This is a genomic window from Alteromonas abrolhosensis (assembly GCF_001953635.1).
Lineage (GTDB): Bacteria > Pseudomonadota > Gammaproteobacteria > Enterobacterales > Alteromonadaceae > Alteromonas > Alteromonas abrolhosensis.
In genome coordinates this window covers 57,672-115,342 of sequence record NZ_MEJH01000010.1, presented here as the reverse complement: position 1 = coordinate 115,342, position 57,671 = coordinate 57,672, and the positions used below count along the sequence as shown (strand labels likewise).

Genomic DNA, 57,671 nt, shown 5'->3' with positions numbered 1-57,671 from the left:
TACTGCGTGCAATTACCGCTTCATCTGCGATAACCGTATTATCATGAACAACAGTATCTTCAGCCACTTTGTCAACGGTTGTCTTTTCTAAGTTTCCATCAGCTTTCAACTCAGTCTCAGCTCTTAGTTCGTGAGTAAGCCTTTTGTCTTTAGTCGCGGCAACCACTTCATCAACATCGGTATCAACTTTAACTTCCGTTTCTATAGTACCTTCTGTACCCATGCTCTCGTTCATCGACTGCACCGAGGCCACTACGTCACCATCAAAATGTTCTGGGTGCTTCATGACATGCGCATTAAACTCTTTGATTGAAATCTGCATATCGGAATTCGTGTCGATTTGTGCGAAATGTGCGTATATTTCGTCGTCATCAGCCTCTTCGCGAGAAATATAACCGTTATCGTCATTATCTAAATCCGCAAAAGTTGTGTCTATCTTTTCAAGACCGTCACCTGCGAATGCACCTGCAGAAAGGGCTGCACTAATCAATGTTGCAATAGTTAACTTTTTCATATCAAGCTCCTTGTTTTTTAGGCCTCCATACTGCTTGAAAACGGAGGTGATAATTCACAGTGACCTATTCATGGGATGTGCCATGTAAAATAAGTGCCTTAAAATCATAGTTTTACTATTTCTCTTAAGCTTTCGAATTATTGTTTTAATTGTGAGATCTATAGAACTTTCTGAAAAAGTTACTCAATTTCGTTAACAAATTTAGAACACGCTTGGACAACGACGCTCGGTCTTAAGGCTCGAACTTTGAACTGCTAGGAGAGCGTGGTAAGTGTTTTGATAAATTAAACAGATATTTAATTTTTATTAAAAAATATTAATCCATTGGCCATATCTGTCGTAGGAAATCACTAACAAGGCAAAGTTGAAAAAGGTGAGTCGACACTGCTCACCTTTAGCTCCCGACAGGAATGGGTCATGAAGAAAAGAAATCTGTGGTTAATAAAAAGTGTGATTGGCGTTGTGTTTATTTCTGCTGTAATTCTTTTATGGAAGCATGTAATCACACGGGAACAGGTAGCAGATGCCGTTGAATATATTCAATCATTTGGTGTATGGGCTGTCATTGTTTACTTCTTTATTTACACTTTACTTGTAGCACTTTCTTTTCCTTCTACCATATTGAATATTGTATCTGGGATATTATTTGGTCTTTCTATTGCGATATGCGTATCGATACTTGCAGCCTTTAGTGGTGCTTGCATTACCTTTTTGTTTGCTAGATTTTGGCTAAAAGACCATGTAAAAAACAGGCTTGAGCGTTATGAGGGAAGCAAGAAAATTCTTGCGTTGGCGAAAGATAGCGCGTGGCGCCTAGTGATACTGTTGAGGCTCAATCCATTTATTCCAGCTGTGATAAAAAACTATGGTTTTGGTATCACGGAAATTTCTTTTAAGCAGTATGCTTGGTCTACCCTAGTGGGTCAGCTTCCTTTGGTTAGCCTTTATACTTACCTTGGATGGGTTGGGGGAAATTCAATGCTTAATAGTGACGCTCACCCACCAACTTATCAATGGGCCATTCTAGCGGGAGGTATTCTCGTCAGCATAGTCATAACCATCATTGCGTATAGGCACACTAAGAAAAAGCAGCATGCCAGTGCACAGCCTGCTTAAGGAGAAAAAAGTGAATTTAAGAAATATCACCCAATCCGATCTCATTATGGTACTTGGTGGATTAGTGTTAGCGGGATGTCTTTGGGGGTTTATCGAAATAGCTGGTATGGTAACCAGTGGCGGTACAGCTGCTGTGGATGAAAAACTGTTATTACTGTTTCGAACTGCAGAAGACCTTTCAGACCCTATTGGTGCGCACTGGGTTGAGGAATTAATGCGTGACATCACAGGTTTGGGAGGGGTAGGAATTTTAACGTTCTTTACTCTCGCATCAGCTGTTTACATGTTGCTAATTCAAAAACCTAAAATGGCACTGTTTATTATTGTCGCCATCGTGTCTGGTACATTATTGAGTTTTGCATTGAAGTACGGGTTTGATCGACCGCGACCAGACCTGGTACCTCACGGTAGTTATGTTTATACGCATAGTTTTCCCAGTGGCCACTCGCTTATGTCTGCCTTAGTTTACTTCACGTTAGGCACGCTACTTTCTCGCGTAGAAAAACGTAAGCGCGTTAAAATATTCTTAATGTCAGTCGCAACCTTATTAACCGTGAGTATTGGGATTAGCCGGGTATATCTAGGCGTGCATTGGCCTTCTGATGTGCTAGCTGGTTGGACAGTCGGCGTTTTTTGGTCAATTTTGTCCCTAATGGTAGCGTCATCATTACAATCCTCCGGCGACATCGAGCGAGAAGGGGAAGAGCACGAAGAAGATTTGCATCATTTGTCACAATGATGCAAACGGAAAAGAGAGAACATCAATTAAACTCTGGCGAATTGCCTTTTGCGTAAAATAATAAGGCTTTAACACTATGTCTTGTCCAGGGCACCGAGTGTATTAAGTGTTACGGGCAAGCCATTGGTAAAAATGTGCCACGCCCGCTTCTAAAAATTGCTCAATTGGGCCGTGTTCTTCTTCGCCTGATAAATGCAGCGCCCTTCTTCCTTTTTCCAATAACAGACACGCTTCTTCATCTTCTACTGCGGTCTCCATGTAAGCTTCTTTTTCCGCAGTAAAGTACTCGGGCATTTCTTCATATAACGTTTTTGGGTAATAGAACTCAACGTGGTTTATACAAGCGCCAGCGCCCTTAGGGTAGATCGTGCTCACAACAATGATATCCGGGTACCACTCAATCATAATATTTGGATATAAGAAGCACCATATTGCGCCATAGCGAGGAAGTGTCTGCCCATAGCGTGCTATTAACGCGTCTTGAAAGTCGCGATAACGCTCTGTCGTCCTTTTGGTCAGTTGGTCGCCTAATCCGACTTTCTGAACTGAAAAATCCTCTCCAAACGACCATTCTAAATCATCGGGTTTAACAAACTGGCGAAGCCCGGGGTGCATAGAGTACACGTGATAATTCTCTAGATAGATTTCTAAAAAGGTCTTCCAGTTAAACTGATATTCCGTAGTTTCACAGCCAGCATAAAAATAATTGGAAAAGTCGAGGTATTCATCGAGTCCAAGGGCGGATAAATCCATGTCCGGGGAGCGCCCACGAAACAGGAGGCCATTCCATTGCGTAAGTGCTTCTTTTTTTAATTGCCCGTTAGGGGCGTCTTTAAAGTGCGGGGTGCCTTTAAGTTGCCCTGTATTGTCGTAACCCCAACAGTGGAGTTTACAAACTATGCTTCGCGCCCGGCCTTGCCCTTCAAGAAGTTGAGCTTGTCGGTGTAAACATACATTGGATATAAGTTCATAGTTATCACCTTGGTTAAACAGTACAAACCGATTGTTTAGATGGGGCAATACTTGATAACTAAACTTCTCAGGAACCATTAATGAGTGGCCCGCATAGGAAAGCCCACGAGAGAATACTTGCTCGATTTCGTGCTTGCTCACTTCAGCGTCAAAATAACTTTTTATAGAAGGGTGTGTGGCTAGATTCATAGTTTAAAAAGGGAGCCTAAAACGCATTGCGTTACGTCGAAATTATATAGGCGCTATGTATCACTGAATTGACTAAAAAAATAGCAATATTTTTGATTGAAGCACTATTTTTTTCAAAATATCGGAGTAGAATCCGCGCACCTCAATTTTATAGTGATTTACATGGACATTGGCTTCCATCACCTTGAAGAAAAGCGTCTGTTAACGCTTTCTTTTTATATTGCCGGCGCATTTGTCATTGTCGCGCTTGGTTTTGCCATTTTAACGAGTTCAGGCGCAATTTTATTTGATGCAGCGTACTCTTTGATCGCGTTTGTTATGTCAATGCTAACGCTAAAAGTCGCTAACCTAGTTCAACGCCCTGACGACGACCGTTTCCACTTCGGTTACACGGCCATTGAGCCGACTTTGAACATGTTCAAATCGCTTATCATCATTGCCACATGTGTGTATGCCGTTGCAAGTTCAGTTCAGAGTTTGTTGGCGGGTGGACATGCTGCTGAATATGGTATTGGTATGTTTTACGGCGTGGTAGCGACAGCTGGCTGTTTCAGTATATCTATTTATATGCGCGTCAAAGGCAAGCACTTGGTGTCTGATTTAGTCAAAGTTGATTCACATACGTGGATGATAGATGGTGTGTTGAGCGCCTCTATTTTGTTCGCTTTTATTTTAGCTTACGCGTTGGAATCGACTGAGTATAAAACATTGGCGCCGTATGTAGACCCGGTATTGTTGATTATACTTGGTTCGGCAATGCTTCCTGTACCGTTTAAAATTTTGCGCGAAAGTTTAAATGAAGTGATCAATAAAGCTCCTCCTGAGTCTATTTCAGCGGTAATCGAGAAAAAATTCAAAAAGACCTTAGCAGACGTTCCCTACGAGCATGTAGAGGTACGTATTAGTAAACGAGGCAGAGACGTTTATTTATTAGTCCACATTATTGTTGATGACGCATTTTCAATCGCCACTATTAGTGAATTGGATGAAATTAGGCTCAAGTGCGAAGCAGAGATGCGCGAGTGGGACCCTGCAATAATTATGGATATTCTGTTTATCAAAGATCCAGAACTCGCAGAATAGGATGAAGGTGAATGCCAATTATTGCATTCACCGCAAAAGCGAACTGGCAAATTGCTCAAAATTTTCCGATAATCAAATCTTTAAGCTATTCGAAGATGTGATGGAAACTCGACTTCCGCTATACAAAAAGCTGCTGGTAATGTACAGAATAGAGCCGGGGTGTCTAGGGCCGCAAGGTACAGACTACGTCGAAGAGTTTTGTGTATTCGCTAAAAAGCGGCTAAAAGACAAACACGGGCATTGCTTGCGATGGACGATTAAGCCGCGCTATGACAAAGCACTACCTGAGTTGGAGTTTCAAATAAAAAACGGCGTGGTTTCGCGTGACAATGCCGCTAAGTACATGGATAGCTTCAACATTGATATTGACGCATTTGAAGAAGAGTTAGAAGAGTCGCTGGCAGATTTGGTTGACGCGTTTTTCGAACGATAAACCGGTGCTGCTCAAATTAACTTTCAGCGCTTATAAACATTAGGAAGAAGGCTGCAGTTATTTGCGTGATGCGCAATTTAACACTTTCTTGTTGTAAAAAAGGGCATAAAAAAAGCCTCAACGCTTACGTCAAGGCTTCCAGACTAATCGAACTATTGTATTAGTTTAAAGACTTTAGCTTTTGATAACCTTCAGCTTCCAGTTCGTCATTTACGCATTCCAATACAAACACATCTTCTGGCTTGCCTTTAGTCCCTTCTTCTTCGGCTACTTCTTTACAAAATTGTGTGAGCTCTGCTACGAGTTCCGCAGGTGCCGTTTCTGATTCCGTTGCCATTGCAGAGAACGCCAACGCACTTAAACCAAACAAGCCTAAACCTAATAAGCTTAAACTTTTCATAATTACCTCGTTAAATAAGTGAGTGTAAACATTTACGAGACGGATATTGCGCTTAAGTCTATAGATTAAAAAGCTAATTTTTTTGTTCTAGAAGACAAATTCTTTTCATCAAAAATTTAACATTTGGTTTTGTGGTGTGACGCTGAGAATAGCGGCAGTTTTTTGATAGTCTAAGCAACAGCTTAGCAGGCAAACATGTAAAAAGTAGGCGTTAAAATGAAAACCTTTAATGGGCATTCAACAGGCTTTTTGGCATAATGCGCGGCCTACAGTAGAAAAGTAATTACAGCGCTTAAACCATGCCCACAATAAATAATGTATTTTCTTCAGATGGCCTTCTTGCAAGTGCTATTAAAGGGTTTGTGCCCCGTGAGGCACAAACTGAAATGGCAAAGGCGGTTAAGCGCGCAATAGATACCACTGGCAGTTTGATCGTAGAGGCGGGCACCGGGACCGGGAAAACCTTTGCTTACCTTGCGCCTGCGTTGCTAAGTGATGGTAAAGCCATTGTCTCTACGGGAACTAAAAACTTACAGGAGCAGCTATTCCACCGCGATTTACCACTGGTAAAGAAGGCGCTAGGCAGTAAACGTAAAACAGCGTTACTAAAAGGTCGTGCAAATTACCTTTGTCTTCATCGACTGGCGCAACACGGCGGCAACTCCACGCTGGTTGAAAAAGAAGTGTTGGGTCAGCTTTCAGAGGTAAAGCGCTGGTCAAGTACTACGAAAACAGGCGACATGGGAGAGCTTAAAACCCTGCCAGAAGATGCACGTGTTTTGCCCTTGGTGACATCTACGGTAGATAACTGCTTGGGCCGGGACTGCCCAGATTACGAAGACTGTTATTTGGTTAAAGCGCGCAGAAAAGCGCTGGATGCAGACATCATAGTTGTTAATCATCATCTTTTCTTTGCTGACATGGCGCTAAAAGATACAGGGTTTGGCGAGCTCATCCCTGAGGCTGACGCTATTATTTTTGACGAAGCCCACCAAATTCCTGATATAGCCAGTGATTATTTCGGTGAGTCACTATCAACAAGACAAATTCACGATATTGCCAAAGATATTGCGTTACTGTTCAGAACTGTTTTGAAAGATGCAGGGCAGTTAGATAAGGCTGCTGATAAGTGCAGAATGATAGCCTCTGATTTACGTCTGCTATTTCCTGATACTGCGGAGCGCGGTAACTGGGCAGAAGCGTTAGACCGTGACGACGTGCGCATGCAGGTGGGCAAACTAGCCGAAGCGCTTGGTGTCCTGCATGAAGTGTGCAAACTTCATATTGGCCGCGACAAAGATTTAGATAACATGTACGAACGTGTTGTTGCTGCAAGAGAGCAGTTAGATGCGCTAAGTGACAATAAGCAAGAAAACGTGAGTCTGTGGTATGAAACCACCCAGCGCCACCTCATCATGCATTTAACGCCCTTATCGATTGCGGCTAAATTCAGACGCTTTGTATCATCACCACCGCGCGGGTGGATCTTTACCTCTGCCACCTTAATGGTGAATGGTGGTTTTGAGCACTTTCAACGCCGAATGGGCTTAGAAGATGCAGCAACATTGGGATTAGATAGCCCGTTTAATTACCCAGAGCAGGCTATGTTATGCGTGCCCCGTTATTTACCCGAACCCAATAGCTACGCCATGCGGGAAACCTTGCTAGAAACCGCTAAACGGCTCATTAAAGCTAGTCGCGGCCGATGTTTCTTGCTTTTTACTAGCCACGCTATGCTCAGGGAAATTGCGCAGAAGTTAGAAGATGAGATAGATAACCCGTTACTAGTGCAAGGAACCACCACAAAACAAGCGCTGTTAGACGCGTACCTTGCTGATGAGAAAGCGGTTTTGATGGGGACGGGCGCGTTTTGGGAAGGCGTAGACGTACGCGGCAACGATCTTGTCTGTGTAATGATTGATAAACTGCCTTTTGCGTCTCCTGATGATCCGCTCCTTCAAGCGCGGATGGAAGATGTGAAAAAACGAGGCGCTAATCCGTTCGGCGTTATCCAAATTCCTCAGGCGGTTATAACATTAAAGCAAGGAGCGGGACGACTTATCCGAGACCCATCTGATAAAGGCGTTTTGGTTATATGTGACAATCGTTTAGTGACGAAGCCTTACGCTAAAACTTTTGTCGGTAGCTTACCGGATATGAAACGAACTAGAAGCTTAGACGAAGTGGAAAAATTTTTAGCCGGCATTGATGAAGCCTAAGTTAAATTTATGAATTGCGCTTTAAGCGGTTTTATCCACTGGCGACAATTCAGATGTTACAAAATAAGAGATAAACATGAATATTCTAGCTATAGACACGGCTACCGAAGCTTGTTCGGTTGCGCTGCAGTACGATAATACGGTGATTACGCGCTTTGAAATATGTCCGCAGCAACACAGCCAACGTTTACTTCCAATGGTTGATGAGGTGTTAAAAGAAGCACAGGCTACGCTGGGCGATATAGAGCTACTTGCATTTGGGCGTGGACCAGGTAGCTTCACCGGTGTACGCATAGCGACAGGTATGATCCAAGGTTTAGCTCTGGGAACTGGCTTGAAAGTGGCTGGTGTAAGTACACTCGAGGCGATGGCGTTTGAAGTTGCGTCGAATGTGCAGAACAAAGACGCTCTAATTGCCGTTGCATCTGATGCGCGCATGGATGAAGTTTATTTTGCGGTTTATTCGCAATCGCCAACCGGCGTTGTACTTCGTATCGAAGAGCAGGTGTGTCCACCAGAGGCTGCGATTGAACAGTTAAATGTGCTTCGAGATAGTAGCAATGCGGCTGTTATTGCGGTTGGAACAGGCTGGAATGCCTATGAGAAGCTTGGTCAATGGAAATTAGAGGTATGCGGCGAGATATCGTCTGACGTAACGCTTCCGAATGCTCAGTACATGCTAAAGCTTGCATCAGACGCATTTGGTAAAGGCGAAGTGTCTGACGCGGTGAATGTGGAACCCGTATACTTACGCGATAAAGTGACCTGGAAAAAACTACCAGGTAGAGAGTAGTTAACTGCCGCAACTTAACTTATTGGGCGCTTCACAATTTAGAAAAGTAAACGCTCAGTTAAAAGTGCGAGCTTTAACCTTAAAGCTCGCCTTGCGGTGGTGATTTCATTTCGGCGGCATGATTTATATTGGTGTGATTTTTGGTTTTGTTGGTACGATTTTTGTTTAAATAACCGTGTATGATTATCAATAATAATTTCGCTGTACCGTCTTCGGAACCTTCGCAAGGCCGTGTAGCTAAAATTAACAAAGACCCTGAACAACAAAGTAAGGGGCAAAGCGAATCGTCTGCCAGGGCGATTGTTGTTGCGCCTGACGAACAGGGAACGGATAACGCCAAAGCTTATCAAAAGTTTATCCGGGAGGATGGCAATACCTATTCTCAAAATGCCATAGCGTCTTACACGAGTTTTGAAAAACAGCAGCAGCGTGAATCCATACACTCAATGTTCGGCGTTGATATCTACGCATAGAATGTCCTTCAACCCCACTATCTTCCTCGCTAAAAGACACCCGAAAATTCTTAAATTTTAGTCAGTTTCTTGAACAAAACTCTACAGAGCATACTCTAAAATTTATGTGGTGATGAATTAACCGCCACAGTGTTTGAACGGCAGTGGTTGTCCTCTCGTATTAATGCTAAGGTTTAGGTGCTTGTACGAAGATTTTCTTTTTAGCTGAAAGAGATACAGAAAGTAGAAATGGATTTGTAGTCTTGTTCCATAGTTTGTTTTGGAACAGCCCACGTAGTATGGGTAAGTTGCATTCACGCGCAGCATTTTTCTAGGATTTATAGGAGCACATAGATGTCTCGGTATTTAGTTTTACTTACAGTCTTTTTATTCGCGGGCTGCACAATGGTCCCAGACAGTATAGACGTGCCTGAGGGTACGCAATTAGTTAGCTATTCTAAAGCGGTTACATCGGGGGCTAATGCTCAAGGTCAAAAAGCCCGCTGGGGAGGCTTAATTGTCGGGGTTGAGAACAAGCCTAACAAAACGCTGATCGAACTCGCTCATTTTCCTTTGAATCACTATGGTAAGCCTACAACAAATGGTGAAACTTCAGGTCGATTCAAGGTGCAAATTGATGGCTTTGTAGACCCAATCGTTTTTGAAGAAGGGCGCGCAGCAACGTTTCTAGGTACAATTATTGCGCCAACCGCAGGCATGGTGGGTGAGCAACCCTATATTTACCCAACGATCACGGCTGATGATTATCATATGTGGAGAAAACAAGAGGTTTATGATGTAAATACTTACTTCTTCAATTATCACACAGGCTGGTATTCACCTTTCTATCGTTACAATGGCCCTTGGATGTATCCCCAATTCAATCACACGCGCGTAATTCGTTATAAAAACGCACCAAGCAAGGCTACGCTTCCCGCTAAGTCGGGGGGGACAAAAAGCAATATGAAACCCACTATACAGCCAGCAAAGTTGGATAAAGAGAAATAAAAGAATCAACGAGAAGGGCGGCATGTTATTGCCGCCTTTTTTTGTTTGTGAGACAAATGTGGACTGCGATCGGCAATAAATTGCCATAAGGGATAAAGATGATCGAGACAGAATTTAATATTGGGACACTACATTTAGCCGCGTTAGATAATCAAGGTGCCGGCAAAGTTGTAATTGGTTTGCATGGTTATTTAGATAACGCAGAAAGTTTACGGCTGTTAGCGCCATACCTTCAAACCCATCGCTTCATCGCGCTGGACCTAGCCGGGCACGGTCGCTCTAGCCACCGCCCACACGGGGCGCATTACAATCAAGCCGATTACTTACAAGACTTATATGCCTTAATAGAATCTCAGGAGTGGGAGGAAGTGATCTTACTTGGTCATTCTCTTGGAGGAATTTTAGCTAGCCTGTTCGCTGCGCTATTTCCCGAGAAAGTCTCTGCTGTAATAAGCATTGATGCGTGTGGACCGCTCACTGAAAGTGAAGAAACGACCACTGCACAAATGCGTGACGCTATAATTAGTCGTCACGCGAAGTCGCGAAATAAACTGCGTGTCGTTGATTTAGACGAAGCCGTAAAGGCTAGATGCAAGATATCCGATATTCCCGAAGAACACGCGCGTTCTATTTTATCCAGAAATTTGACCCAAGACGCCGGTGGACATTGCTTTTGGTCGAGCGACCCTAAACTTCGCACGAAATCAACGCTCAGACTAACAGAAAAACAGTCGGAATCATTAATGCGTGCTATTGTATGCCCCGTTCTTTTTATCGGCGCATCCAATAGTTTTAAAAACTTAGACACCGTTTTCCCAAATCGCAAAGGGTGGTTTTTAAATGCGCAATACGAACAATTAGTAGGCGGTCACCATATTCACATGGAAAATACTGACGATGTAGGGGTATTAATTCGTCATTTTGTTGAGCAATTGTAAATTGTGCCGTTTATTTTTTTTTACACATCCTATAATATTCGCAAGTTATCAGACCAGTTATATAAGTGCAGCTCCCCATGCGCTTATAAAATAGTATAAGAATAAAGTAGAGGAGGTTTTGGTGGAAAAAACCTGGCTTAAGCATTACGACCCTCGCGTTTCCGCAGAAATTGATGCCGATCGTTACGCATCTGTAGTAGACATTTTCGAGCAGTCGGTAAAGAAGTTCAAAAATAAAGAAGCCTTCATAAATATGGGGCATTCAATCACGTTTGAAGAGTTAGATACCTTATCAGCTCAATTTGCTGCTTATTTGCAGGCAAGCGGACTAAAACGCGGTGATGCTGTGGCAATTATGATGCCCAACCTTCTTCAATATCCTGTTGCCATGTTTGGTATTTTGCGCGCAGGGATGGTTGTGGTTAACGTAAACCCTCTCTATACAGCTCGTGAGTTAAAGCACCAACTAAATGATGCTAATGCGAAAGCCATCGTTATCGTTGAAAACTTCGCGTGTACTTTAGAAGAAGTCATTGCAGATACTAACCTGCAAGAAGTCTTTTTGACGGCTTTAGGCGATATGCTTCCGGCACCTAAGCGCTGGATCGTGAACGCAGTAGTGAAGTACGTTAAAAAGATGGTGCCTTCGTTTAATCTACCTGAAACGACATCGTTTATGTCGGCGGTTAAAAAAGGGCAATCTTTTGAATATAAACGCCCAGATATCGATAGCGGCGATTTAGCGTTTCTTCAATACACAGGTGGCACAACGGGCGTTTCTAAAGGTGCCATGCTTACTCATCGCAATATGGTAGCGAATTTAGAGCAAGTGTCAGGTATCTTAGAAACAGTGATTGAAGAAGGCGAAGACTTTGTTGTTACCGCGCTTCCGCTCTACCATATCTTTGCGCTACTGGCGAACTGCTTGATGTTCGTTAAATACGGCTGCCGTAACTTGCTTATCACCAACCCGCGTGACATGCCGGCTTTTGTAAACGAACTTAGCAAATATCCGTTCACCATTTTACCTGGTGTAAATACCTTGTTTAATGGCCTGTTAAATACGCCTGGATTCAGCGAACTTGATTTCAGCAAATTTAAGTTTGGTTTAGGCGGCGGTATGGCTGTTCAACGTCCTGTAGCAGAAAAGTGGGAAAAGGTAACCGGTACTGTGCTTCTTGAAGGATACGGGCTAACAGAGTGTTCGCCTGTGGTAGCGGTTAACCCACCACAGATTGAAGCTTATAAAGGCGCAATCGGTATGCCTGTTCCTTCTACAGACATTAAGCTTCTTGATGACGACGGTAATCCTGTTGAAAAAGGTGAGCCTGGTGAAATGTGGGTGAAAGGCCCTCAGGTAATGAAAGGATATTTGAACCGACCAGAAGCAACAGAAGAAATTCTAAAAGACGGTTGGTTAGCCACAGGTGACATCGCTACGGTAGATGATGAAGGTTACTTCTATATTGTTGACCGTAAAAAGGATATGATCCTAGTTTCAGGCTTTAACGTGTTTCCTAACGAAATTGAAGAAGTGGCTGCAATGCATGAAAACATTGTTGAAGCAGCTGCGGTTGGGGTTCCTCATGAAGTCAGTGGTGAAGTGGTGAAATTGTTTGTAGTTCGAAACAGCGACTCACTTACTGAAAAAGACGTTATCGCGCATTGCCGTAATCACTTAACGGGTTACAAAGTGCCTAAGCAAGTTGTTTTCAAAGACGACTTACCAAAAACCAATGTAGGTAAAATACTGCGTCGGGAGCTTCGAGACTAATTTCATTGAAATAGTTTTGTGAAAGCCGGCGTAAGCCGGCTTTTTTATTACTGTGCAAAAATATGCAATATCAATTAATTACAACATCTGAACAACTCGAAAAAGTGTGCACTGCCGCACAGCGTCAAGAGGCGGTAGCCTTAGACACCGAATTCGTAAGAACGAAAACCCTTACTCCGCATCTAGGCCTAATACAGCTTTACGATGGCCATCAGCTGGTACTCATTGACCCGCTCGCCATAGACAATATGCAGCCGTTTATCGATCTCATGGAAAATACCGAAGTAGTGAAAGTACTGCACTCGTGTTCTGAGGATATAGAGGCGTTTCTTACCGCCTTTGACACTGTGCCAACGCCGGTATTTGATACACAGTTGGCAGGAAGTATTTTGGACATGGGGCCATCTCTTGGCTATGCAAAGCTTGTAGAGTTGCTGTGTGACATAAGTTTAGACAAAGGGGAGTCGCGTACCGACTGGCTAGCCAGACCACTTCGCGAAGCCCAGCTTAGCTACGCAGCGAATGATGTGCTGTATTTACTGCCTTGCTATCAACAGTTAGCCAGTAAAGTACAAGAGGCGGGGAAAGTGCACTGGATTTACCAAGAGATCGCTTTGCTAGTTGATAAGAAGCGCGCTCAAATGCCTGAAGATTTTGCGTACTTAAGCATTAAGAATAACTGGCGATTGAACAGCGAACAGCTCACTGTATTACAGGCACTAGCGGCATGGCGTTTAAATACCGCGCGCAAAAAAGATCTGGCTCTAAACTTTGTGTTTAAAGAAGGGCATTTGTTTGAAGCGGCGCAGCGGCTTATCGATAGTAAATCTGGCCTTTCGCGTATTAACGGCGTGAATCATCAGTCGGTACGCCGCTACGGCGACACCATCATCACGCTAATTGAAGAGGCAAGAGCAAAGTACGCGCAAACGCCAGAAAAGCTCAGACTTCCGGTTGTGCTGCGGTTAATTGATATCGCCAAGTACAAAAAAACGCTGGCCGAGCTTAAAGCTATCAGCGACCAGATAGCGAAAGACAATGCTGTAAATAGTGACGTTATTGCCTCTAAAAAACAGCTGAATCAACTGTTAAAATGGTACTGGTTTTCGGTTGATGAAACCCGCGTGCAGGGACTAATGCCCGATGTACTGTCGACGTGGAGAGAGCCATTGTTTCGCTCTCACGTAACCCGTTTACTTGGCGACGCTCCGGCCCAATAGTGCTTTAAAAGCAATATGGGTGAGCAGTATTGGCGAGAGGTGTATGCTCTCTGGCCAATTAAATCTGCATAGTGACCCCAAAAGAACTAAACAAACGAATTAAGAAAGAGTAAAAATTCTATGTTATGCGCAGTTTATAAAACGCGAAAAAAAGACGGCATGTATTTGTACGTGCCAAAGAAAGACCATTTTGAAGACGTGCCAGAGCCACTTATGGCGAAGTTTGGTCGCCCAGAGTTAGTGACTATCATCGCCCTAGAAAAGCGAGAGAAACTTGGCATGGTTGACAAGCAAAAGCTTATTAATGAACTTAATGAAAAAGGCTTTTACCTTCAAATGCCGCCAAAAGAAGATAATTTGCTAGAGCAACACCGTGAATCTCTAGGGCTTTCAAAAACGCCCGATAAGAAGTTTTAAATATCCATGTTATTAAAGACTCTAAACCGCTTAGTTAGCCGAATTGCCTTTATAGCTAAGCGTAAAAAACGTAGCTTATTTCCTCAACCGCGCAATATTGCCCTAGTTTTATTGAGTATAACCTTAAGCTTTTCACTGGCAGCTCATGCCGAAAATCAACCAAGTAATGACAGTGGGCTTAGCGAGGCGGGCTTCAAAAGCTACGTTGCTCAACTAAAAAAAGAAGCGGCCGAAAAGGGCATAGATAAGACTAAGTTAGATTTGGCGTTTGCTGACATTACTTTCAGGCCCACGGTCGTCAAGTCTGACAAAAGCCAGCCAGAGAAAAAAATAACGTTAGATGACTATCTAGCAACGCGAGTACCCGACTGGAAAGTGAAGCAGGCGGTTGAGCAGTACAACGAACACAAAGTACTGCTTGACGAAATTGCTCAAAAATACGGGGTTCAGGCACGCTTTATTGTTGCGCTGTGGGGTAACGAGTCTAACTTTGGTAAAATTCAGGGTAACTTTAGTGTGCTGTCTGCACTGGCATCTTTGGCGTATGAAGGGCGACGAGAAAAGCTGTTTAAAGACAACTTTTTTGCGGCACTTCAGATCCTAGATGAAGGGCATATCTCTGTAGAGGCGCTTAAAAGCTCTTGGGCCGGTGCGATGGGACAAACACAGTTCATGCCTATATCCTTTCTAAATTACGCAGTGGACTACGACGGCGACGGCAAAAAGGATATTTGGGGAACCAAGGCAGACGTCTTTGCGTCAATCGCCAACTACCTATCATCTGAAGGTTGGGATAGTCAAGGGACGTGGGGACGCCAAGTAACACTAACCAAACCAGTACCTTTTTCAGGGTTAGCGAAATCTAACATGAAGCCGTTGGCCTTTTGGCAGCAGAATGGCGTCAAGCGCTACAACGGAAATGAACTCCCCAATGCAGAAATCAGTGCATCGCTTATTATGCCAGATGGTGAGCAAGGCCGAATTTACTTGGTGTATAACAATTTTCACACACTGATGAAGTGGAACCGCTCGTCTTACTTTGGCGTTTCGGTTGGGTATTTATCAGAGCGGATAAAACGAGGTTACTAATGGCTTATCGTCACATCGATTCTCAAGGCAATGAAATATCACTACCCGTTAGTAAAGTAGTGTGTATAGGTAGAAATTACCTCGACCACATTCAAGAAATGAATTCTACCGTATCTGAAGCACCATTGCTGTTTATGAAGCCAAAGGCTGCCTTATGTCATATGCAGAAGCCTATTGCCATTCCTACCGACAAAGGCGAGTGTCACAACGAGCTTGAAGTCGCCGTGCTGCTGAAGTCTTCATTGAAGCATGCCAGTGATGATGACGTAAAGGCCGCGATATGGGGTATTGGACTTGGTCTCGATTTAACCCTTCGCGAGGTTCAAGCCGAGCTTAAGAAGCAAGGCCAGCCTTGGGAAAGAGCGAAGTCTTTTGACAACAGTGCACCGCTGTCAGGCTTTGTGCCGTTAAGTGAAATAGAAAACTTGGAAGACCTGCGTTTTACCTTAACCATAAACGGGGTGGTTAGACAGCAGGGACATACCGAGCTGATGCTGCACAAAATCATCCCACTTATCGCTCATATGTCATCTATATTTACGTTAGACAGCGGCGACGTGATCCTAACGGGCACGCCCAAAGGGGTAGGTAAGCTTTGCTCGCAAGATACGATTGTTGCAACGCTAGACAATCATTTAACCGTGGAAACCGAGGTAATAGCAGAATGACAGCCGCGTTTTGGGAAACCAAATCTTTAGAAGAGATGACCCAAAAGGAATGGGAATCACTTTGTGATGGATGTGGTAAATGTTGTCTGCAAAAATTTATCGATGATGACGCGGTAGAAGAATACGAAGTCACCGATCACATTAACGATAATGAGAAGATTCACTATACCAATATTGTGTGTACGTATTTGAACACAAAAAAATGTGAATGTACCCAATATGAAAGGCGCACAGAGCTGGTGCCTGATTGCGTGAAGCTGACAAAAGAGAATCTGAAGGATATCTTTTTTATGCCTAATAGCTGCACCTATCGCCGCCTTTATGAGGGAAGGGGCATACCGTCGTGGCACCCATTGTTAAACAAGGGGAAGAAACACGTGATGCACGCAAAGGGAATGTCGGTACGCAATAAGACCGTTTTTGAAACCGACGTGGATTTAAATAATTTTGAAGACTATATAGCCATTTGGCCTTTAGAAGACTTAGATTAACGCGCAGAACGCGCGTTAATCGCCATTAACAATCGCATAAAGCAACGCATCGCGCCCAAATACACGTTTGCGACAAAGCCCTTCTTTTGTACCACCAATTCGCTCTGCCACACGTATGCTTGCCTTGTTGTTAGGCTCTATAAAGCATTCTAATCGATGCAAATTCATTTGAGAGAACGCAAGTTTCTTCAAGGCTTCACAAATCGCGGTAGCTAAACCTTTTCCGCATGCGTCTGGTCTGAGCCAGTAGCCAAGATTAGCGGTAAGGTGCGTATGATGAATATGATTGATAATGCCCATACCTAAGCATTTTTCCTCGTGCATTAGCAAGTAGGTAAGTCCATAGCCTGTATCTCGGGCCTTTTCCATGTTGGCAATGCACTGCTTGGACAGTGCTGGTGTAACAGGGCAAACCGCTGAACCAAACCAAGGTTTTACGTGATGGATAGACTGATGCCCAGCCTCACAAAGCGCATAGCAGTGTTTCTCCGCAATGCGCTGAATGGAAATGGGGCCTTGTTCCGTATGTATTGGAGGTAGGCGTGACGGTAGAATGGATAAGTCGATCAAAAGGGTTTCTTATCCAATAATCGACATGCAAACACAATAGCGAATACAGCAAAGTAGGCAGCAAAAATAATTTGCATCCACTCAGCCATTCCCATAGACAAAAACTGCCACGAATCTTCTAAACAGTCACCTTCAGCGGCAAATACAGCGGGTAGCCACTCGTGAAGTTGTAACCACGAAGGAAAGTTTGGCACTATTTCACAGCTGGAAAAAAATGGGTTCGCGGCATTGAGAATGCCTACGTGCTCTTTAGCAATTAAGAAGCCCCATCCTGCAGATACAGCCCAACCAGCGAAGCCAAGCATGCGTGTAAAGCCGTTGTTTTTAATAACGACAATAAGTGCTGACAACACAATACCGTACATGGCGGTTCGCTGATAAATGCACATAATGCAGGGTTTTAAACCCATGCCGTACTGAAAGTAAAGCGCAGCAATTTCTAATGCCAATGACGTGGCGAAAAGCACAAGCCATGAAGACTTGTGCTCTGCCCATTGGCTAATGCTGTGAATGATTCCGCGCATAGACTAGTGACCTACCGCTTGAGCACCCGCTTCAGCAGCGGTGTGGTGTTCAATGAGGTGCATGTCGTAAAGCACCTGAGTAGCATCAGCAAGTCCAATGTATGTTGCTAATAAACCAACGATAGTCAGCACGATGGTATATGGCAATGCCATCATAACCATACGGCCGTACGACAAACGAAGCAGTGGCGCGATGGCTGAGGTCAGCAAGAATAGGAAAGCAGCTTGACCGTTTGGTGTTGCCACACTTGGTAAGTTGGTTCCCGTATTGATTGCTACAGCAAGCATATCGTACTGGTCACGTGTGATTTGACCGGCTTGTAGAGCCGCTGTGACTTCAGTGATGTAAACAGAGCCCACAAACACGTTGTCACTCACCATCGAAAGCACACCGTTAGCAAGATAGAACATAACCATTTGCGTTTCGCCTTCAAACGACAGTACCCAATGGATTACCGGCTGGAAAAGGCCCTGGTCAATGATAACGGCTACTACGCCAAAGAATACGCAAAGTAGTGCGGTAAATGGCAGTGCTTCCTCGAACGCTTTACCAAGTGCGTGCTCTTCGATAACACCGCTCATAGAAGTAGCAAGTACAATAACTGACAAACCGATAAGACCCACTGACGCCATATGCGTAGCAAGACCAATGATTAACCAAACACCTATTAGTGCTTGTACTATCAGTTTAGCGGTTTCACGCTTACTGCGACCCTTGTCCATATGGTCGTTATAGTCGACCAAAATCTGTCTTACCGCTGCAGGTAATTTTGCGCCGTAAGAAAACATTCCGGTTTTTTCCAGAATTACGGTGGTAAGTAGTCCAAATACGAATACTGGGATAGTAACAGGTGCCATACGGATGAAAAATTCAACGAAGTCCCAGCCTGCCTTGTCTGCAATAATCAGGTTCTGTGGTTCGCCTACCATTGTCATAACACCACCAAGGGCAGTACCTACGGCTGAGTGCATCATAAGGTTGCGTAGGAAAGCTCTGAAGTCTTCTAAGTCGTGGCTTCCCAGCTCGTCGTCGCTAGTGTGGTCGTGATCAGAATGAAACTCCTTGCCCGACGCTACTTTGTGATAGATAGAGTAAAAGCCCAGACCTACACTGATTATTACTGCAACAACCGTTAATGCGTCGAGAAACGCCGATAGAAACGCAGATGCAAAAATAAACGAAAGAGAAAGCACCAACTTGTTGCGAACCTTTATCACCAACTTGGTAAATAAGTACATCAGCAGGTCTTTCATAAAGTAGATGCCCGCTACCATGAATACTAGAAGTAAGAGTACTTCTAAATTCACTTCAATCTCGTGCATCATGTGACCAGGAGACGTCATTCCAATGAACATCGCTTCAATAAGCAGTAGGCCGCCTGGTTGAAGTGGATAACACTTCAGCGCCATTGCCAAGGTAAATATAAATTGGATTACAAGCGTCCAGCCAGCAACATATGGGTCCACCATAAAGATGAAGGGGTTAACAATGAGAAAGGCAATGATGGTTTTTTTATACCAGTCGGGCGCATGTCCCAGGAAATTCTTATAGATCGCCGCGATCATTGAGGTTTGCATGAGTTCCTGTTCCTTTTACAACAAAGCACGCATTTTTGCGCATCTTTATACTGTGTAGTTCCGGTTATTGCATACATAAACTGCTGGCGTTGCGCGATATAATTCGCCTTACCGCGGTTTTGCTGCTGTCATTATAGTCGGAAATTAAGCGTACATGATATTAACGTCTTGAGAAAGCAATTCACAGACCCCACCATGTGAAAGTCACTGAATATTTATCACTTTTTTGACCATAGTTATCATTGAAATTGGAAATGCGTAATATTTCGCACACAAAATGAGCAACAGATATTTAATGGTGTTTGAAATAACACTTTAATTTTAACAAGTTGTTAAAAGCTTTAGTGGACGAGGCATAATTCATTGTGATAATAAAACAGCATCTGGTACAATCAGTTGCAAAATAACAATAACGTGCAGGCGATTAGTTATGATTTATAAGGCACAGAGTCCAGCTGGATTCGCCGAAGAATACATTGTTGAATCTATTTGGAGTGGACGATTTCCACCTGGCACCATTTTGCCTGCAGAAAGAGAGCTTTCTGAGTTAATTGGTGTAACGCGTACTACACTGCGTGAAGTACTTCAGCGTCTGGCTCGTGATGGTTGGTTAACAATTCAACACGGCAAGCCGACCAAGGTTAACAACTTCTGGGAAACGTGTGGTTTGAACATCTTGGAAACGCTTGCTCGTTTAGACCAAGAAGGGATCCCAGAACTGGTCGATAATTTATTAGCAGCACGCACTAATCTAAGTGCAGTTTTCATTCGAGGCGCAATTCGAAACAACCCTCAAGAGTCTGCAGAAATTATTGCCCGTTATAAAAATGTGGAGCAAGAAGGTCTAGCTTTCGCACAGTTCGATTATCAAATGTCACATGATTTGGCGTTAGCATCTAACAACAATGTATTTGTGTTGATGATGAACGGCTTCCGTGGTTTGTACTCGCGTATTGGTGGCTACTTCTTCTCGCACCAACAAGCGCGCGATGTAGCAAACAAGTATTACGCAGACTTGCTTGATGTTGCTGAGAAAGGCGAATACGACCGTGTGCCTGTAGTGGTAAGAAAATACGGTATAGAGAGTGGCAAAGTATGGCTTGCCATCCGTGATGACATGCCCAAGGATTTAGTTGACTAAATTAGGCAATGCCAGGTAGTACAAGTTTCGGTCTACCGGCTTTTTTGTAAATTAGTGAAAGCGCTGCACTATATTTTAAATATGCAGCGTTTTTTTATGCTTAATAACCGATGCTTGTCTTTCTATTCCATGCGACGAATTAAGCTTCCACATATCTTGTAACACTTTAACCTATTATTAGACTCATTCGCGTTCAAGTAACGCTAGACCACTAATCCTATTTATATATACTTCAAACTACTAATAAGCACCGCTTAGTTTTAAAGTCTCCCTAATAATTCAATCAATAAAATTCGATTGTTCTCAACTCCTTGGCTGTAAACAAAGCGCTAACAAAAAGTGCATAGCAGGAATAATAATGAAATATCTATGGATCGCACTTGCTGCAGGTGGGCTGGTATCTGGCTGTGGCGTCGACAATAAAACAGAAAATACTCAGCATGTAGCTGAACGTGCAGCACCAACCTTAACACTTAATACTCAAGTGAAAGCGCCAGTGGCAAAAAAAGTGCCTCATGAAATGACGGCGCACGGCGTGACGCGTAATGACAACTACTACTGGATGCGCGACGATTCAAGGACTGATAAAGAAATACTAGACCATTTGGAACGTGAAAATACCTACGTTGAAACAGTGCTAGCGCCGTTAAAGGAAACCCGAGAATCTCTTTATGAAGAGCTCGTGTCTAGGATAGAAAAAGATGACTCTACAGTACCAGTCTTAGACAATGGGTACTGGTATTACACAAGCTATTCAGGCGAAAACGAGTACCCCATTTATTTAAGAAAACCATCCCTTGACGCCGAGCCACAGGTGTTACTAGACGCGAATCGTATGTCTAAAGGGCACGATTATTTCAGCATCGGTACCTACGCCGTAAGCAGCGATAACAAATTGCTAGCCTATTCCGAAGATACCCTTAGCCGACGCATCTATACCATCTATGTGAAAAGCCTTGAAAATGATGAAAAGCTTGACGATGTTTTAGAAGGCACATCTGGAAGCGTTGTGTGGGCGAACGATAATACACATCTATTTTATGTGAAGAAAGATCTGCAAACGCTCTTGGGATATCAAGTGTATCGCCATGAATTAGGTACATCACAGGATGATGACGTACTCATTTATGAAGAGAGCGATCCTACTTTTTATACTCACATCAGCAAAAGTAAAAACAATAGCACTATCTACATTCATCACGACAACACTGAAAAGACCGGTGTGACATTGATTGATGCAAATAACCCTACGTCTCCAACAAAAGTGTTCTTACCCATAGAAGAGGGGCAGGAATACAGTGTAGCGAAAGCGAGTGATGGTTATTACGTGTTAACTAACATCGGTGCTAAAAACTTCAGAGTGATGAAAGCACCATTAGACGCCACGAGCGATGTTTCAAAATGGCAAGAAGTGGTTGCGCATCGTCCTAACGTGTTTCTTCAAAGCATTGAAGTTATGAAGAATCACTTAGTGGTAAAAGAAAAAGAAAACGGCATGTTACGCATGGTCGTTCACAATCTGACTTCGAATGAAGAAAAGGTTATTCCAACTCAAGATCCTATTTACGGCGCGTATTTCAATGAAAACCCGGAAATGGATACTAATAAGCTCAGAATTTACTACAGCTCTTTAACCACCCCTGGTTCTATCATAGATATCAACCTGGATACCCTTGAAAGTGAGGTGATGAAACAAACCCGTGTATCTGACACCTTCGACTCATCGGCCTATGCATCTGAGCGGGTAATGATTGAAGCGAGAGACGGTACATCGGTTCCTGTTTCACTTGTTTATCGCAAAGATAAGTTTAAGAAAGATGGTACTAACCCATTATATCAATACGCCTATGGTTCATACGGGTCAACAGTAGACCCAACGTTTAGAAGCAGCTGGTTATCTTTGATAGATAGAGGCTTTGTTGTAGCGATTGCTCACATTCGCGGTGGTCAAATGCTTGGTCGTGAGTGGTATGAAGACGGCAAGATGCATAACAAGATTAATACCTTCACTGATTTTATCGACGTAACTAAGGGCTTAGTAGATAAGCAGTACGCTGATAAAGATCGCGTTTTTGCTATGGGTGGCAGTGCGGGAGGCTTATTAATGGGCGCCATAGTGAACATGGCACCTGAACTATATCAAGGGGTAAGCGCGCATGTTCCGTTTGTAGATGTGGTGACTACAATGAGCGATGCATCTATTCCGTTAACGACCGGTGAATATACAGAGTGGGGCAACCCAGCCAACAAAGCTGAGTTTGACTACATGCTTTCGTACTCGCCTTATGACCAGATTGAAGCAAAAGACTATCCACACATGTTGGTTACGACTGGACTACATGATTCACAAGTGCAGTACTTTGAACCAATGAAGTGGGTGGCTAAGCTTAGAGAATATAAGACAGACGACAATTTACTGCTTTTCAAAACCGATATGGAAGCGGGGCACGGTGGAGCTTCAGGGCGTTTCAAACGCTTCGAATCTACCGCACTTGAATATGCGTTTGTATTACATCTTGCGGGTGTACCTCTTTAACTCTACACCCCTCCGTTTGTAACCAGTCTCCTCTGGTATTTCGCCCGAATAAGTTAGCGCTTATTCGGGCATTTTTATTTTTCTTCGTTTTTAGTATGCGGATTCTAATTGTTAAGCATAAAGTGAAGACATGGTGTTGAAATACACTCTCATTTAGCATTCATAGGAGCTGAACATGACTACTACTGACACAATTAAAGGTAAAATCAACGAAGCCGAAGAAATGGCGCGTAAAATTTGGTTAGCAGGCCTAGGCGCTTATGGTAAGAGCGTTGAGGAAGCGCAGGGGCGTTACGAGAAATTGAGCGAAGAAGCAAACAAAATGTTTGATGAACTCGTGACAAAAGGCGAAACGCTAGAAGAAGACGCAAAGAGCAAATTTAAGTCAACGACCAACGATGTTGAGAATCGCGTTGCAGACGTTCGCAAGAAGCTTGGCCTTGACTCAGAGCCAGCTGATCAGCGCATCGAAGAGCTTTCAGCAAAAATCGATGCCTTAACTGAAGCGGTTGCTAAGCTTGCTGCGAGCAAGTAAAGCGCTACGCCTTTCGGGCACCCCTTTTTGGTGCCCTCTATACAGTTTTTTAGGCCTTTCTTCGTGAGGGGCTAGTGAGAACTGTAATTGAGTGATAGCTAGGTCGCTTTTCAGAAGTCATATTGAGTTTTAAAAAAAGCTTCCTATGCTGTCATGCTTAGTAAATCTCCGTATTGGAGGCGTTATGAGCAACAAAAATATTCCTAATTCAGAATCTGTGTCTACCGTCGACAAAGATTCGTCGGTGCTTAATAGCACGGCATCTTCACCTCTTAAATCGTCGCCGCTTTTTGGTTGGTTATATGCTGGCTCAGACTTGTTATCGGCGAAGCTAGACCATGCCGCTGGCGTAGTAAGTCAGAAAATTGATGACACTCAAGAAACCATTAATGCAATGCAGGCTAAAGGGCTTGAAGTGGAAAGTGAGCTAAAACGCACGCTTAACCCGTTTGCTATTGTTGACGCTGCACAAAAATTGGTGGCTTCAACGCCGCTTTTTTCTGCATTTTCAGGTGGCCAGAAGCGCCAGCAAAAAGAGCAACAACTTGAGCTATTAAGTGCGAAAGTCGATTTACTTGTAGAGCAGGTTGCGCTTTTAGCAGCAAAAGAAGCGGCTAAAAAAGCAGAGGCGAAAAGCTCGCCAAGAAAAGTCGCTCCAGCGAAAAGCGCTTCATCTAAAAGCGCTGCTAGCGAGGGCGCAACGAAACCTAGCACAACGCGTGCAGCCACAAAGTCGGGCCCGGCCAATACTTCTACTTCACGCGCGCGTAAAACGAGCACGACGAAATCAAGTACAACGGCAGCTAAAGCATCCAGCACAGCTAAAAAGACCGCCACTGGGGCGTCAAGTAAGCGCACTGCAGCTAAATCTTCGCCTACGAAATCGAGTGCAAGTACAAAAGGTACTACGGCAACAAACGATACCGGTAGCGCAGCTAGTCCGTCTAAAGGTACAAAGGCAGAAGACTAAACAAATTTTAGTTTAGAAACACTGCACAATAAAAAAGCAAGCTTGATTGTGAGGCGGCTCACAGCGTTAGCTTGCTTTTTATTGCGTGATTCTCACTACTTGTTTTTTGTCCATAAGTTCTGGTGTTTTTTAAATCCAAAAAAGTCGTGTGGTTCCCAAAAGCTTGGTACTAAATCGTCCAGTGAATCTGGCGTAAAGTTACTCGAAAGCTGGCTCATAATTTCGGTAAGTCGGTCTTTTCCTACGCGCATAAGCTTCTTTCGATTCGCAGGGAAGTATAAATTTCTTCCTTTAGGAATAACTTCTTGACCACCACCAGTGATGTACTTGTTGTTTCTAGTTACCACTTTGCATAGCGGCTCTGCCGGGTTAACAGGGTTAAGCCCAATAACTATTGCACATTCATACTGGTCTTTTTCCTGACCGTTTTCATTAACAGGTATAAACGTAATACCGAACCCTTGCGGGAAGTATCCCACAAGCTCAACAAAGTCCTGAGCTAACTGTTTATTTAACCCGCCTTTTTTAGACAGCTGTTCAATAAGCATATAGCCTTTAGGCAGCGACATTCGCGAGTAATCAGATTTAGTTGAAAGTACAATCGACACATAAATTTGAGGGATTTTTACAATCTCACCCAGGCCTGTCTTTGATACAAACGCATCTTTTACCAGTTGTTGTAAAAATTCGTTCGCGTCTTTATGAGTTTGAATAAAACGGTCTCTTTCTTCCTTGTCATTCCCTACGTAATTGGGCAATCCTAGCCCCTCGGTCAAGTACTTTAAGGTAAAGTGGTAGTTCAGTTTCAGCAAGTCTTTTCGCTGAGACTCGTCTAACAAACGGAATTCGTCTAAATCGCCATTTTCGCCTTTTAAAATGGTGAGTGCGGCGGGGCTTTGTAACCCAATGTCTTGAAGTAGAGCTGCGGTAATAAGCGGGCGTCCAAGTTCAATCTTCCACTTGTCGCGCCAGTAACGGTTTCCACGAAAGCGGGAGGCTGCTTCGCGATATTTCGACAGATACTTGTGAGCAATCGTATCGTGCTCTAACAGCCTATCAACTAAGCGTAAAGTGAGTACGGCTTTATAAAGAGGTTTGAGGCGCATATGGACACGCGCAAAGTTACCCTCAGGGCCCCGTGTAAGCAGCATAAGAGTGCCAAGTAGCTTTGCACTTAACTGCTGTGTTTCTTGCCAATTGTCGCCTTCACAAAGCTCAATGATTTTGGTACTTACAGCGTCAAGCCTATCAAGTCTTGCTAAACGCTCTTCCTCGAGCTTTTCGGAGCTATTTTTTATCTGTTTGGCGAGTTGCTCTGCAAGCACTTCCTTGTCTTTGCTGCCTTCAATTTTCTTGAGTTGAGCTTTTAAATCTTCAATGTGCTGCTCAAGGGAGGGCGTAAGTGAAAAATAGTGACTCGCATCCTCAAATACCGAGCCGTAGCCCGTTTCTTGAGGATAAATCATATTGATAAGTTGTTTTACTTGCTGCGTGTAAATGCTGTCGGGGTTTTGGCTTTGTGCGCTCACCGTTTTCCTTTCAAATGATGCTGTGAATTGCCCTTACTTTTTATAAGCAATTCAAGACAGAACAAGCGCCGCACACGTTATCTAACAACATGTCCTAGCTCTACTGCCTCACGTTTTTTCAATTGACCTAAATGATACCGTAAATTTTCGCTAATTTTGGTATTTCTTTTAATAACATGAAGTTGCGGCCATGATGCCTGTTCGCCACTAACAATCAACTGATTTATGCTTTCACGGGTCGGATTAGATAAAACCTGCGATAAATTTCTTATTTGACGCTTGGGTAAAATATTGATGTTGCCTACATACTGCTGATCAATGATAGAGCGTACTTTGTGAATAGCCAGTTTAGCACTCTTATTTCCGGTCAATCGTTCAATAATATCTATGGCAAAAATACTGTTGGTTTTTGCCAGTTGACCAAGATGACGCGCTGACATATCCCAAAGAGAATTAGGGTCAATACCGTTAGACGAAATAAACGGAACGGCCAGAGGGTTAGTCTGACTTACGATACTGTGGTTTACACCATATAGCCTTGCTAAACGCTCGAATGGAAGGTCTGCCATAAGTGAACCATCAGCAAATCGACGATTAGGGATGTAGGGTACAATATCACCTGATGGGGTTTTCGCTCTGAGCTGCACAGGGCTAAAAATAATAGGAACTGCACAAGATGCACGTACCGCTTGAGTAATAATCGCATTCGGTGACGTCTTAGCATTTAACAACCGTGAATGCTGATGTAGGTCAGCAGGAGAAACCGTGACGGTAATGTGCCGTCCCGTTTTCTTGAACGCTTCTTCGAAGGTAGTGAGGTCGAACAGTTCTATAAGTGCATTCTCAAGCACTGAACTATCAAATAGCCCTTTTTTTCCAAGCCCAGCGAAGCTTCGCCAGTGTTTGAAAGTCTCGTAAATAAACTCTGCGCTTAGTGCTTCCAAAAGCTGGTCGTGATTGCGTGTACCTAACATGGCCGCAATGATTGAACCTGCACTAGAGCCAGACACTACGGTGGGTAGCAAATTCTTTTCATTAAGTGATTTCACTACACCAGCATGGAAAAAGCCCAAACCTGCGCCACCCGATAACATGAGGCAACTGCGGCCAAACGCATGCGCGGTTTCTTCGAAAAAAGACAGCTTTTCGTAAAAATCGACGTGTTGTTCATCGGCGTGATAAATTTGCTCTAACGCTAAGATGACTTCATCGATAAATTGTTCAATCAGGTATTTTGTGCCAATTTTACACTGGGTTAGCAATACGGGATTTGCAATATTGCCAAGGTTGCCGTGCAGTCCCTCATGAAGAATTGACATAAGAGCATGTAAATCGCCTTTGCCTCTGGCTAGTTGTAAGCGCTGAACGCGCTTGCGGATAAGTTTATAGTCGTAATCATCGCTAGCATCTTCGGCCTTCCACTCGTCAGCACCTGATAACGCATCGTGTGCCAAGCACGCAGCTTCATATTCATCATAATTGCTCGCATGTTCTATTTCATGTTCAAGCTTTTTTAACCGCAAGTCGAATACTGCCATGACGAGTACCTATCTTTGATTGACGAGAGCTATTGGTTTTACTCTTAACAAGTGACCAGGCCGAAAAACTATCTCTAAAACGATAATTTACATGCAAAGCGCCGCTCTTAAGTCACCTACATCACCAAAAGCGCATAGGTAAAACACGGCGCCAGAGCGCTACAACTTCGCTATTTTGAGTGTATGGCGTAAATTTAGAATTCACTACCTAATCGTTTGCTAATATTAAATTCGATGTACCAACGGTACATAGGGCTAGGCTTTATATTCTACTTTTTAGACTTTCATTTGGTTGTTTTCAATCAACAATTAGCACTAAATTCACTTTTTACATTGACCATTTCATAAGCACTCAGTAGCCTGAAGGAGAAAATAATAAATTGGACCCCTTGTTCGTAGTATGGAATGGAACTTTGAAACGCTAAGTCTGCTATCAATTCCTCTAATTAGCGCTATTGTTGGGTGGCTAACCAACTATTTGGCGGTAAAGATGATGTTTTACCCCATTGAGTTCGTTGGCATTAAACCATTCTTAGGATGGCAGGGACTTATTCCAGCGAAGCGTCGACAAATGGCAGAAATTGAGGTTGAGCTCGTATTGGGCAAATTGCTTAGTGTTGAGGAGTTAGCGCAGCGATTAGATGCTGACGAGTTAACCAAGGCAATCGAGCGTCGGCTAAGTCAGGTTGTTCGTAAAGTCGTTAATGACGTTATGGCAGAATCTGCCCCTCAGCTTTGGGCGGCTCTGCCTGTTCAGGGAAAAAATTTAGTCTATCAACGTATCGAAAACGATATCCCGAATGTGGTTCACAAAATGGTGGACGACTTTCAGCACAACGTATCTGAAATTTTAGATATTAAAGAGCTGGTTGTAGAACAACTCGTTAATGCGCCTGAGCTTGTTAACGAAATCTTCTTAACTGCAGGCAGCAAAGAGTTTCCGTTTATTGTGCGTTCAGGGTTCTATTTTGGCTTCTTGTTCGGTTTACCTACTATGCTGCTTTGGTATTTCTATCAGGCGTGGTGGATTTTACCGTTAGGAGGCTTGCTCGTCGGCTACGCCACCAACTGGATTGCTATTAAAATCATATTCGAACCCAAACGTCCAAGGAAGCTAGGGCCGATTACCATTCAGGGAATGTTTTTAAAGCGTCAGAAAGAAGTTTCTGAAGTGTATTCAACCATCATAGAGAAGAAGTTGATCACGCCCAAAAATATCACTCACGTTATTTTGCACGGTTCGGGCTCTGCGCAGCTCTTGGAGCTCATTGAGCTTCACGTTAATGACGCGATTGAACGCTATGTTGCCATCGCTCAGCCGTACTTCGCACTAGGCGTTGGTTCAGAGAATTATCATAAAATGAAAGCGTTAGCAGTGCGTCAGATCTTTGATAATTCAGATAAATATCTGCTTTATGCCTTCGATTACGCCAATAACGCATTGCAAGTAGGGCACGATTTGAGTGAGCGCATGCAGGCGTTAACTGTTGAAGAATTTGAAGGTGTTTTGCGGCCTGCTTATCAGCAGGATGAGTGGAAACTCATCGTAACGGGGGCTATTTTAGGTATGTTAGCAGGGTTTGCCCAACTCTATTTGGTGTTTATGTAATTTTTTGATAGGCCAAGAATATCGCACAGGGTTGGCAAAGGATTGGTTTAAATTATGAAAACTGCGCAGAAAATATTACTCACCGCCTTAACGCTATTTAACGAACATGGTGAGAACACCGTAACCAGTGTTGATATTGCCGTCGAGTTAGATATCAGCCCAGGTAATCTTTATTACCACTTTAAGGGTAAAGACAGTTTAGTAAGCGCATTAATGAAAATGCATGAACAACAAATGCAGAAGATGCTAAATCGAGAAAAACTCGACACGCTGCATCCAGAAGAAATCATGTATTACCTATTTCTGCTTATTGATAGTATTCATGTGTTCCGCTTTTTCTATCGAAGTCCTGCTGATTTGGCGGAAAAGTATCCCAGTATCGTCCGGCCCAGACAGCACATATTATCCAGTCTAAACAAGCAACTCGCCTTTCTCTTCGACTCATTATCAAGGCGTAACGTTCTCGTTGCCTCAAAAGCAGATAGGGCACTGCTGGTCGACTTAATGTCGTTAATAATTACTCAATCATGCCAGTTTGACGAATTAAACAGTCATATGGACAGCGAAATGCAGCGTTATCATGCCCTGTCATTGATGATGGTTAGTGTTCTTCCCAGATTGGCACTGTCTGATGAACAAAAGCACCAACTAGAACAAATGCTACATTCTCACGACTTTATGAGAGATGCAGCAACCCCGTCCCCCTTAGACTTCGCATAAAGGAATAGCAATGGCAAAAACGCTTAGTTTCTTAGATAAGTCATTTTGGATAACAGAGTCAGATGAAAATCCGAAACACGTAGCTTGCTTACAACTTCTTGCCATTCCAAAAGGGGCAAAGAGCACTGAATATGTTCCCCAGTTATTTCAAGAAATAAGAAGCTTTGCCCGCGCTACATCGCCATTTAGCTGTGCAGTAAAAACAGTGTTGGGTTATCCGGTTGGGTTTGTGCCAGTAAAGAAGCTCAACATGGATTATCACGTTCAAATTCATCGTGTGGCTGATGTCACTAACCGCGAGGCGTTAGACGGGTTTGTAGCACGATTACACGCTTCTCGGTTAGATCCTGATAAACCGCTATGGCAATACCACTTTATTTTTGACGATAAAAGCGAGACGTTTGCTATATATGCACGCGTTCACCATATGTATGGTGACGGGGCAACCTTGGTACGCTGGTTCCAGGCGGGCTATGTATCAAATTCTCACGAAACTAAGTTTACCCCCGTTTGGGCAGTGAAGCGGCTTCGGCATAGGCGCAGGGAGCCTGTGAGCTTTTACAAGCGCTTAGTGGGAGTAGGTTACGCACTTAAAACCGCACTCGACTTACTTATTATCTTTATCCGTATATTCATGAAAGTACTGCGTGTTAATCCGCATTACATGCCTGTGCCTTTTACCGGCACGAAAACCGTGCTGACCGGGCAAGTAAAAGCGGGCAGGGCAGTGGCGACCATGGATTTGGACTTCAAGCGGGTGAAAGCACTTGCAAGACGTACACGCTCCACGGCTAATGAGGTTTTGCTCTGCGCGTTTGATATTGGAGTGCATAAATTACTTCAGGATCATGGTCAAGTATTTAAAAAGGCGCTATTTACCAACATGCCAATTAATTTGCGCAAACCCGGAGAGAAAACCACTGGCAATAAAATTGCCATCGTACCGGTGCAGCTTGCTCACGGTGAAACTGACCCTTATCTCAGATTGCGCCAAATTGTTGTAAATCACCGTATAGTAAAACATGCGGCTCAACACGCGCGACCTGCAGCCTTCAGCGGCTACACCATTGTAATACAATCACTTGCGCTGGTATTTGAATGGTTGAGACTTTCCAGTGTGGTAAAACCTATAGCCAACATCTTAATTTCAAATGTACCTGGGCCAAAAGATACTCGCTACCTGAAAGACGCCGAACTATTGGCCTGTTATCCCATTTCTACGATGACGCCTGGCGGTGGGGTAAATATCACACTTATGACCTATGCAGGGACGGCAAATGTGGGCTTGGTGTGCTGCAATAAAAATATTGAGTCGCTACAGCCGCTAGCACGGTACGTCAAAGAAGCGTTCGACATGCTGGAAGCGAGTGTGGATGACCCTAGACTGAATATTGATGATATAGGCGAGCAGGTCGATACCATGCCCGTTTCAATTGTTTCAGACCACTAGGCATTGTGCGTAACCCCTTATTACTCGACGAGATAAAAGCGCAGAACGTTGTCCTCTACGCGAACGTTTTGTCCGAGCTTTGAAAATAGCACTTCGCGCCAATGGTCGTCGCGCATGGTATGGCTCAACGCTTCTTGCGTAATTTGCTTTTTTATAGCGTTGTGAATATGTGGGATGTGGTAGTCCAACACAGCTTGTTTGGAGCCCGATAAGTACAGCTTTAGATAGTCTGATGCTAAGTCTGATGTGCCCGCACTAAACAGAGAAAGCGCAGACTTCAATGAGCCACCAAGCAAGCTATTAACGCTTTTCGGAAAAAATTGTGTGAGTAAAAATTGGCTGTCTTTAATCAGTGCGTAATCATCATTAACTAAGGTCACACTGTCGGTGGAAAACTGGGTTAAGTAGAGGGTACTCATATTCTTGTCATAATGTGGCGAGGCCGAAGCGGTAAATACCACGTGAGCGCGGTAAATTGTGGTTGATGCCACAACAACCTTTAATGATGCAAGACACTGAAGGCCAATGCGATTGTTTTTGCTATCCAGTGTGATGTTACCTTCGAGCACGTTTACTGACCCCGTTCCAATTGGGATGTCAAACGTAAACGCGTAGGGAAAGCTATCTTTTACTAAATTTTGCAGTTCTGACTGCGTGAAATCGTCATGTGTTAGCTTACCCCACTTCACAAGCCACTGTGCGAGGTACACTTTACATTGGTCTTTAAACGATAGGTTACTGGGCAAATTTTATTCTTAGCCTAATAGCATTAGGCGGTAACACGCTGATTTCACTGTGGCACTGTTCGGTACCGATATAGCACCTAAGTTATCAGGAATATTAGATTTTTTAAATCTTACAATTTAAGTCTTTTCTTGGCGAAGTATTGTTTGGTAATCTGGTCGTACCACAACGTTTTATTAACATGTTGATAGTCTTGCCCTCAAGGAGTCGGCGAAATGAGCGAAGTACTTAGCAAATACGATTACATCATTGTTGGTGGAGGTTCTGCGGGCGCTGTGCTTGCCACACGTTTATCGGAAAACCCCGCTTTAGATATTTTGCTACTTGAAGCTGGCTCTAGAGATACTAATCCGCTTATTCACATCCCGTTTGGCTTGTCTTTGCTCAGTAGGTTTGAAGGTATTGGTTGGGGATATCATACGGCGCCGCAAAAAGAAATGTATGACCGGGAGCTATTTTGGCCTAGAGGCAAAACCTTAGGGGGAAGCAGCTCTGTTAATGCTATGTGCTATATTCGCGGGCAGAAAGAAGACTATGATCGCTGGGCTAATGAAGAGGGGGCTGAAGGTTGGTCATTTGATGACGTGTTGCCCTACTTTAAACGGTCTGAGAATTTCGAAGAAGGTGCTGACGAATTCCACGGTACAGGCGGCCCGTTAAACGTTAGTAAGCTAAGACATACCAGCGTGCTTTCAGACGCATTTGTAAACTCTGCCTCGTTTGCCGGTTATAAGCAGCTTGAAGACTTCAACCGAGACGATAGGGAAGGGCTAGGTTACTACCATGTCACGCAAGCAAATGGGCAGCGTTGTTCAACGGCGAAGGGGTATCTAAGTCAGGCTAAGCATCGCAATAATTTAACGGTACTTACACGAGTTGCGGCAGAAAAAGTGTTGCTAAAAGAAGGACGTGCTATTGGCGTTCAGGTTCGTGAAAAGGGTGCGGTGAACCGCTACTTTGCAAAATGTGAAGTTATTCTTTGTGGTGGCGCGATTAATTCCCCCCAACTGTTGATGTTATCGGGTATAGGCCCAAGAGCAGAGCTTGAAGATAAAGGTATTTTCGTTCAAAAAGAGCTGCCGGGGGTTGGTCAAAATCTACAAGATCACCTCGATGCAATAGTGCAGTACACCTGTAAGGCCAGAGAGGGCTATGCCGTTGCGTTGGGAGCATTGCCTTCCTACGTAAAAGCCACCGCAGACTATGCGTTTAAGCGCAAAGGTATTTTTTCATCTAACATAGCTGAAGCCGGTGGCTTTGTTAGCTCAAGCTTAGCTAAACATGGCCCTGACATTCAGTTCCATTTCCTACCCGCGATCCTCAACGATCATGGCAGACAGCTGGCATTTGGCTATGGTTATGGCCTGCACGTTTGCTGTCTATATCCCAAAAGCCGCGGCACTATCACACTTCAGAGCAACCATCCTGCGGATCAGGCACTTATTGACCCAAATTATTTATCTGCCCAAGAGGATCAGCAGGTCATGATTGAAGGCGTGCGCATTGCCCGTAAGCTGCTATCTGCACCAGACTTCGACAAGTTCCAAGGTAGTGAGCTGTACCCCGGAGATGATGCACAAACAGATGAAGAAATTTTAGAATTTTTACGCGAGCGTGCTGAAACCATTTATCACCCAATTGGTACGTGCAAAATGGGCAGCGATGATGATGAGATGGCGGTAGTAGACAATCAATTACGGGTTAGAGGTGTTGCAGGCCTTAGAGTCGTAGATGCCTCAGTGATGCCCAGCTTAATTGGCGGAAATACGAATGCGCCTACGGTTATGATTGCTGAGCGCGCTGCTGAATTTATTAAAGCTGCTCACGAGGGGCAGCCTGTTTCCTTGGCTAAAGTAGAATCCATCTGATAAGTCGAGCGAGAAGGTCATTCTCGCTCAAGGCCATTTTTCTTCGCTAGAAAATTATTTCGCTCTAGGCAGTTATCCGCTCTAGGCAGTTATTCCGCTCTAGGCAGTTATTCCGCTCTAGGCAGTAACTCACATTGTTAAGCGTAAGCACCTTCGAAGATTAAATGCATCGAAGGTACGCGAGTTTGCATTAGTGAAGCAACTTACGCGCGGGCTTGCATGAATAAATCAGCCGCACAATCGCACATTTCACTAATGTGGCTGTTATCGGCATAGATACCGTCAATGAGTAATCGCGCAATACCGTGAAGCGTGCCCCACGTAACCTGAGCCAAACGAAGGGCATCTTGATCATTGGGTAGAAGCCCCTTTTCTTGCCAATAGCGTGTCATGGTTACCTGAAACTGAAAGCAAGGAAATGCCACTTCTTTTAAATCGTTAGTCGCGGCTTGATTTTGCCAAATGGTGCGACCAAACATCAATTCGTACATCTCGGGGTTGTCGGCAGCGTAGCCAATATATTCATGCACGAACTCTCTAAAGCGTGCCTTGGGTGTTTTATCTTCTTGCTCGAATATACGTTTAGCTGTGGAATGCCAATCGCTGAAGCCTTTCGCCGCGATAGCGCTTAAAAGCGCACTCTTGTCTTTAAAATGATGATAAGGCGCAGTACGTGATACCCCGGCATCTTCTGCCAGTTTTCTAAGCGATAAACTATCCACGCCATATTCGGACAGACGCGCGGTAGCCGCTTCTATAAGCGCACTGCGCAAATCGCCGTGATGGTAGCTTTGTACTGCATTAGCCATAAACCCATTGTTTCCATTTTCATAATTGAGACGAATAGATAACGTTTTATCTTGACAGTGTCAACATAGCCTTTTATCTTGACGCTGTCTAGTTTGCAAATTTGTTAACAGGAACAGCCCAAGGAGACAGCGCAAACCATGAAGTACTCTACATTAGAAGTAAAACAAGAGGGCCATATTGCCCACGTAGTACTCAATCGCCCCGATGCAATGAACAGCATGATCCCTGAATTCTGGACAGAGCTGCCGGCGGCCATCCGTGAAATAGATGATGAAGGCAAAGCCCGCGTCATTGTTATTTCATCAACAGGTAAGCATTTCTCTGCCGGTATGGATTTATCTGTATTTTTGAATATGAAGGAAGATTTTAAGGGCGACCCGTCGCGCAGAGCGGAACGCATGCGACGTATGGTTATGCTGCTACAAGATAGCTTCACAGCTATAGAGCAGGCTCGTATGCCTGTTATTGGCGCAGTTCAGGGCGGCGCAATTGGCGGGGCGGTTGACCTACTTAGTGCATGCGACATGCGCTATTGCACACAAGATGCTTTTTTCACTATAAAAGAAACGCAATTGGGCATGACCGCCGATGTCGGCACTCTACAAAGACTACCAAAGCTTATTCCCATTGGTATTGTCAAAGAACTCGCCTATACAGGGCGCAACTTTGGTGCCGCAGAAGCGCAGCAACTTGGGTTTGTTAATCAGGTCTTCGACAACCACGATTCTATGCTAGACGCGGTAATGAAAATAGCACAGCAAATTGCTATGAATTCGCCGTTAGCGGTGTCAGGTACCAAAACCATGATTAATTATGCGGTAGAGCATACGGTGGCAGAAAGCTTAACTTATATGGCTACTTGGCAAGCGGGCATGTTCCAGATGGAAGATGTGTTTAAAGCCATGGAAGCCCAGAAGACCAAAACACTACCGGAATATCCGCCTCTTCATCCGGCTATTAAAAAGATGAATTCATAGGCGCTTGCATAAAAGCGCGCCTATCTTTCAGTTTCGTTCGCGCAACGCCTAATGATGGCTAAGCAACAGGTAACTTGGCGTGCGGTGCGAGAATAATGAGAGAGATTATGTAAATACATAATCTGGAAAAGCGTTCTTATAGTGAAACGCATTAAATAAAAAATTTATCAGGCATTTAAACGGCTTAAATAAGCCAATAAGACTTTCAGGAATGTATCATGAATCAGACCGTTACCGATCATCCCGTTTATCCGCATTTATTTAGGCCTTTAGACTTAGGCTTTACCACGCTTAAAAACCGAGTACTAATGGGCTCAATGCACACGGGCCTAGAAGAGCTGCCTGACGGGCACAAGCGTATGGCTGCGTTTTATGGCGAGCGTGCCAGAGGTGGAGTGGGTCTTATTGTTACAGGTGGCATTGGACCCAATGAAGAAGGCGCAACTCACCCATCAACATTTCGATTAGATACAGACGAAGCGGTTAAAAATCATAAAGAAGTGACTGATGCGGTACACATAGCAGGCGGTAAAATCTGTATGCAAATCCTGCACACAGGTCGCTATGCGTATAGCCCTAAACTTGTGGCGCCTTCCGCGGTACAAGCGCCAATCAATCCGTTTAAGCCTAAAGCACTTGATGCTGACGAGATTGAAAAGCAAATTAAAGATTTCATTACTGCTGCTACCCAAGCCCAGCGTGCGGGTTATGATGGCGTTGAAATCATGGGGTCTGAAGGCTACTTCCTAAACCAGTTTATTGCAAAACGCACTAATCACCGTGACGACGAATGGGGCGGCGAGTATGAAAACCGTATCCGCTTGCCGATTGAAGTAGTGCGCCGCGTGCGCGAGGCAGTAGGTAAGAACTTCATTATTATCTATCGCTTATCGATGCTTGACCTTGTTGAAGGTGGTTCTACTTATGACGAAGTAGTACAGCTTGGTAAAGAAATTGAGAAAGCCGGTGCCACTATCATCAACACCGGCATTGGTTGGCACGAAGCGCGTATTCCAACTATTGCCACTAAAGTGCCCCGTGCAGCTTTTACATGGGTTACCGCTAAGTTCCGAGAGGCGCTTTCAATTCCTGTTATTACGTCTAACCGTATCAACACACCTGAAGTTGCTGAAGAAGTGCTGTCTCGCGGTGACGCTGACATGGTGTCCATGGCGCGTCCATTCTTGGCCGACCCTGACTTTGTGCGCAAAGCGCAGCAAAATAAAGCCGATGAAATCAATACTTGTATTGGCTGCAACCAAGCCTGCCTCGACCACGTATTCAACGGTAAAATGACCAGCTGTTTGGTAAACCCACGTGCGTGTCACGAGCTTGAAATTAACATCAAGCCAGCAGAAACCCAAAAGCGTATAGCGGTTGTAGGCGCAGGCCCAGCAGGATTAGCAGCGGCAGTGACTTCTGCCCAGCGCGGTCACGATGTTGTCATTTACGATGCCTCTAGCGAAATTGGTGGTCAATTTAATATAGCTAAACAAATTCCGGGCAAAGAGGAGTTCTACGAAACACTGCGTTATTTCAAACGCCAGATTGAGCTTCATAAAAATATTACCCTTAAACTCAATACTTATGTTGATGCGGCGGCGTTAAACGACGAAGGGTTTGACGAAGTAATGATTGCAACTGGTATTAAACCACGCACGCCAGCGATTGAAGGTATTGAGCATGAGAAAGTGCTGACCTATATCGAAGTGTTGAAAGAGAAAAAGCCTGTTGGTAATAAAGTGGCGATTATCGGTGCTGGTGGTATTGGTTTTGATACTGCTGAATATCTGTCTCATGGCAAGGAAACGCCAAGCCAAGATATTCCTGCATTTATGAAAGAGTGGGGCATTGATATGACCTTCTCTGCGCGCGCGGGTATCGAAGGCGTTAAGCCACAGCCAGAGCCGTCTCCGAGAGAGATTTTCCTATTGCAGCGCAAGACAACCAAAGTTGGTGCAGGCTTAGGTAAAACTACAGGGTGGGCGCACCGAGTGGGTCTGCTAGCCAAAGGCGTGACCATGATCCCAGGTGTAAGTTACGATAAAATTGATGACGAAGGGTTACATATTACGGTAGATGGCAACAGCCAAGTATTGCCGGTCGATAATATCATCATCTGTGCAGGCCAAGAGCCAATGCGTGACATCGTTGAAGGCTTAAACATGCCTTATCATTTGATTGGTGGTGCCGACGAAGCATTGGAACTTGATGCTAAACGCGCCATTGACCAAGGCACAAGAGTATGCGCTGCGGTTTAACCCTCTAGCACGACTAATACCGTTAGAACCAAAAGCGCCTGATTAAGAGGCGCTTTTTTTATGCAAATGTCTAAAGAAAGCCTATTGAGAACTGTTGCAGTAACATAGACCTGTTATTATCGTTTTCTTTTATTGAGATAAACATGACACTCAGCAACACCCATGAATTAATTCAAGCAGTCACTAATTCACCAAAAGCAATCGAGTTTAACGACGTTATTGCGCTAATCGATAGTACGTTCGCATTTACGCCAACCGCTTTCACCAACGGTGAAGTTTCAAATGAAGCAAACCAAAACAACGGCTCGTGCAAGCTACTTGCGCTGGGTCAGCATTTAAACCTAAACCAAGCACAAACCCTTGCCTTGTTCGGGCGTTTTTATCGAGAAGACGTGCTAAATAACCCCGACGGAGTGGACCACGCCAATATTCGCAATTTTATGAAAACAGGTCATGAAGGCGTGGTGTTTGAAACCTTCCCTTTAGTGGAAATAAAGAAATAAGGCTGCACGCAATTTTGGCTCAAGAAGGCGAGGCCTTTTATAAGTCTCGTCTTGTGATAAATTGTGTTAATTCCGCTCTGTCAAAACCAGCTCGCTGGATTGGGGCATGATCGCGAAGTCAAACTGGCCTAAGACATTCATTCCTAATAAACCGTCAGCATCGGGTAGGGCGTCTTCGGGTAGCACGATGGCAGAAACATCATTGAACTCGTAGCCTGCAAAGTAAAAGCGCGGTATTTGTACTAACGGCGCTTCTATGGTTCCGGACGCCGTTCTAACATTAAAGTTACCAATAAAAGTGAGATTTCGCATGCGGCCTAAACGCGCAAAAAGCCGCGATGATATTGCGGTGGTACTGGCACCCGTATCTAAAATCATGGTGGCTTTTTGGTTAAGTGCCGTCGCTTCAAGACGATATTGGTCGCCAATGCGCTCCAAGGCTACACGGGTTTGATAACGAGCGTCCTCACCGTTTACTGGCGCTGGTTCACTGTTTTTTGGCATAGCACCTGCACTGGCAATATCTCGCATTTCATAGGCTTTATCGCGAATGATACTGGCGTCTCTATCGTTTAACGGCAAAGCGGCGAGTACATCTTCCATGAGCGTAAGTTTTTGCTGGTATGCGTATGCTTCCGCTAAATTAAGGGTATAGTGCTTAGCGTCGGGTATGCGCTGATACAGTGGCTCATTTAACCTAGCAACCAGTTCCCATTGTTCGTCTTGACTAAGCTGTGTTTGCGCCTGCTGATAAAGAGAGGAAATTCTCGTCTCAATAAAGGTAAGCGTTTCGTGTGAAAGAGGCAATTCGGCTAAATCATAATAGTGCACAATAGCTGTGGGCAGAGGCTTCGTCATCTCAATTAACTCACCTTCAAGTAACAACAGCGATTCATTGAGCGGGTCATTTTTTAAATAGTTTGCTAGTTCTGCGGCGAGCAGCGCATATTCACCGTTATTGAGTAGGCGAGTCAGCGCGGCTACATCGTTTTTGTTAGCTTTAGGTGAAGAAGAACGCCGCTTATTATTTTCGCTTGGCGATATGCCGGCAACGCTCAAATCCGAAGAGGAGTTGGAAACAGTTTTTTTGTCGAAAGGGCTGACTTCACCTTCTAACCGTTTCTCATCGTTTAAGCGCTGCTCGTAGTGGGCTTCTAGCTCATAAGCTTCATCATTGTGCTCTTTTAAGCTGAGCCATAAGAAAGCATTCATGCCTAAGGACACAAGCAAAATGAGGGTGAGCACTGCCGCCAACCATGTTTTCATTGTGCGATGCACGCCTCGCCATATATATCTACGAACTGCTTTGGCATCCGTTTGGGGGCGCCAGTATCTAGGCTCACGCACACGAATGTTGTCTCAGCATCGAATACGGTCTTGTTTCGCTTAGGACATATGAATTGAAATTGGCGCTTTAATGTCAGCTTGCTATCACAATGCACTATCCAGGTAGCACACGATAAAGTGTCTCCAAGATGGGTAGGGAGATGATAGTTGAGTTCGTGACGTTTAATCACCATACCTCGGTTTAGCGCTTGATAGTCGGCAAATTGTAAGCCGAGCGCGTTCGAGTGCGCCCATGCCAAGCTTTCCAACTGTGAGAGGTATGCCACATTGTTCACGTGTTGATAGTGATCAATGTGCGTTTCATCAATGTGCCACTGCTGCACATAAGGATTGTCTAACATCCAATTAAGCGTTGGGTTGCTCAAACCTTTTCCTTTTTCTGTGTTTAAAAAATTGATTTTGCGCGTTATACAACAGGTAATGGATTTTCTTCAGGTAACGATAAGTCGTCACTTAACAATGTCTGCATTATCGATTTTTCTCTTACCAATACGGGTTGAATGAAGCTTTGCACATCACCTAGCGCTTTAAAGGCGTTAAACCCTCGCTCCAAAAACTCATGTAGTGCGAGTAAGCCAGCCAATTTGGCAGGGCGGCGCGATAGCGATATCAACATACCTATACCACGAATTCTTATAACGTCGGCAAGTTGATCGCCCAAATGTGAAATTATGTCGATTTGGTGCTTTCTATCTTCAATTCTGCCTACATTGCGATAAGCCAGGGCGTAGTTGTCTCGGTTAATTGGTACTCCGGGAAAATGAGCTTGGAGATACTGCGCCATCGCCATATCTAAATCGAACGATAACGCATTTAACGACAGCGCATCATCCATGGCGTTCATGGCTTTATCGGGCAATACTTTTGCGAGTTTTGGGATAACTCGAACTAAATCTGCGTCACGCTGGCTAAAATCTTTGGGGCCGTACAATTCATCTACAAAAAAAGCCATGGCTTTTTGATAACGTTTTTGCTGTGCTAAATCATCGTGCGTGGCAAGTAAGCGTTCGCATTGCCAATGCTGCAACTGATGAATAATAGGCATTAAACCCGACTGATTAGCTAAATCACGAAGGGCATTTACTCGATGAATATGTTTAATTATCTCTTGCGACAAGTGACAAACTCCCTGTTGAGTCGGTGGGACTCATTCGCTGTTGTAAACCTAGATTGACCTAACCAAGCGCGCCTTTCAAGTGAGAAGACAAAGTTTTGCTGGTATACTCTATCGCCATTATTTTAGCTCGCACGTGTAGATGTTATCAGACGTAATGAACACCGTAAGTAGTCACGCTCCTGTTGAACGTAAAGAACCTAATCCCACTGAAATTGAAGGCCTAAAAGGTGAAGGTTTTGCCATGTATGGTAATACCTCTTCAACCAATGCTGGCGCAGATGTAGACCCTGACGTTCCCGCATTGATCGCGCTATTTAATTCAACGTTCAAGGACTTCAATACGCGTTTGGTTTTAGGTGATGATGAACCTATATATATTCCTGCGGGTAAAGAAACGGCCTATCATCAAATTGTGTTCGCTCATGGCTTTTTTTCAAGCGCTTTGCACGAAATTGCGCACTGGTGCATTGCGGGAGAAAAGCGTCGATTATTAGAAGATTACGGTTACTGGTACTGCCCTGACGGTCGCGATGCAACCCAACAAGCCGACTTTGAAAAAGTAGAAATTAAGCCACAGGCCATTGAGTGGGCGTTTACAGAAGCTGCAGGTAGAAAGTTTCAGGTTAGTACCGACAACTTAAATGGCGCAGAGCCTGACAGAGAGGGCTTTACCAGAAACGTAGCGGCTCAGCTTGAAAGCTTTAGAGCCCATGGTTTCCCGCCACGAGCTGAACGCTTCATAAACGCATTGTCATCTACGTTTGGCAAAAGTACGTTGTCTAATTTACCCAACAAAATAACAAATAGCAGGTCAACAGAAGCGCCCAAAAATTCGGCAAGTATCGAATCAGGTGATGGGATAGGAGTAGATACCGAATGAATCAAACTGACCTTGGTCAATCAACTTTTGAGAACGCACCCAAGTTCAAATTGGGCATTGTGGTGAATCCTTTTGCCGGTATAGGCGGCGCCCTTGCGCTTAAAGGTAGCGATGGTGCAGAAATTCGGGAAAAAGCACTGGCCATGGGAGCCGAGAAGAAAGCCAACGAAAAGATGGCAAAAGCGCTCAGTATCCTTGAAGCATTATCGGGGAAGTTTACTGTAGTGACGGCGTCGGGCGATATGGGCGAAACTGTGTGTGAATCGTTAGGTATTCCTTATGAGGTAGTCTACACCCCTGAAGCTGAACAAACAGAAGGCGAAGACTCAGAACGCGCTGCACAAGCCATGGTAGACGCTAAAGTTGACTTGTTGCTATTTGCTGGGGGAGACGGTACAGCGCGAAATATTTGTAGTGTAATTGGCACACAGGTCCCCGTGTTAGGAGTGCCCGCTGGTTGTAAAATTCATTCTGGTGTTTACTGTGTGTCGCCGTCGGCGGCAGGGCAGGTAGTAAGCCAAATGATCGCAGGCGAGCTAGTAAGTGAAATGGACGCCGAAGTACGTGATATTGACGAAAATGCATTTCGCGAAGGCAAAGTTATTGCGAAGCATTACGGTGAAATGCGAGTACCAGCAGAATTAACTTACGTTCAGGCAGTAAAAATGGGTGGCAAAGAAGACGAGGCCTTAGTGCTTGATGACATTGCCGCATACATTAGTGAAATTATGGACGATGAACCTGACACTTATTTTGTTATGGGGTCGGGCTCAACGGTTGGCGCGGTGATGGATTATCTTGGCTTAGACAACACCTTGTTAGGTGTTGATGTGGTTAAGCAAGGTGAACTAATCGCAAGTGACGTGACGGCAACTGAACTGATTGCATTGACCCACAGCAAACCAACGAAAGTTATTTTGACGGTTATTGGTGGCCAGGGACATATTTTAGGACGTGGAAATCAGCAGTTAAGCCCTGCTTTTATTCGTCAAATTGGCAAACAAAATATGATCGTAGTCGCCACTAAACAAAAACTACAGGCATTAAACGGTAAGCCGCTTCGCTTGGATTCCAGCGATGCAGCACTTGATGCTGAATTAGCGGGCGCCTTTTCGGTAATAACCGGCTACAAAGATAAAGTGCTTTGCCAAGCTATTTAGGGGCAAAGCTGAATACAAAAAGTAAATGCATTACATTTTTGCAAACCAATTTCATCTCGAATTAAGAAAAATCGGAATTTGAGAATTAAGAACTGATATTTAAAGAACAGAAAGGAGTAAGACGTGTTACCACCTGCTGCAGCACCAGAAAGTGTCGTTAAAGCTATTGCAAATATTGAAGCATCGCTTGATGACGTGGTAAATCACGGTAGTGATGATGAACTGTTTATAGCCAGCTACTTGCAAGGTCACTTTGCCGTAGAGGCTCGCCAGTTAGAAATGCGAGAAGATGCTACCGTTACGATGCTAAATGACAAAATGCTTGAAAGCCTGAATAGCGCATTTGCCAACAACGAATTAGAAAGTGAAGATGCTAAACAAGTAAAAGCACTTTGGGCACGGTTAGTCGCAATATAGTTGCGACTTTCTTCTCTACTTTTCCGCTGGAAATATTCCTTCGTTCGTCGTTTTTCTCTCTTTTACAATCCGTTACAGTTTTCTGCATCATAATCCTTTATAAACTGCCAGATTGATTTATGTTTAGTAGTGGCTACAAGCCGCTTTGTGGTGCCTGGCACTTTTGGGTGTTCAGCACAGATAATGATCTATGCGGATTGGTATAACAAGATTAAGGATGACGACATGACTGTACTTAAGCATCTCACCAAGCGCTTAAAAGTAAGCGTAGGTGTGCTGGCAGTAAGTAGTACGCTGGTAAGCTCAGCGTTTGCTAAAAACGACATAAATATTGATTACGAAAAGTTCACTACCGATAATGGGTTAACCGTAATTGTTCACGAAGACCGCAAAGCCCCCGTAGTTGCAGTGGCGGTTTGGTATAAAGTAGGTTCGAAGGATGAGCCAGACGGTAAATCAGGTTTTGCGCACCTATTTGAACACTTAATGTTTAACGGCACGGAAAACTATGATGATGAGTGGTTCGGGCCGCTTCAAGAAGCTGGGGCTACAGGTTTAAACGGTACCACAAACTTTGACCGAACAAACTATTTCCAAACCGTTCCGACGCCTGCTCTTGACCGTATTCTGTGGATGGAATCAGACCGTATGGGGCATTTATTAGGTGCGGTTACACAAGAGAAATTAGATGAACAGCGTGGTGTTGTTCAAAATGAGAAACGCCAAGGCGAAGATCAGCCTTACGGAAGCGTATTTACCCACATTTTTGAAGGTCTATTTCCAGATGAACATCCCTATCACCATACGGTGATTGGCTCAATGGAAGACCTCAACTCAGCGTCACTAGACGATGTAAAAGGTTGGTTCAATCAATATTATGGCCCGAATAACGCAATATTAGTTTTGAGCGGCGACATTAACGCAGAAGAAGCCAAGCCTTTGGTTAATAAATACTTTGGCGATATTGAACCGGGTCCTGCTTTGTCAAAGTGGGAAGCCTGGGTGCCAAAGCGTAGCGCAAACACCCGCGAAGTAATTCAAGACAAAGTACCACAATCGCGCATTTACCGTCTTTGGGTTTCACCGGAAAATACCTCTTCAACCGCAACAGACTTGTTCATTGCCGCCAGTGTTATGGGCGATGGCAAGAATTCTCGTTTATACAAAGAATTGGTCTATGACCAACAGATCGCCACCAATGCCTCGGTATTTAACTACGAGCTACAAATGGCGTCCATTTTTGGTGTAACCGTTGACGTAAAAGATGGCGTTGACGTTGCTAAAGTGGAAAAAGAAATAGATAAAGTAATTAGCGAGTTTTTGCGTGAAGGTCCAAGCAAAGACGAAGTTAAATTGGTATCGACTAAGCGACGCGCTTCAATAATTCGCGGACTTGAAGAGGTTGGTGGCTTTGGCGGAAAAGCGGATACGCTGGCCAGCGGCGAATTTATTGCGGGTGACCCTAACTACTTCAAAACAGAATTAGAGGAGCTGGGGCAGAGTACACCTAAAGCGGTAAAAGCCGCTGCGAATAAGTGGTTAAAAGAAGGGTGGCATCAAATTACGGTTGTGCCGTTTATCGAACATACCGCTTCTGCAGAAGGCGTTGATCGCAGCTCTGGCTTGCCATCAATTGACGCCGAGACTCAATTGAGCTTCCCTGAAGTTACAGAAACTACGCTCTCTAACGGCGTAAAGGTGGTATTTGCAAAACGCTCTACTGTGCCTTTGGTAAATGTAGCGGTGCAATTCGACGCAGGATACGCGGCCGATGCGGGGGGCAAGCTTGGACTTGCGAGTTTCACCACGCAAATGCTTGACGAAGGCGCAGGAAAATATGATGCGCTGGAACTTGCGGCAGAGCTTGAGCAACTAGGCACTGATTTAAACGCCGGCTCAAACTTAGATACAACCACTGTTAGCATGTCGATGTTAACAGAGAACATGAAGCCTTCTTTAGCGCTCTTGGGGGATATCCTAAAAACACCCACGTTTAAGGAAGAAGAGATCGAGCGCCAACGCGCACTTATCTTAAGCAACATTGCACAGCAAAAAACACGCCCTGTTAGTATTGCACTTACATTGCTTCCGCCACTCATTTATGGTGAAGGCCATGCGTATGGTATTCCATTTACCGGTACCGGAACTGAGCCGGATGTGAAGGCGATTACGCGAGATGATCTGATTAACTTCAAAGATACGTGGCTACGTCCTGACAACGCGACGATTTTTGTTGTGGGCGACACCACATTAGATGCCATAAAACCAATGCTTGAAAAAGAGTTTGGCAAATGGAAAGTTGCTGGAAGTAAAGGCACTAAGCAAATTGCTGAAGCGTCGATGCCTGAAAAAGGCCAAGCAATAATTATCGACCGTCCTGGGGCGCAGCAATCTTTAATATTGGCAGCGCATTTAGCGCCTCCAACAGGGGCTGAGAACAATATTGCAATTAAGGCCATGAACTTGACCTTGGGAGGCGCTTTTACTGCTCGCGTTAATATGAACTTACGTGAAGATAAAAGCTGGTCTTATGGTGCCTACACCTTCCTTCAAGATGCTAGAGGCCAACGTCCATTTATGGTTTATGCTCCAGTACAAACTGATAAAACAGGCCCGTCTCTACTAGAGCTTAAGAAAGAACTTAACGCTTATCTAGGTGAAAAGCCGCCAATGGCGAATGAACTCGAAAGGGCGCGACTGGATGAAGTTCGTTCTTTGCCAGGCCAGTTCGAGACAGCAAATGCTGTTCTGTATAGCTTGCTATCAAGCGAGAGATTTAACAGGCAATACAACTACCCTGAATCTTTGGTTGAGAAATATAACAGCTTGTCACTAGATGACTTGAGTAGCGCGGCGAAAGAAGTGCTGCACCCAGAGAAATTAACTTGGATAATCATCGGTGATGCCGAAAAGATTAAAGCAGAAGTTGAAGCTGCCGAGCTTGGACCGGTTAGCGTACAAAGCATGAACTCGCTATGATGGTGTGAGTTTTAAATGAATAAAGGGCCGAAATTTTTTTCGGCCCTTTTCTTTAATTGCTATTCACTGAATTCATCGAAAGCACGCAAGGCATCTGCCGCGTACATAAACGAGGGGCCCCCGCCCATATAGACAGACATTCCGCATACTTCTTCTATCTCTTCTCGCGTCGCACCTAACTGAACCAACGCTTTTGCATGAAAGCCTATACATCCATCACATCGCGTCGCGATACCAATAGCAAGTGCAATGAGTTCTTTCGTTTTTTTATCTAATGCACCGTCTGCTGTTGCCGCTTTTGCCATATCAGAGAAACCCTTCATAACATCTGGGACCCCTTTTTTAACTTCAGCTAGGTACGGATTTAAGCTTTCAGTAATTTGTTTGTATGATTTGGTCATCGAACGCTCCTATTAAAATTTAATTGGCTCATCAATTGCTGGAATATTTTGTAAGCTAATAAATGAATGGATATATCCTGCCTCGAGTTAATCATAGAGGATAATGCTTAAGACAATATGATGCAGGTCAAAAAGTCACCTCTTTTATGTGACAAATGCGTCTTTTGTAGAATAGATTGCAATAGCAAGATGTTTTAAGGTGAACAAAGTTTAATTTATCGTCTCGATTCTTACTTTGAAGAATATCACCTCTGCGAACATATCATGCCTCGTACTTTCTCCAGTACGCGTGTTTGCAATTGCTTTTCTTTGTCTTTTTTACACTTCTTTTTCTTGGGCAACAGGCTCAGATAAGCTTATGAATGAATATTCGGTGGAGCTATTAACCGCTGATGACGGCTTTGTTTCCTCAGAAATTTATTCCATTATTCAAGACCGCCAAGGGTTTTTATGGTTTGGTACTGCTGAAAATGGCGTAATGCGCTACGACGGTCGGAAAGTCACACTGTTTGAATCTGATAGTGAACATGGTCAGGGGCTTTCTCATAATGACGCCGGTAACCTGATGCTGGACGCAGAAGGGAATATTTGGGTGGGTACTTGGGGCGGCGGCGTAAACAAGTATGACCCTCGAACCGGCATCTATTCACACTACTTAAATGATCCGAATGACTCACGCTCGCTTTCTTCAAACCGCATTCAATCGCTCTTTCACGATAAAACAGGCCAAATTTGGTTGGGCTCATATGATCAAGGTTTGAATCGATGGTTAGGCAATGGGCAGTTCGAGAGAGTTCAAAAAAAGCCAGGTGTTGAAAACAGTCTGTCTCATAACCGTATATGGGACATTATTGATAACAACGACAATAGCTTATGGGTAGCCACCAGCTTCGGGTTGAACCTGCTGGACAAGCGCACCTACACAGCTAAGCACTTCTTTCCAGACCCGAATAACCACACTGCCACCGGCGCTAATGAAATACGTAGTTTGCTGCGCACATCCTCTAGCCAGTTTTATGTGGCAACGCAAGATGGACCTTTTCTTTTCTTTCCAAGTTCTGGTGTGTTCTTACCCCAAACTACACGAGCAGGCGAGGCGCTAGGCCAGGTCAACTCGATGATAGAGGACAGTGAGGGCTATGTATGGTTTGTGACAACAAGGGGATTATACAGACACACAGGTGACGGAAACTATGTAGAAAAAATGGATTTCGGGTATGACAACGGGCTACGAATCATTTTCGAAGACCATACTAACACCAAGTGGATTACCAGTGAGGTGCACGGCATATTTAAACTTGCACCTCGTCGTAAAATGAAACAAATCAATAGCGACTCGTTAACGGCACCAAACGGAATTGAGCTTGATACCGACGGCAATCTAATAATAGTAACGGCGAATGCCGAAATTTATACATGGAAAGTAAAAGAACAATCACTTCGAAGGGAGTTTGGGTCGGTTTTTACAGGGGATGATGATTATAAAGACAGAGGTGTTATAGAACGACCCATTATCGTTCCGGACAAACAAGGTGTTTTATGGGTTGCACAAGACAACTTTATAGCGCGAGTGGATAGAAAAAGTGGGGATGTTACGCCTTTAGTATTCCCTAAAGAAGATAGTAACTATCGACAGTTTGGTGAGTTCAGGGCCTTGGCGTTGGATGGTAAAGGGAATGTTTGGATAGGCACCTACAAACACGGAGTATATGTTTACGATAGAGAGACTGGCGACTTCACGCATCTCTCAACAAGCGACGGTTTATCTCACCCAGAAATACACGCCATTTTTAAAGACTCTAAAGGAAACATGTGGGTTGGTACGGGGAGTGGCGTTAATTTATGGTCAAGTGAAAATAGAAGCTTTGTTCAATTTGAATCTGATACACACCAAAAAGCGGGGTTGTTAGGGAGCATTGTTGAAGATATCCATGAAACAAGTGAAGGCCAGATTTGGGTGGCCACACAAAGGGGACTTAACCTTTACCAGCCTGAAACAAAAACCTTTGATTGGTTCGATGAACGAAAGGGACTGCCAGCAACGTTAGTCAGGGCAATTGCAGATGGCGATGGTGGTCAGTTATGGCTTACCACCAACAAGGGAATTTTTCTTTTTGATCCAGCCACCCAAAGTGCCGTCAATTACAATAGCAGTGCAGGCTCAGTAGGGAAGAACTTCTATTCAAATAGTTTATTACGAGCGTCACAGAACACCTTTTTTACCAGCAGTCAGCGCGGTATTGAGTACTTTAAATATTTGGAGGGGCAGGCTGATTTTGTTGACTCCAAAGTGGTATTAACGGGCTTTAATAAAATGGGCGAAGCCGTGCGCCTAGACAAACCGCTGTCCTATATCACAGACCTTTACCTCTCTTACGAAGACTATTTCTTCTCTTTAGATTTCGCTCTCTTAGACTTTTCAGATCCCAAACGTTCTCATTTTGCCTACAAATTGGAAGGGTATGATGAGCAATGGATTGATATAGGAAATCACAGCAATGTGTCGTTTACTAACTTAAACGGCGGTACTTACCGTTTACTCGTTAAGGCGATGAAGCCCAATGGTGAATGGGGCAGTGAGGTGATGTCTGTTAACTTACATGTAGCTGCCGCCCCTTGGAAAACATGGTGGGCATATAGTATTTACACTGCTTTTTTAGTTGGCATTGTTTTTCTGGTTATTTATTTAAGAACGCACTTGCAACAAACAGAAATTACTAAGCAAAAGCGCTTTGTACAGGCGCTTGAACAGCAGGTGTCAGAAAAGACAGCGTCGCTAAAAGCACAGGCAAGTGATTTGAAACAAGCCTTGGAGCAAGCTGAAGAGGCAACCAAGCTAAAATCTGAATTTCTAGCTAACATGAGTCATGAAATTAGAACGCCCATGAACGGCGTTATAGGAATGCTCGGTTTGTTGAAAAAGAGTAACTTAACAACAGAGCAAAATCAGCGTGTGAATATCGCAAGTTCAAGCGCTAATTCCCTGTTGGTTCTCATCAATGATATTTTAGATTTTTCAAAAATTGAAGCCGATAAACTAGAGCTAGAGTCTGTTGACTTTGACGTTAGGGGATTGATTGAAAGTATAGCTCAGTCGGTAGCGCACTTGGCACAGGAGAAAGGTCTGGAAGTAGTTGTAGATGTGTCGAAAATTAGTGAATCTAAAATCAATTCAGACCCCAGTCGAATTCAACAAATTCTGACGAACTTATTGAGTAATGCCGTTAAGTTTACCGAAAAAGGAGAGCTTTCCGTTACCGCAGAGCTGCTGCCCAGTGACAGCAAGAATTCCGCACTATTGCATATTTCTGTAGCAGATACAGGCATTGGTATTCCCGCTTCTAAACTTCCGCATTTATTTGATGCATTTACTCAGGTCGACGCGTCCACCACTAGGCGTTACGGTGGTACAGGGCTTGGGCTGAGCATTACTAAAAAGCTTTGCCAATTATTAGGCGGTGATATAAGTGTTACCACAGAGCTCGGCAACGGGAGCCGCTTTGACGTGACATGTGAAGTTGGCTACGCTGCACAGCAGGAGTCAGTGTCTCCTAAGCTCATCAAAAAAAACATGTGCTGCTTAATTGTCGAGCAAAATGCTTCAACAAGGCGAGCGATGCACAATCAGCTGAGCCTTTGGGGTGTGCTAACTCTGGTCGCGTCTTCCACGAAAGAGGCTGCTGATCTTTACCTAAATCAAGAAGCGAGCGGTCAAAATACATCAGCAATTCCCATAGATATTGTATTTTTGGAGAAAACAGAAGAAAACCAAGTATCGGAGTATTTCTGCCAGAAGCTTGTAGATAACGAAAAAACTAAGCAGGCTCGCGTTGTAGTGATGACTCAGTTGAGCGATATGGACAGTTTCAACACATACTGTGGTCTGCATGTTGAAGAGAGCCTACCAAAACCGCTGACAACATCAGATTTGATTCGAATTTTAGAAAAGCGCACAGATAAATTTGTAACGCCTAGCGCAACTCATATTCAGAATAAGACCAACCCCCACGCTGAACTAGCAATGCAGCACATTGAAGCAAAACCCTCTCAAGCAGAAGAAACAAATCCTGCTAGCTCGCTCGGTAAAAAACGAGTGCTACTAGTAGAAGATAACGTAATTAATCAAATGGTTGCGACCAATGTTATTGAAAGCGGAGGTTATGAAGTTGATGTCGCTAACAACGGCGTAGAGGCCTTGGATTTGTTAAAACGGAGCAAGCATGAGCAAGCCTATAATGCCATTGTAATGGATTGTCAGATGCCTGAAATGGATGGGTTTGAAGCGACCAAGCTAATTCGCTATGGTGCCGCTGGTGAGAATTACAAAACCATTCCTATCATAGCAATGACGGCTAATGCGATGCAGGGTGACAAAGATATGTGTATGGAAGCAGGCATGGACGACTTTCTTACCAAACCAATAGAGCACGACAAAGTAACTTCAACCTTACAGAAGTGGACCAACAAATTAAACTAGCCTCTCGCCATCGGGAAAGAAAACGCGTTAATATGCAACAAGTTTTTAACAAGTTGTGAGAGCGTTAATGCTAAATCGAGCATCAAAACCCTTCGTAAAACTCGTCGAGCGATATCTTCCTGATCCCTATATTTTTGTTCTATTACTGACCCTTGTTACGTTTGTTTTAGCAGTAGTCATTCAAAACCAAACGCCATTAACCACAATACAGCAGTGGGGAGACGGCTTTTGGGGCCTTCTCACATTTTCAATGCAAATGCTCTTGGTGCTGGTAACCGGGTTTATATTGGCTTGCACACCCTTGGTTAAGACGTTGCTGGAAAGGTTGGCGAGTCTGGCGAAAAGCGCAGGAAGCGCTATTGTGTTGGTGACCTTGGTTTCATTAGTGGCAAGCTGGATAAACTGGGGCTTTGGTCTTGTAGTGGGCGCATTGTTCGCAAAGGCACTCGCTAGAAAAGTTTCGGTTGATTATCGGTTATTAGTGGCAAGCGCGTACTCAGGTTTTGTGGTATGGCATGGCGGTTTGGCGGGGTCTGTGCCGCTAACCATCGCAACGCCAGGGCACTTTTCAGAGGCACAGATAGGCGTGATAGGCACCGGCGACACTATTTTTAGTGGCTTCAACTTACTTTTACTGGCAATTATGTTTGTGGTAATTCCTCTTGTTAACCGATTGATGCTTCCGCCATCCTCTGAAAGCATTATTGTAGATAGGGCTAAATTACAAGACGATACCTTACTGTCGACAACGAATGAGCGACCTGCAGACAAGCTAGAAAACAGTAAAGCTCTAGGTTTATTGGTTGGATTTGCTGGACTTGCTTACCTCACAAACTATTTTGTTGCAGGTGGCGGACTAAATCTAAATGTCGTTAATACACTGTTTCTTTTTCTTGCAATTGTGCTTCACGGCACGCCACGAAATTTGCTGCACAGCCTGCAGCAAGCCGTTCAAGGCGGCAGTGGAATTGTGATCCAGTTTCCGTTCTATGCGGGCATTATGGCCGTAATGGTACAATCAGGGTTGGCACAAACGATGTCAGAATGGCTCATTAGTTTTGCATCGGCTGAGTCACTGCCCGTATGGAGTTTCATCAGTGCAGGTATTGTTAACATCTTTGTGCCTTCAGGAGGAGGCCAGTGGGCAGTGCAAGCCCCAGTTGTGCTACCTGCTGCCGCTGAACTAGGCGCCCAAGTAAACAGAGTCGCTATGGCGGTGGCATGGGGAGATGCATGGACGAACCTCATTCAGCCGTTTTGGGCGCTGCCGGTACTCGCTATAGCAGGGCTTAAAGCGAAAGATATTATGGGTTTTTGCTTAGTTCAACTTATCGTAACCGGCGTTATTATCTCGCTAGTGCTGCGCTATTTTTAAACGTTGTAGTCCTGCATATTTAACGTGTGGTGGATGCTTGGAATACGTTCTTCAACGTTATGATTCACGTACAATATGGTACTGGTGCCGGCATTAGCGAGAATATCAATGAGCTTAAGCGCTTTTTGTCGGTTGAAGTCGTCTAAGCCATTGCAGGGCTCATCTAAAATAAGCACGGCGGGGTGCTTAACCATAGAACGTGCAATAAGTACTAATCGCTGGTCACCAAAAGACAGTGACTGAAACGGCGTGTTCTTTTTCTGTTTCAAACCCAGAACTTCAAGCCACTGCTCTGCCACCACGCGCTCCGCTAGCGTGGGGCGGGTGTACAAACCAATACTGTCGTGAAAGCCTGAAATGATAACGTGCTCTACACTTGCATTCACTTTGTACTGCATGTGGAGCGCGTTAGACATAATACCAATGTGCTTTTTAATGTCCCATATGCTCTCGCCCGTGCCACGTTTTATGCCAAACATAGTTAAATCGTTGGTATAACAGTGGGAATTATCACCGGTAAACATTTGAAGCAAACAGGTTTTGCCTGACCCATTTGGACCAGTGATCTGCCAATGCTCATTTTTGTTGAGCGTAAAATTAAGCTTTTCAAATACGGTTCGCTCATCGAAACGCACGAACCCATCTTTAAGCTGAATTAAGGTATGAGGCAATGAATCTAACTCACTGTTTTGCTCATTGAGGCTTTGGTCATTGCGGTTGAGGTCATCGCTATGTTTGTCTTTAGCGTTAAGGGCCGGGGGAACGTCTATATCATCAGACTCTAGTGCAAACCAGGTGCTTAATTCTGAGCGCAAATCGTCATAGTTAAGTTTATCTTCAGATTTCCACGTAATGGCCAAGTCATCCATGACAATCAACTGGGCTTGCATATTCTTGGGAATATCTGCGAGCTTGTTGGCGGTAAGTACTAAAGAAGCCTGCTGCTGAGAAACAAGAAAGCGACTAAATGCGCCTATCGCTTCAACATCTAAACCTTCGAAGGGTTCATCAAGCAAAATAATAGAGGCATTATTTAACCATGCCAACATGATAATAATCTTGCGGGTTTCACCTGTTGAAAGTGAAAGAAACGCATTATCTAGCAAATGCTCAATTCTAAGCGCAGAGGCGAGTTCGTCGTAATAAGGGTGGTTTTGATAATCCTCATTAGTCTGTGCGAATAGTTCGCGAACCTGTGTTGGCTCAGCTATTACGTCTAAAATATCCGCACTGTCTTTTTGTTTTTCTTCTTCAATTATCGCTTGCTGTTTAAATACCGATACCTCTGCAATAACCGAACTACACTCACGACTACCGCTTGCTACTTTTCTGTTACCGGCAAGTGCGGAAATTAAGAGTGACTTCCCGCTACTGTTTCTGCCTGCAATAAGGAAGTGCGACGGTGCGCTTTCAGTACAGAGCGAAAGCGAAAATGCAGGAGTAATATATTGATTAGAAAGCTTTATTTTACATTCGGAAAGGTACAGCATTAATGATCGCGAATAAATATGAGATAGAACCATTGTGAGGTTTTCTATTTATGTGTCAATGGTGAATAAGACTTTATGAAGCCTGAACCAGCTGGTAAGTGTGTCTTATAAAGTTAGCGCCACGTTCAATGGCCAGTTAAGGGAATCAAATTGTGAGCAGGGTAAAACTGAGAAATTTCGAAATGAGTGATGTAGTCAGACAGATTTTCTATCATTTCTCTTATTTCGTTGCTGTGGAGAGCAACGTTTGAAGCTCTGGGTTAGGAAAAGGTTTTTCCTAACCCGCATATGAAGCTGATATAAGACTAATCCATAAGAAATTGCCAGTAATAGCGTATGAATTGGTCAGTGGGGATGTCAGAGCATGCGTTGGCTTCATCTTGACAACTACGGCCCTTGATTCTTGTGCCCGTGGTGTTTTTAGTGATGGAGATTGGTGCACTTTGATAGTATTCGATACCTGTATCAATGAGGTCGCCAAGTTTGGGTGTTTGAACAGTAACGACTTCAATCTCGTCCCCATTTGGAGTTAATGCTCCCGCAGGGTAGCCAAGTGGGGCTTGTTCATCAGGACTTTCGGCTGTTAATTCTTCGAGCACCACTACCGTTTGTGGGAAGTTTTGTTCGTTGAACTTTTGCTCCGACTTTAATCTAGCAATTATTTTAGGAACCTGCTCATGGCGCTGCTCAGCTGCTTTAGCTAACCAAAAGTTAGCTTGCTCTAGATTTTGTATACCATAGCTTGAGTTGGACAAGATCTCAGCCATAAAATAAACCGCGTTTTTGTGGCCACTCTTGGCTGAATCCCTAAGGAAGTATAAGCCTTTTTCTTTATCAGCTAGGCTGTCGTCAGAGATAATTAATAGTCCTGCTTTATAATTTCCTTCTACAGAGCCCCAGCTACCGGCTTTCTTAAAGGCTTTCAATGCTTTGCTTTTACTTTCGTCGGTTCCGTAACCATTAAGGTACATATCCCCCAATATAATATTTGCGTTTATGTGCTTGCGAGCGCTTACTTTAATATCCTTGAAGCGTTGAACACATTCCTGCTCTGCACAAGGGAAGTAAGAAATTGATGCGGCGTTAACCTGTGGAATTGCTAGAACCGAAAGTAAGAACAAAAAGTGTTTGCGCATTGTTTGATATCCTTATTCTGCCTGATTTATAAACACTATCATTACCTTAGACTTGTTGCCCTGTTTGGTCAACAATACTTTAACGGCAACAAAAATGACGTTAGCTCAGTTATTTAGATACTATGGGGCAGACTCTTACTTTAAGTATAAAGAGGGTAAGTCAGCTGCTAGGAAACAAATTCAGTTGGCGATTCTTACAGTTGATGCCTTATCTTTTCTGACGCCAAGAAATGTAGCAAAGTGTTGATTATCTTCACTGTATAGCCTAACAAAGCCTCCTTGCATGCTGGCGGAAATGTCTGCATCAAACATTAAGTCATCTACTAGGCTATTTAATATTTCCGAGTCATCTGACGCCACCTCTATTGCACAAAGGTCGTTATTACAAACGGCCTCTCGATACAGTGCTACGTCTTGCTTTTCTAGCTTGTTGTACAGTGAACCTTGCAATTCGTTCTCTATTGAAAGAGTCTCACCGGTTTTGGGGGCGAACTTTATTGCCTCTACTAGGCTCTTTAATTCTGGAATAGTTAAAGAACCTAAACGCTTAGTGTCTAATGTGGCCACGTCGTTATTAACCTCTAAAATGTGACTTGTATCGTCAATGGGTTCTTCTGGTTCAATTAAAGCGTGAACCTTGGTTTCATTACTAGTTAGCTTTTCATTTTTTAGCTCAGCGTCAGTATCAATTTTCGTCACCATAAGTTCTTCCGCTGAAGTCAGTGCTTGATACGAAGGTGAACCTGACTTATCCGCGAGGGGAACTGCTGTATTGATCCGGTTAGTTGTATGGTCTGTTTTCTGAATAAGCGGCTTGCTAGTTAACGAGCCGATTGAGTAACCCACAGTAGTGAATAATACGGCGGTCAAAACAAAAGAGAGTTTTTTCAATATAAATATCCTTATTTCAATAACTGAAAGATGTTGTGCTTGTTGTGGGGAAGATTACCTCTGTCAAAAGCGCTATTCCGTATGCTCCTAACCAACAGTTCCTTTATAGCGTGTCACTATACTATAAAGATTAAAACTCGAACCAAGATCAACATATCACAATGAATAACGAAATTACTTACCTCAATTGCTGATAAGAAAGTTTAAATTACCAATACAGCCACAATTATCTATTTGTTCTTAATAATTAACCGGAAAAAGAAAACAGGATGAAAATTTCACTGGAAGAAATAAACAAATCTAACTATGAGCAGGTTTGTGACTTGGATGTAGCGGAAAATCAGCAAGCGTTTGTTGCGTGCAATATGTGGTCGCTGGTTGAGTCTTTTTACAATGATAACCACACCTGCAAAGCCATTTATTGCAACGACCACCCCGTAGGGTTCTTGATGTGGGTTCAGGAAACGTCTACTAAGGTGTCCATTTGGCGCTTTATGATTGATGAGAGCTATCAGAATAACGGAATTGGCAGAGTTGCTTTATCTCAAGCTATCACGCTTATAAAGCAAACTTCTGAACTTAAACAAATAGAGATATGCTATAACCCCAAGAATCCTGTTGCCAAAGCCTTCTATTCAAGCTTTGGTTTCGAAGAGGTGGGGTTAGATGAAGATGGCGAAGACATGCTTGCTGTTATTGCCATTTAGCCACGATTTAAATTTAAAGCAGCGAAATGCGAGGGATCTCGAGATATGGACGTCATAGATATTAAGACTTTTATTCCAAGCAAAAACTACGACATTTCTAAAGCATTTTATTCTGAGATTGGATTTAATGCAGAATACGTAAATGAAGACCTAACACTGTTTGAAAATGGTGATTGTCTCTTCTTTCTTCAGCGCTTTTATAATCCTGAATTGGCGAATAACTTTATGCTACAAATATGTGTAGCAGACATTCAGGACGCTTTTGATTTGTGCTCACGCTCGTTACATAAAACGAAAATTTCATCAATTGAGCAACAACATTGGGGAAGTGTTTTCTATCTGTGGGGCCCGTCGGGCGAACTACTTCACATTACCGAATTAGGTAGCTAGCTTTTGCGAGAAAGAGGGGCGGAATGGCGAATGATGCATACGAATTACACCATTAAAGAAAGCCCTCCGTCAGTTGAAGACTTTGCCAGTTTAAGAAAATTGATTGGATGGAGTAACCCGTGTCTATCGGTTGTTCAAAAAAGTATTGATGCCTCGTTGTTTTGGGCAACAATTTACCTCGGAAAAAACCTTGTAGGCTGTGGTCGGGTGATTGGCGATGGCGCAATGTATTTTTATATTCAAGACGTCATTATTCATCCAGAACATCAGAATAAAGGCTTGGGATCGAAAATAATGAACACGTTGATTGCACATTTGGAATCTTGCTGCGCACCTGGCGCAACCATTGGCTTGTTGGCTGCGCACGGTAAAGAGAGCTTTTATCTTAAGTTTGGCTTTAAACCTCGCGATGGTCAGAGCTTAGGTTTAGGCATGTGTAGGTTTATTTAGCTACTTGGTCATTAACGTGGCATGAGAGTCCCGGGAGTTCTCAAGTTTTTTTGACCACTTGGCATTGTGATTATTG

At 44.0% G+C, this 57,671-nt stretch carries 51 protein-coding genes and 1 pseudogene (1 of these 52 only partly in view); 35 read left to right on the top strand and 17 right to left on the bottom strand.

Annotated features, from left to right (window positions below; genetic code table 11):
- A protein-coding gene (locus BGK61_RS15055) for a calcium-binding protein (RefSeq protein WP_076011713.1) crosses the window boundary here: on the bottom strand, window positions 1-514 show its 5' portion. It extends 182 nt beyond the left edge of the window; only the first 514 of its 696 coding nucleotides appear in the window; the start codon lies at window positions 512-514; the stop codon falls past the left edge of the window.
- Window positions 515-931: 417 nt separating this feature from the next.
- On the opposite strand from BGK61_RS15055, the gene BGK61_RS15050 reads away from it, so the two are divergent.
- Both BGK61_RS15050 and BGK61_RS15045 read left to right on the top strand, forming a co-directional pair.
- On the top strand, window positions 932-1,630 hold the full coding sequence (locus BGK61_RS15050; RefSeq protein WP_014998854.1) for a TVP38/TMEM64 family protein: 699 nt from the start codon (window positions 932-934) through the stop codon (window positions 1,628-1,630).
- Window positions 1,631-1,640: 10 nt separating this feature from the next.
- Window positions 1,641-2,369: a phosphatase PAP2 family protein gene (locus BGK61_RS15045; protein WP_014998853.1), complete on the top strand. Its 729-nt coding sequence runs from the start codon at window positions 1,641-1,643 to the stop codon at window positions 2,367-2,369.
- Window positions 2,370-2,471: 102 nt separating this feature from the next.
- Here the strand turns inward: BGK61_RS15045 and BGK61_RS15040 are convergent, their stop codons facing one another.
- Window positions 2,472-3,530 carry an aromatic ring-hydroxylating oxygenase subunit alpha gene (locus tag BGK61_RS15040; protein WP_076011712.1) on the bottom strand — a complete coding sequence of 353 codons (1,059 nt, stop codon included), beginning with the start codon at window positions 3,528-3,530 and terminating at the stop codon, window positions 2,472-2,474.
- 162 nt (window positions 3,531-3,692) lie between these two features.
- Here BGK61_RS15040 and BGK61_RS15035 point away from each other — a divergent pair, with 162 nt between their 5' ends.
- Window positions 3,693-4,613: a cation diffusion facilitator family transporter gene (locus BGK61_RS15035; protein WP_076011711.1), complete on the top strand. Its 921-nt coding sequence runs from the start codon at window positions 3,693-3,695 to the stop codon at window positions 4,611-4,613.
- A gap of 1 nt (window position 4,614) precedes the next feature.
- The gene (locus BGK61_RS15030) at window positions 4,615-5,046 is read left to right on the top strand and encodes a hypothetical protein (protein ID WP_234349477.1); all 432 of its coding nucleotides are present in this window, start codon (window positions 4,615-4,617) and stop codon (window positions 5,044-5,046) included.
- Between the two features lie 160 nt (window positions 5,047-5,206).
- Here the strand turns inward: BGK61_RS15030 and BGK61_RS15025 are convergent, their stop codons facing one another.
- Window positions 5,207-5,446 carry a hypothetical protein gene (locus BGK61_RS15025; RefSeq protein WP_014998849.1) on the bottom strand — a complete coding sequence of 80 codons (240 nt, stop codon included), beginning with the start codon at window positions 5,444-5,446 and terminating at the stop codon, window positions 5,207-5,209.
- A 299-nt stretch (window positions 5,447-5,745) separates the two neighbouring features.
- Here BGK61_RS15025 and BGK61_RS15020 point away from each other — a divergent pair, with 299 nt between their 5' ends.
- From BGK61_RS15020 to BGK61_RS14970, 11 genes are all read left to right on the top strand, one after another.
- Window positions 5,746-7,665 (top strand): DNA repair helicase YoaA, encoded by a 1,920-nt coding sequence (locus BGK61_RS15020; protein ID WP_076011710.1) that lies wholly within the window; start codon window positions 5,746-5,748, stop codon window positions 7,663-7,665.
- A gap of 76 nt (window positions 7,666-7,741) precedes the next feature.
- On the top strand, window positions 7,742-8,458 hold the full coding sequence (gene tsaB / locus BGK61_RS15015) for a tRNA (adenosine(37)-N6)-threonylcarbamoyltransferase complex dimerization subunit type 1 TsaB (protein ID WP_076011709.1): 717 nt from the start codon (window positions 7,742-7,744) through the stop codon (window positions 8,456-8,458).
- Between the two features lie 179 nt (window positions 8,459-8,637).
- Window positions 8,638-8,931 (top strand): hypothetical protein, encoded by a 294-nt coding sequence (locus BGK61_RS15010; protein ID WP_076011708.1) that lies wholly within the window; start codon window positions 8,638-8,640, stop codon window positions 8,929-8,931.
- Between the two features lie 333 nt (window positions 8,932-9,264).
- Window positions 9,265-9,918 carry a Slp family lipoprotein gene (locus BGK61_RS15005; RefSeq protein WP_076011707.1) on the top strand — a complete coding sequence of 218 codons (654 nt, stop codon included), beginning with the start codon at window positions 9,265-9,267 and terminating at the stop codon, window positions 9,916-9,918.
- A 98-nt stretch (window positions 9,919-10,016) separates the two neighbouring features.
- Window positions 10,017-10,856, top strand: coding sequence for an alpha/beta fold hydrolase (locus BGK61_RS15000; protein WP_076011706.1), 840 nt, complete (start codon window positions 10,017-10,019; stop codon window positions 10,854-10,856).
- Window positions 10,857-10,977: 121 nt separating this feature from the next.
- Entirely contained in the window at window positions 10,978-12,630 is a 1,653-nt protein-coding gene (fadD, locus tag BGK61_RS14995) for a long-chain-fatty-acid--CoA ligase FadD (RefSeq protein WP_076011705.1), read from the top strand.
- 62 nt (window positions 12,631-12,692) lie between these two features.
- A complete protein-coding gene (rnd, locus tag BGK61_RS14990) occupies window positions 12,693-13,850 on the top strand; it encodes a ribonuclease D (protein WP_014998843.1) in 1,158 nt (385 codons plus the stop codon).
- 120 nt (window positions 13,851-13,970) lie between these two features.
- Window positions 13,971-14,267, top strand: coding sequence for a YcgL domain-containing protein (locus BGK61_RS14985; protein WP_014998842.1), 297 nt, complete (start codon window positions 13,971-13,973; stop codon window positions 14,265-14,267).
- 6 nt (window positions 14,268-14,273) lie between these two features.
- Window positions 14,274-15,356 (top strand): lytic murein transglycosylase, encoded by a 1,083-nt coding sequence (locus BGK61_RS14980; protein WP_076011704.1) that lies wholly within the window; start codon window positions 14,274-14,276, stop codon window positions 15,354-15,356.
- A complete protein-coding gene (locus tag BGK61_RS14975) occupies window positions 15,356-16,024 on the top strand; it encodes a fumarylacetoacetate hydrolase family protein (protein WP_076011703.1) in 669 nt (222 codons plus the stop codon). The genes BGK61_RS14980 and BGK61_RS14975 overlap by 1 nt, the downstream gene beginning before the upstream one ends.
- Window positions 16,021-16,515, top strand: a complete 495-nt coding sequence (locus tag BGK61_RS14970; RefSeq protein WP_014950000.1) for a YcgN family cysteine cluster protein — start codon at window positions 16,021-16,023, stop codon at window positions 16,513-16,515. The genes BGK61_RS14975 and BGK61_RS14970 overlap by 4 nt, the downstream gene beginning before the upstream one ends.
- A 15-nt stretch (window positions 16,516-16,530) precedes the next feature.
- Here BGK61_RS14970 and BGK61_RS14965 read toward each other — a convergent pair whose 3' ends face one another.
- The 3 genes from BGK61_RS14965 to nhaB are packed head-to-tail and all read right to left on the bottom strand — an operon-like array spanning window position 16,531 to window position 19,187.
- Complete coding sequence (locus BGK61_RS14965; RefSeq protein ID WP_076011702.1) at window positions 16,531-17,085, bottom strand: GNAT family N-acetyltransferase; 555 nt, start codon at window positions 17,083-17,085, stop codon at window positions 16,531-16,533.
- Window positions 17,082-17,609, bottom strand: a complete 528-nt coding sequence (gene dsbB, locus BGK61_RS14960) for a disulfide bond formation protein DsbB (RefSeq protein WP_076011701.1) — start codon at window positions 17,607-17,609, stop codon at window positions 17,082-17,084. Before dsbB ends, BGK61_RS14965 begins: the two co-directional genes overlap by 4 nt.
- A 3-nt stretch (window positions 17,610-17,612) precedes the next feature.
- Window positions 17,613-19,187 carry a sodium/proton antiporter NhaB gene (gene nhaB, locus BGK61_RS14955; RefSeq protein ID WP_076011700.1) on the bottom strand — a complete coding sequence of 525 codons (1,575 nt, stop codon included), beginning with the start codon at window positions 19,185-19,187 and terminating at the stop codon, window positions 17,613-17,615.
- A gap of 430 nt (window positions 19,188-19,617) precedes the next feature.
- Between nhaB and fadR the strand changes: the two genes are divergently transcribed.
- From fadR to BGK61_RS14935, 4 genes are all read left to right on the top strand, one after another.
- On the top strand, window positions 19,618-20,328 hold the full coding sequence (gene fadR / locus BGK61_RS14950) for a fatty acid metabolism transcriptional regulator FadR (RefSeq protein WP_014949996.1): 711 nt from the start codon (window positions 19,618-19,620) through the stop codon (window positions 20,326-20,328).
- 358 nt (window positions 20,329-20,686) lie between these two features.
- The gene (locus BGK61_RS14945) at window positions 20,687-22,864 is read left to right on the top strand and encodes a S9 family peptidase (protein ID WP_076011699.1); all 2,178 of its coding nucleotides are present in this window, start codon (window positions 20,687-20,689) and stop codon (window positions 22,862-22,864) included.
- A gap of 175 nt (window positions 22,865-23,039) precedes the next feature.
- On the top strand, window positions 23,040-23,399 hold the full coding sequence (locus tag BGK61_RS14940; protein ID WP_014949994.1) for a phasin-related domain-containing protein: 360 nt from the start codon (window positions 23,040-23,042) through the stop codon (window positions 23,397-23,399).
- A 184-nt stretch (window positions 23,400-23,583) separates the two neighbouring features.
- Window positions 23,584-24,369 (top strand): hypothetical protein, encoded by a 786-nt coding sequence (locus tag BGK61_RS14935; protein WP_076026105.1) that lies wholly within the window; start codon window positions 23,584-23,586, stop codon window positions 24,367-24,369.
- Between the two features lie 95 nt (window positions 24,370-24,464).
- On the opposite strand, the gene BGK61_RS14930 is transcribed toward BGK61_RS14935, so the two are convergent.
- Together BGK61_RS14930 and BGK61_RS14925 are read right to left on the bottom strand one after the other, a co-directional pair.
- A complete protein-coding gene (locus tag BGK61_RS14930; protein WP_014998834.1) occupies window positions 24,465-25,898 on the bottom strand; it encodes a hypothetical protein in 1,434 nt (477 codons plus the stop codon).
- 77 nt (window positions 25,899-25,975) lie between these two features.
- Complete coding sequence (locus BGK61_RS14925; RefSeq protein ID WP_076012399.1) at window positions 25,976-27,436, bottom strand: DUF3336 domain-containing protein; 1,461 nt, start codon at window positions 27,434-27,436, stop codon at window positions 25,976-25,978.
- Between the two features lie 400 nt (window positions 27,437-27,836).
- Here BGK61_RS14925 and BGK61_RS14920 point away from each other — a divergent pair, with 400 nt between their 5' ends.
- From BGK61_RS14920 to BGK61_RS14910, 3 genes are read left to right on the top strand one after another with little or no spacing between them, the layout of a single operon-like run.
- Window positions 27,837-29,045 (top strand): DUF445 domain-containing protein, encoded by a 1,209-nt coding sequence (locus BGK61_RS14920; protein ID WP_014998832.1) that lies wholly within the window; start codon window positions 27,837-27,839, stop codon window positions 29,043-29,045.
- Window positions 29,046-29,099: 54 nt separating this feature from the next.
- Window positions 29,100-29,765: a TetR/AcrR family transcriptional regulator gene (locus BGK61_RS14915; protein WP_014998831.1), complete on the top strand. Its 666-nt coding sequence runs from the start codon at window positions 29,100-29,102 to the stop codon at window positions 29,763-29,765.
- A gap of 10 nt (window positions 29,766-29,775) precedes the next feature.
- Complete coding sequence (locus BGK61_RS14910) at window positions 29,776-31,215, top strand: wax ester/triacylglycerol synthase domain-containing protein (RefSeq protein ID WP_014998830.1); 1,440 nt, start codon at window positions 29,776-29,778, stop codon at window positions 31,213-31,215.
- A 20-nt stretch (window positions 31,216-31,235) separates the two neighbouring features.
- Here the strand turns inward: BGK61_RS14910 and BGK61_RS14905 are convergent, their stop codons facing one another.
- Window positions 31,236-31,961 (bottom strand): DUF1439 domain-containing protein, encoded by a 726-nt coding sequence (locus BGK61_RS14905; RefSeq protein ID WP_014998829.1) that lies wholly within the window; start codon window positions 31,959-31,961, stop codon window positions 31,236-31,238.
- Between the two features lie 213 nt (window positions 31,962-32,174).
- On the opposite strand from BGK61_RS14905, the gene BGK61_RS14900 reads away from it, so the two are divergent.
- Complete coding sequence (locus BGK61_RS14900) at window positions 32,175-33,827, top strand: GMC family oxidoreductase (RefSeq protein WP_014998828.1); 1,653 nt, start codon at window positions 32,175-32,177, stop codon at window positions 33,825-33,827.
- Window positions 33,828-34,030: 203 nt separating this feature from the next.
- On the opposite strand, the gene BGK61_RS14895 is transcribed toward BGK61_RS14900, so the two are convergent.
- Complete coding sequence (locus tag BGK61_RS14895) at window positions 34,031-34,636, bottom strand: TetR/AcrR family transcriptional regulator (protein ID WP_014998827.1); 606 nt, start codon at window positions 34,634-34,636, stop codon at window positions 34,031-34,033.
- A gap of 138 nt (window positions 34,637-34,774) precedes the next feature.
- On the opposite strand from BGK61_RS14895, the gene BGK61_RS14890 reads away from it, so the two are divergent.
- The 3 genes from BGK61_RS14890 to BGK61_RS14880 all read left to right on the top strand — a co-directional run bounded on the left by BGK61_RS14890 (window position 34,775) and on the right by BGK61_RS14880 (window position 38,378).
- On the top strand, window positions 34,775-35,614 hold the full coding sequence (locus tag BGK61_RS14890; RefSeq protein WP_014998826.1) for a crotonase/enoyl-CoA hydratase family protein: 840 nt from the start codon (window positions 34,775-34,777) through the stop codon (window positions 35,612-35,614).
- Window positions 35,615-35,832: 218 nt separating this feature from the next.
- Window positions 35,833-37,875, top strand: a complete 2,043-nt coding sequence (locus BGK61_RS14885) for an NADPH-dependent 2,4-dienoyl-CoA reductase (protein WP_014998825.1) — start codon at window positions 35,833-35,835, stop codon at window positions 37,873-37,875.
- Window positions 37,876-38,018: 143 nt separating this feature from the next.
- Window positions 38,019-38,378, top strand: a complete 360-nt coding sequence (locus BGK61_RS14880; RefSeq protein WP_014998824.1) for a HopJ type III effector protein — start codon at window positions 38,019-38,021, stop codon at window positions 38,376-38,378.
- Between the two features lie 66 nt (window positions 38,379-38,444).
- On the opposite strand, the gene BGK61_RS14875 is transcribed toward BGK61_RS14880, so the two are convergent.
- Genes BGK61_RS14875 through BGK61_RS14865 form a run of 3 tightly spaced genes read right to left on the bottom strand, consistent with a single transcriptional unit; the run spans window position 38,445 to window position 40,842 of the window.
- Window positions 38,445-39,644 (bottom strand): retropepsin-like aspartic protease family protein, encoded by a 1,200-nt coding sequence (locus BGK61_RS14875; RefSeq protein ID WP_076012398.1) that lies wholly within the window; start codon window positions 39,642-39,644, stop codon window positions 38,445-38,447.
- On the bottom strand, window positions 39,641-40,090 hold the full coding sequence (locus tag BGK61_RS14870) for an acyl-CoA thioesterase (RefSeq protein WP_014998822.1): 450 nt from the start codon (window positions 40,088-40,090) through the stop codon (window positions 39,641-39,643). Before BGK61_RS14870 ends, BGK61_RS14875 begins: the two co-directional genes overlap by 4 nt.
- A 41-nt stretch (window positions 40,091-40,131) precedes the next feature.
- Entirely contained in the window at window positions 40,132-40,842 is a 711-nt protein-coding gene (locus tag BGK61_RS14865) for a DUF8198 family protein (protein ID WP_014998821.1), read from the bottom strand.
- 139 nt (window positions 40,843-40,981) lie between these two features.
- On the opposite strand from BGK61_RS14865, the gene BGK61_RS14860 reads away from it, so the two are divergent.
- From BGK61_RS14860 to BGK61_RS14845, 4 genes are all read left to right on the top strand, one after another.
- On the top strand, window positions 40,982-41,722 hold the full coding sequence (locus BGK61_RS14860) for an elongation factor P hydroxylase (protein WP_014998820.1): 741 nt from the start codon (window positions 40,982-40,984) through the stop codon (window positions 41,720-41,722).
- Complete coding sequence (locus tag BGK61_RS14855) at window positions 41,719-42,882, top strand: ATP-NAD kinase family protein (RefSeq protein WP_076012397.1); 1,164 nt, start codon at window positions 41,719-41,721, stop codon at window positions 42,880-42,882. The genes BGK61_RS14860 and BGK61_RS14855 overlap by 4 nt, the downstream gene beginning before the upstream one ends.
- Before the next feature lie 123 nt (window positions 42,883-43,005).
- Window positions 43,006-43,299: a YfcL family protein gene (locus tag BGK61_RS14850; RefSeq protein ID WP_014998818.1), complete on the top strand. Its 294-nt coding sequence runs from the start codon at window positions 43,006-43,008 to the stop codon at window positions 43,297-43,299.
- 225 nt (window positions 43,300-43,524) lie between these two features.
- Window positions 43,525-46,278, top strand: coding sequence for a M16 family metallopeptidase (locus tag BGK61_RS14845; protein ID WP_076026104.1), 2,754 nt, complete (start codon window positions 43,525-43,527; stop codon window positions 46,276-46,278).
- A gap of 59 nt (window positions 46,279-46,337) precedes the next feature.
- Here the strand turns inward: BGK61_RS14845 and BGK61_RS14840 are convergent, their stop codons facing one another.
- On the bottom strand, window positions 46,338-46,679 hold the full coding sequence (locus BGK61_RS14840; RefSeq protein WP_014998816.1) for a carboxymuconolactone decarboxylase family protein: 342 nt from the start codon (window positions 46,677-46,679) through the stop codon (window positions 46,338-46,340).
- A gap of 358 nt (window positions 46,680-47,037) precedes the next feature.
- Between BGK61_RS14840 and BGK61_RS14835 the strand changes: the two genes are divergently transcribed.
- Together BGK61_RS14835 and BGK61_RS14830 are read left to right on the top strand one after the other, a co-directional pair.
- The gene (locus BGK61_RS14835; RefSeq protein ID WP_076012418.1) at window positions 47,038-51,156 is read left to right on the top strand and encodes a hybrid sensor histidine kinase/response regulator; all 4,119 of its coding nucleotides are present in this window, start codon (window positions 47,038-47,040) and stop codon (window positions 51,154-51,156) included.
- Between the two features lie 67 nt (window positions 51,157-51,223).
- Entirely contained in the window at window positions 51,224-52,531 is a 1,308-nt protein-coding gene (locus BGK61_RS14830) for a short-chain fatty acid transporter (protein WP_076012407.1), read from the top strand.
- Here BGK61_RS14830 and BGK61_RS14825 read toward each other — a convergent pair.
- The 3 genes from BGK61_RS14825 to BGK61_RS14815 form a co-directional block, all read right to left on the bottom strand.
- Complete coding sequence (locus BGK61_RS14825) at window positions 52,528-54,054, bottom strand: ATP-binding cassette domain-containing protein (RefSeq protein WP_076012408.1); 1,527 nt, start codon at window positions 54,052-54,054, stop codon at window positions 52,528-52,530. The two genes, BGK61_RS14830 and BGK61_RS14825, sit on opposite strands and share 4 nt — an antisense overlap.
- A gap of 272 nt (window positions 54,055-54,326) precedes the next feature.
- A complete protein-coding gene (locus BGK61_RS14820) occupies window positions 54,327-55,157 on the bottom strand; it encodes a tetratricopeptide repeat protein (protein WP_076012409.1) in 831 nt (276 codons plus the stop codon).
- Between the two features lie 180 nt (window positions 55,158-55,337).
- Window positions 55,338-56,048: a hypothetical protein gene (locus BGK61_RS14815; protein WP_076012410.1), complete on the bottom strand. Its 711-nt coding sequence runs from the start codon at window positions 56,046-56,048 to the stop codon at window positions 55,338-55,340.
- A gap of 269 nt (window positions 56,049-56,317) precedes the next feature.
- Between BGK61_RS14815 and BGK61_RS14810 the strand changes: the two genes are divergently transcribed.
- The 3 genes and pseudogenes from BGK61_RS14810 to BGK61_RS14800 all read left to right on the top strand — a co-directional run bounded on the left by BGK61_RS14810 (window position 56,318) and on the right by BGK61_RS14800 (window position 57,595).
- Entirely contained in the window at window positions 56,318-56,755 is a 438-nt protein-coding gene (locus BGK61_RS14810; protein WP_076012411.1) for a GNAT family N-acetyltransferase, read from the top strand.
- A 45-nt stretch (window positions 56,756-56,800) separates the two neighbouring features.
- A pseudogene (locus BGK61_RS14805) lies at window positions 56,801-57,179 on the top strand (VOC family protein).
- Window positions 57,176-57,595, top strand: coding sequence for a GNAT family N-acetyltransferase (locus BGK61_RS14800; protein ID WP_076012412.1), 420 nt, complete (start codon window positions 57,176-57,178; stop codon window positions 57,593-57,595). Before BGK61_RS14805 ends, BGK61_RS14800 begins: the two are co-directional and overlap by 4 nt.
- Window positions 57,596-57,671: the final 76 nt, after the last annotated feature.

Coding starts and splice junctions, on each gene's coding strand:
- BGK61_RS15050 (WP_014998854.1), top strand. CDS start 932: ATGAAGAAAAGAAATCTGTGGTTAATAAAAAGTGTGATTGGCGTTGTG.
- BGK61_RS15040 (WP_076011712.1), bottom strand. CDS start 3,530: ATGAATCTAGCCACACACCCTTCTATAAAAAGTTATTTTGACGCTGAA.
- BGK61_RS15035 (WP_076011711.1), top strand. CDS start 3,693: ATGGACATTGGCTTCCATCACCTTGAAGAAAAGCGTCTGTTAACGCTT.
- BGK61_RS15030 (WP_234349477.1), top strand. CDS start 4,615: ATGAAGGTGAATGCCAATTATTGCATTCACCGCAAAAGCGAACTGGCA.
- BGK61_RS15025 (WP_014998849.1), bottom strand. CDS start 5,446: ATGAAAAGTTTAAGCTTATTAGGTTTAGGCTTGTTTGGTTTAAGTGCG.
- BGK61_RS15020 (WP_076011710.1), top strand. CDS start 5,746: ATGCCCACAATAAATAATGTATTTTCTTCAGATGGCCTTCTTGCAAGT.
- tsaB (WP_076011709.1), top strand. CDS start 7,742: ATGAATATTCTAGCTATAGACACGGCTACCGAAGCTTGTTCGGTTGCG.
- BGK61_RS15010 (WP_076011708.1), top strand. CDS start 8,638: ATGATTATCAATAATAATTTCGCTGTACCGTCTTCGGAACCTTCGCAA.
- BGK61_RS15005 (WP_076011707.1), top strand. CDS start 9,265: ATGTCTCGGTATTTAGTTTTACTTACAGTCTTTTTATTCGCGGGCTGC.
- BGK61_RS15000 (WP_076011706.1), top strand. CDS start 10,017: ATGATCGAGACAGAATTTAATATTGGGACACTACATTTAGCCGCGTTA.
- rnd (WP_014998843.1), top strand. CDS start 12,693: ATGCAATATCAATTAATTACAACATCTGAACAACTCGAAAAAGTGTGC.
- BGK61_RS14985 (WP_014998842.1), top strand. CDS start 13,971: ATGTTATGCGCAGTTTATAAAACGCGAAAAAAAGACGGCATGTATTTG.
- BGK61_RS14980 (WP_076011704.1), top strand. CDS start 14,274: ATGTTATTAAAGACTCTAAACCGCTTAGTTAGCCGAATTGCCTTTATA.
- BGK61_RS14975 (WP_076011703.1), top strand. CDS start 15,356: ATGGCTTATCGTCACATCGATTCTCAAGGCAATGAAATATCACTACCC.
- BGK61_RS14970 (WP_014950000.1), top strand. CDS start 16,021: ATGACAGCCGCGTTTTGGGAAACCAAATCTTTAGAAGAGATGACCCAA.
- dsbB (WP_076011701.1), bottom strand. CDS start 17,609: ATGCGCGGAATCATTCACAGCATTAGCCAATGGGCAGAGCACAAGTCT.
- nhaB (WP_076011700.1), bottom strand. CDS start 19,187: ATGCAAACCTCAATGATCGCGGCGATCTATAAGAATTTCCTGGGACAT.
- fadR (WP_014949996.1), top strand. CDS start 19,618: ATGATTTATAAGGCACAGAGTCCAGCTGGATTCGCCGAAGAATACATT.
- BGK61_RS14945 (WP_076011699.1), top strand. CDS start 20,687: ATGAAATATCTATGGATCGCACTTGCTGCAGGTGGGCTGGTATCTGGC.
- BGK61_RS14940 (WP_014949994.1), top strand. CDS start 23,040: ATGACTACTACTGACACAATTAAAGGTAAAATCAACGAAGCCGAAGAA.
- BGK61_RS14935 (WP_076026105.1), top strand. CDS start 23,584: ATGAGCAACAAAAATATTCCTAATTCAGAATCTGTGTCTACCGTCGAC.
- BGK61_RS14925 (WP_076012399.1), bottom strand. CDS start 27,436: ATGGCAGTATTCGACTTGCGGTTAAAAAAGCTTGAACATGAAATAGAA.
- BGK61_RS14920 (WP_014998832.1), top strand. CDS start 27,837: ATGGAATGGAACTTTGAAACGCTAAGTCTGCTATCAATTCCTCTAATT.
- BGK61_RS14915 (WP_014998831.1), top strand. CDS start 29,100: ATGAAAACTGCGCAGAAAATATTACTCACCGCCTTAACGCTATTTAAC.
- BGK61_RS14910 (WP_014998830.1), top strand. CDS start 29,776: ATGGCAAAAACGCTTAGTTTCTTAGATAAGTCATTTTGGATAACAGAG.
- BGK61_RS14900 (WP_014998828.1), top strand. CDS start 32,175: ATGAGCGAAGTACTTAGCAAATACGATTACATCATTGTTGGTGGAGGT.
- BGK61_RS14895 (WP_014998827.1), bottom strand. CDS start 34,636: ATGGCTAATGCAGTACAAAGCTACCATCACGGCGATTTGCGCAGTGCG.
- BGK61_RS14890 (WP_014998826.1), top strand. CDS start 34,775: ATGAAGTACTCTACATTAGAAGTAAAACAAGAGGGCCATATTGCCCAC.
- BGK61_RS14885 (WP_014998825.1), top strand. CDS start 35,833: ATGAATCAGACCGTTACCGATCATCCCGTTTATCCGCATTTATTTAGG.
- BGK61_RS14880 (WP_014998824.1), top strand. CDS start 38,019: ATGACACTCAGCAACACCCATGAATTAATTCAAGCAGTCACTAATTCA.
- BGK61_RS14875 (WP_076012398.1), bottom strand. CDS start 39,644: ATGAAAACATGGTTGGCGGCAGTGCTCACCCTCATTTTGCTTGTGTCC.
- BGK61_RS14860 (WP_014998820.1), top strand. CDS start 40,982: ATGTTATCAGACGTAATGAACACCGTAAGTAGTCACGCTCCTGTTGAA.
- BGK61_RS14855 (WP_076012397.1), top strand. CDS start 41,719: ATGAATCAAACTGACCTTGGTCAATCAACTTTTGAGAACGCACCCAAG.
- BGK61_RS14845 (WP_076026104.1), top strand. CDS start 43,525: ATGACTGTACTTAAGCATCTCACCAAGCGCTTAAAAGTAAGCGTAGGT.
- BGK61_RS14840 (WP_014998816.1), bottom strand. CDS start 46,679: ATGACCAAATCATACAAACAAATTACTGAAAGCTTAAATCCGTACCTA.
- BGK61_RS14835 (WP_076012418.1), top strand. CDS start 47,038: ATGAATGAATATTCGGTGGAGCTATTAACCGCTGATGACGGCTTTGTT.
- BGK61_RS14830 (WP_076012407.1), top strand. CDS start 51,224: ATGCTAAATCGAGCATCAAAACCCTTCGTAAAACTCGTCGAGCGATAT.
- BGK61_RS14825 (WP_076012408.1), bottom strand. CDS start 54,054: ATGGTTCTATCTCATATTTATTCGCGATCATTAATGCTGTACCTTTCC.
- BGK61_RS14820 (WP_076012409.1), bottom strand. CDS start 55,157: ATGCGCAAACACTTTTTGTTCTTACTTTCGGTTCTAGCAATTCCACAG.
- BGK61_RS14810 (WP_076012411.1), top strand. CDS start 56,318: ATGAAAATTTCACTGGAAGAAATAAACAAATCTAACTATGAGCAGGTT.
- BGK61_RS14800 (WP_076012412.1), top strand. CDS start 57,176: ATGATGCATACGAATTACACCATTAAAGAAAGCCCTCCGTCAGTTGAA.